Source organism: Prevotella vespertina (genome assembly GCF_009728485.1).
GTDB classification, from domain to species: domain Bacteria; phylum Bacteroidota; class Bacteroidia; order Bacteroidales; family Bacteroidaceae; genus Prevotella; species Prevotella vespertina.
The window spans coordinates 173,015-230,685 of record NZ_VVIQ01000004.1 but is presented as its reverse complement, the minus strand read 5'-3'; the positions used below and the strand labels follow the sequence as shown (position 1 = coordinate 230,685).

Genomic DNA, 57,671 nt, shown 5'->3' with positions numbered 1-57,671 from the left:
CTTCTCATGCCCTTCCATGAAGGTAAGTGACGATCGGATCGCCTCTTCCCCCACGACAGTGTCGGGGTTAAGCAATAGTACATATTCCCCCTTGCATTGCTTGATAGCAATGTTATTTGCCTTTGCGAAACCTTGATTATGCCCACTTGTAATGAAGTGAACGGCTGGGAATCGAGGCTTGAGATAGGCTATCGAGCCATCAGAAGAGTGATTATCCACAACGAGCACTTCGCCTTCAATACCCTTCAAAGCCCTTTGTACGCTCAGAAGACATTGTTCGAGATAGTACTTAACATTGTAGTTTACGATGATAACACTAATCTTCATCTATTCATCCGTTGGGTTATCCAAGTGACATTCATGCTCACATCGCTTCTTACTAGGATAGATGAAGACGAGACTAAGGGCTAGAATGATAGCGAGATAGAAGTAACTAACCACCTCACCAGTAGCGTAATACAGGAAGATGTTGGCAACCATTGGCACACAGAGGAGCATCATGCGCACCGTTCCCCACTTCAGTAAAGCCCTGTTCACATGGCTTTCATCAGTGTTCAAAGCGTCCCTTATCGATCCAATCTTGAATAAGAATAGAGCCAAGGGAATGGCTGCTAAGGTGGTTAACTGCATAATGAATTGCAGCATAACAAGTACGTGGTTCTCTGCACCTACCCACATCCCGGGTAAGAGCCATTGGCATTCATAGACAATGATAATGATGAGTACCAACGCACATGACGCTATTAACTCCGTCAAAAGGGTTTTTCTTGTTTCAGTCATTGTTAATTAGTAAGGCTCTTGAGAGCGATGATATTAAGATTGGAAAGGCGTTCTGTTGAGGATACTTCGTCCCAGAGTGACCTCATCGGTGTACTCTAGTTCGTCGCCAACAGATATTCCGCGGGCTATAATCGACAGCTTCACATCCTTGTCCTTGAGCTTCCGTGAGATATAGAAGTTGGTTGTGTCGCCCTCCATCGTGCTTGCCAAGGCAAGGATCACCTCCTTTACTTCGCCCGTATCTACGCGTTCCACCAATGAATCAATCGATAGATCGTGAGGTCCGATACCATCCATTGGAGAGATGATACCGCCTAGAACGTGGTAAAGACCATGGTATTGTTGTGTGTTCTCAATAGCCATTACGTCTTGAATATTCTCCACTACGCATACGACGGAGCCGTCTCTTCGAGGGTCAGAACAGATAGAACAGATGTCAGTATCTGATATGTTGTGGCACACCTTACAATATTTTACATCATGCCTAACACGTGTTACCGCATCAGTAAAGCTGTCCACGTCCTCTAGGGGTTGGCGAAGTAGGTGCAAAACAAGGCGTAGGGCGGTTTTACGTCCTACTCCCGGCAACTGCGAAAAGCTCTCAACAGCACGTTCCAAGAGCTGTGATGAATATTGTTGCATTCGTGTTTTGTGTTGTTATCGTTGTGCCTTAATCATCGAAGAGATAGACACCAATACCCACCTTAAGCCCTACTGTAGAGTAATTAGAGCTCTTAATCGACTGGTCGTAATAGATAGCTGGCTCGATGGTTACCGACCGGTTAATGAAGAAGGCATACCCCACTTCCATGCCCGGCATTATGTCGTTATATCGGTGATTGGCGTGTAGAAACTTCACACCAGCACCGAGGTACAATCCATTCTGCGTGATGTAATAACGTCCACCAGCACCCACACTGATGTGATCAGCCACTGTCTTAGAACCATTATGTACTGCATCAACGGAAGCCAATACCATTACGTTGTCCCAAGGGAAGTATCCCGCCTTAGCTTGAACACCCATGTTTAAACCGTCATGACTATTATAATGCAAGTCAAGCCCAGTCAGTGACGCACCCACATAGCCCTTTCCTTCTTGGAATTGAGCCGATGCACAGAGGCTAACTATCATTGCCGCAGCAAGTAGAAAACACTTTCTTATCATATTGATACTACTTAAAATGAATATTAATGATTGATTGATTGCATGTAAGCTATACGTTAGCAAATCAAGACAAAGGTAAGGATAATATTTGGATTAAAGAAATCTTTGCTGTATCTTTGTGCTTTATTTAGAGAAAGAAACAGCCTCACCCCCGTCCTATCTACAGCCTCACCCCCATCCCCTCTCCGAATGGAGAGGGGCGTAGATAGTACTATTTGCATAAGAGGAGAACATCGGTCGGGGTGTTACGAGGCAGTAGCTCGTTAGCTGGAATAGCGGGGGAGCAAATGAAGAGGGCGTTTCTTTCATCTAAAGAAAGCCTCTCTTCGATGTGAAGAGACGCCCCCTTTAATGCGAAGGAACGCCCTCTTTGGATGAAGGTAACTCTCTCCAAGCTATCTCCCGTTAGGCTCTCCCCTCCTTTCGGAGGGGTTGGGGGAGGCATTATAACATTCTTAATTCATCATTTATGAGACTTTTTCACCTTATTATATTAGGCTTTTTAACGTTGCAAGCGCAGGCTCAGACGAATATTGCAGATTATCTCACTCTACCGCAACCAAAGCGTGAGACTCGTGCAGTATGGCTCACTACACTATCCAATTTGGACTGGCCTAAGACTTACGCAACGTCGAAAGAGAATATAGAAAAGCAAAAGCAAGAGCTGAGAGACATACTCGATAGCTATCAAAAGGCGCATATCAATACCGTATTACTGCAAGCGCGTGTGCGTGCAGCGACCATTTATCCATCCGAGATAGAGCCTTGGGACCATTGTATCACTGGTGTGGAAGGGCGTGCGCCGGGCTTCGGTTATGACCCATTAGCCTTTGCCATTGATGAATGTCACCGTCGTGGTATGGAGATTCATGCGTGGATTGCCACCATTCCAGTGGGTATGAAGACTACTCTAGGCTGTCGGACCATTATGAAAAGGGGCTTCCGTGTGCGGAGCTATGCCACTGGTTCGTATCTAGACCCAGCCGACCCAGCCGTGCCGGGATACCTTGCTCGCATCTGCGGAGAGATTACGAGGAAGTATGACATTGATGGTATCAACCTCGATTACATACGTTATCCTGATGGATGGCCGCTCCCTTCGTATCGAAATGGCGATACCCCCGAGGCGAGAAGGGCGCATATAACAGCGATTGTGCGGGCTATTCACGATGAAGTGAAGGCTATCAAGCCATGGGTGAAGATGTCATGTTCGCCCATCGGAAAGTACTCTGACTTGAGTAGATACAGCTCAAAGAACTTCAATGCACGCGATCGTGTGGCACAAGAAGCGCAAGAGTGGCTACGAGAAGGTCTAATGGATCAACTCTATCCTATGCAGTATTTCCGTGGCGAGAACTACTATCCTTTCATCGCAGACTGGGTGGAGAACCGATATAGCAGGGACGTTGTTACGGGCTTGGGAACGTACTTCCTCGACCCACGACAGGGCAACTGGCGATTGTCGGACATGACTCGTCAGATGTACGTCAGTCGTTCCTTGGGTATGGGACACGCTCATTTCCGTTCTTACTTCCTCACTTCTAACCAACAAGGAATCTATGATTTTGAATGTAGATTCAACTCTTCTCTTGCCTTGCCACCCGTCACGAAGGGGGGACGAGCCGTCTCGATTCCAACGACAGAGTCGATGTCGCCACTCGTAGAATATGCTTCCGACCGAGGGATGACAATGCGTTGGAAGGGCAATGCACCTTATTATAATATATATGCCAGTAGGTCTTATCCTGTCGACATAAGCAATGCACGTAACCTTTTATACGCCCGTTATGCAGGTACACAGTTGCACTTGTCATCCGTAAACGAGGGTCTTTACTTTGCCGTGACAGCGATGGACAGATATGGAAACGAGAGTCCCGCTCTGCAAGAACTGGCTCCACTTTCAAGTAAGAAAACAACCGCTTTGCTTGCTAATGACGGACAATCATTAGCCTTACCAGCGATGGTGAAGGAGGCAGACATCGTGGAGTATGACATCAAAAGTATGCAGGGAACGAGTCTTCACACCATCACAAACGTAACAAATAGGCAATCCGCTCTCAATATCTCAAGCCTTTCTCCTGGCATCTACCAGCTTACGGGACGCACAAAGAAGCATAAGGAGTATAGCATTGGTGCGTTTGTTATAAAGCGATAGAGGCTCTAACGATGATGTATGAATTATGTTTTGCATTGGAAGATATAACACTTTTTTTGTATCTTTGTGCCGTTTAACAACTAAGAAGATGAAGAGAATAATCCCTATAATCGTCTTACTGGCTATCACCCTAGGGGCTTGTAAGAACAAGAACACCGATGCCGACGCAACCAATAAGGCGCTCGATACGATTCCAATGTTGGTCACGCAGGTGCAAGAGTGTTCCCGTCTCTATACGACGGAATACCATATTCATAAGATCATCACGCACGATGACCAGATGAAAGTGTCTGGTTCGTTTATGAAGAAAGACTTCAGTGTGAACCTTCCGTTGGGTGAAAGGCGCATAGCAATCCCTATGACGGCAACGATAAAGGCGTATATCGACCTCTCATCGTTCGATGCGAAGAACATTCAACGCAGTGGGAAACAACTCATTATCACCCTTCCTGACCCTAAGATTGTGCTTACCTCGACAAAAATAGACCACCAGGAGGTAAAGAAATACGTAGCTTTAACACGGCAAAACTTCACTGATGCCGAGCTAACTAACTATGAGGAGCAAGGGAGGAAACAGATTCTTAATGCCATACCACAGATGGGGATCATAGAAGAAGCACGCAAGAGTGCAGCGCGCCAGTTGGTTCCTATCTTCACACAACTTGGTTATAAGGATGCTGATGTGACGATTTCTTTCCGCAAGAAGTTTACCATCAATGATATACGTAACTTTATTGAAACAAGCAAGGAGGGCTAAATGATGGAAGAGAAAACGCCTACGAACAAGTTACAGAAGGTTCATCAGAACGAAACGAAAGGGCAGACTATCGCTGGATTCCTACCTAAAAGCTGGAAAGCAATGGGCTGTTTGTTACTCCCCATAGTACTCATTGTGATCCTCATCGGTGCTTTCTCATGGTTGAATGGGTCCAATGAGATAGGGATAAGCACTGACAATAAGATAGACATCACGCCTACTCGCATACAAGAGATACAAGACATCGGGCAGTGGGAGTTCCTTGCTATCAATGATGAGGAGCTGATTGACACGATTAACCATGGTTTCTTTTCTGACGACGAACTAGTGAGAATCTATTACGGAACGATTCGCATGGGGATAGACCTGCACCATGCAGAACCGCAATGGCTGCAAGTTGAGGATGACAGTATCGTAGTTGCCAAGTTACCACCTATCGAACTCTTGGATAGGAACTTCATTGATGAGGCGCACACACGCTCGTTCTTCGAGAAAGGAGATTGGTCATCAGCTGACCGCGAAGCCCTTTATCGCCGTGCATATAACAAGATGATTGCACGCTGTTTGACGCCTGCTAACATCAAGATAGCCGAAGAGAACGCACGGAGACAGTTCACCCAATTCCTGAAAGCAATGGGTTATAAGAATGTGAAAGTGACGCTGTCAGCTCCACAAAGTCCGAAGAGTTTAATGCAAAAAGAGGGATAGGAAGTAATGTCCCGATACCCACTTCTTTTCCACTTCATGGTTCGTTAGCCCCCTTTTAGTGCCTGATAATATACCATGAAGTGGGTATTTTTTGTAATAAATACAACTTTTTGCCTTTTAATTAAGCAAAAGTATATACCTTTGTAGGCGTTAAAAGAATATTAATCAATTAATTAAAAGGATAAGAATCTATGAATAAGATCACAGCACTGGTGCATACAGTACTTGAGATTGCGGCCTCAATTAAGGGCGTGGGTATCAACTTTATACGTATTGCAATATTTATTATCTTCGTTTGGATTGGGGGCTTGAAGTTCTGGAACTATGAGGCAGAAGGCATTGTACCATTCGTTGCTAACAGTCCGTTTATGAGCTTCTTTTACACGAAGAATGCGCCTGAATACAAGGATTACAAGCTAAAGGAAGGTGAGTTCGATAAGGTTAAACACGAGTGGCATGAGGCCAACAACACTTACACCTTCTCACATGGTCTAGGCATTGCGATTATGACTTTCGGTGTATTGACACTATTAGGTATATGGTTCCCAAAGGTAGGTTTCGTTGGTACGGGGCTTGTCATCTTAATGACCTTAGGCACTTTGTCCTTCCTTGTCACTACACCCGAAGCATGGGTTCCCGACCTTGGTAGTGGCGAACACGGGTTCCCGTTATTAACCGGAGCAGGGCGATTAGTTATCAAGGATGTCTGTATATTGGCATCAGCGATAGTAGTCTTGTCCGATTGTGCACGGCGTATTTTGAAACGTAAGTAATCATATACAACACATTTTTACTAGAGTAATTAAATAGCAATGAAGGGTGTGTCAGATGCTTCAACAGCATATTTGACACACCTTCTTATTTATATCTACCCTTGTACTTGAGCCGTTGTCAATAGGCAGTTGAGGTGCTCTTTTCCCACAGCTTTGTACCCTATGTGTAGGAAGAAGAAGCCTCACCCCCAGCCCCTCTCCGAATGGAGAGGGGAGTGAAAACTACTATTTGCAGATGAAGGGGGCGTTTCTTTGGTATAAGGAAAGGCTCTTCTGTATGCAAGGAAACGCCCCCTTCAAATGGAGGAGAGGCTCATGTCCTTCCTGTGACGGCGTGGAGTGGGAGAGATGTTAGCGTTATTGGCAAAAGAAAGGACGCCAACCAGCGGGTCACTTGACCCATATCTATTAATTAAATGAATTATAGTTTGATACTTGCAAATATTACAATTTATGCGTAACTTTGCACTGTCTTAAAAGGAAAGACAAGGTAACTAAAAGGGATAAAACCTACCTGAGACATTGAAAGAATTGATAAGAACTCCCTAAGACAATGGTCTTAAGGATTTATTTAAACACTCATAACAATTTAAATATTTAGGATACATGGCATTAAGAATCGCTTTCTTCGACGCAAAGTCGTATGACATTGAGTCGTTCAACGCAGTTAACAAGGATTATAACTTCGATATTCGCTACTATCAGGAACGCCTGAGTATTAGCACAGTGCCCCTCGCTAAGGGTGCAGATGTCGTTTGTATCTTTGTGAATGCAGAGTGTGATGCACAGGTGATAGACGAGTTGATCAACAACGGAGTCAAGTTAATTGCATTGCGATGTGCGGGCTTTAACAACGTAGACCTTAAAGCGGCTGAGGGTCGAATAAGGGTTACACGCGTTCCAGCTTATTCACCTCATGCAGTGGCAGAGTACGCTGTTTCACTCATGCTCAGTCTAAATCGTAAGATCTACCGTGCCGTTAATCGCACTCGAGATGGTAACTTTACTCTGAACGGACTGTTGGGCTTTGACATGTATGGAAAGACCGCTGGTGTAATCGGAATGGGCCGAATTGCAAAGGAACTCATCAAGATCTTGCATGGTTTCGGTATGAATGTGATGGCTTACGACTTGTATCCTGACCACGAATTTGCTAAGCAGTACGATGTGAAGGTGGTAAGTCTTGACGAGTTATATGCCAATAGTGACATTATCTCTCTGCACTGTCCATTGACGCCAGACACGAAGTTCTTGATTAATCAGGATAGCATAGCTAAGATGAAGAAGGGCGTTATGATCATCAATACTGGCCGTGGGAAACTGATCAATACAGAGGATCTTATCGAGGGACTTCGTAGTAAGCAAGTAGGTTCAGCAGGCCTTGATGTATATGAAGAAGAGCGTGAGTACTTCTATGAAGACAAGAGTGATAAGATGATAGATGACGATGTTTTGGCGCGTTTGTTGATGGTTCCTAATGTCGTACTAACCTCTCATCAAGCCTTTTTCACAGCTGAGGCTTTGCATAACATAGCCGTTTCTACACTCGATAGTGTGAAGGAGTTTGCCGAAGGAAAAGACTTAACTTGTGAGGTAAAGAACGCATAAAGCAATGTAACTAAATGTTATCAGCAACATTTATGTTATATATATAATAAGGTGAGAGTTGGTTGATTGATCTCCAATACTCGCCTTTTTTTATGATAAATGTTATCCAAATACCTTCTTTAACACTTATTAATTGGAAATAATTTGCCGTTTTCTTTATAAAACATAACTTTGCCCACGCCAAGTGATAATAGGTTTGTTAAAACGAACGAATAGGTTATGACTTACAAAGGAGAGAATTAACAAGACAGTAAAAAGATTATAGATAACAATTAAACTCACATTAAATTCATTCGATTATGAAGAAGATTATGTTAGTAGCAGCCCTGATGTTATCATCAGTAGCTACATTCGCACAACACGCAGTAGGTTCTTTTAACATCCAGCCAAAGGTTGGTTTGAACATTGCAAACCTAACTGATTACAGCAAGTCAGACGCTCGTCTCGGTCTTGTAGCAGGTGCTGAAGGAGAGTATCAAGCAACTGACATCGTTTCAGTTAGCGCTGGTCTGCTCTACTCTATGCAAGGTGCTAAGGTGAATCAACCGCTTGTTACAGTTACACAAAAGCTCGATTACATCAACATTCCAATAACTGCTAATGTGTATGTTGTTAAGGGTCTTGCTGTGAAGTTGGGTGTTCAACCAGGTTTCAAAGTCGGTGATGTTGCTTCTGTTGATGCAGCACGTGCACTCAATGTAGCCCTTCCTGGCAAGGCAAAGTCATTTGACCTTTCTATTCCAGTAGGCGTTTCTTATGAGTATAACAACTTCCAGTTGGATGCTCGTTACAACTGGGGTGTAACAAAGGTGTACGAAGGTAGCAAGGTAAAGAACAGTGTATTCCAGATCACACTGGGCTATAAATTCGACTTGTAAACCATTAGTTACAGTTTAAATAGCAAAGAGGAAGCCTGAAGGTTTCCTCTTTTTTCGTCTTTATCTGCCCTTATCTGGCACGGAGCCAAAGCCACATAACAATGGAAAAGATAAATTTGTTACAAAAAGGAGGCGTTTCGTTCAAACACAGATGAGCATGAGCAAGAAAAGTTCTAATAGTTAATTGAAAGAGAGAAGATTATTATAAAAGGCGTATAATAATACGTTTTAATTTCGTACCTTTGCACCATTAACAACAAAGAAACAGGATACATCATTATGTCATATCAGTTTTCAAGATACGAGACACACTATCGGAACCTTACTTATTTGGGTGTACCTATCATCATCGGACAGCTAGGAAACCTCATTCTTAACTTCGCTGACACCTTGATGATATCACATCATAGTACGGAGGAGTTGGCTGCTGCGGCATTTGTTAACAATATGTTTACGTTGGTAATCGTCTTTGCTATAGGCTTTACTTACGCTATTACTGCCCTTGTGGGTAACCTCTATGGGCAGGAGAAGACGCATCGTATTGGCGAACTCATGAAGAGTGCGGTGGCAGCAAACACCTGTATGGCAGTAATCTTATCGGTTATCATGGGTGTATTGTATATGAATCTAGGTAACTTAAAACAGCCTGAAGAGCTCTTACCCCTTATGCGTCCTTACTTCATCATACAGCTCATCTCCCTTCCATTTGTTTGCTGGTTTAACACCTTCCGACAGTTCACTGACGGTATTACTGATACTCGTGTGGCTATGTGGATATTGGTAAGTGGCAACATAATGAATATATTTGGTAACTGGGTTCTCATCTATGGTCACCTGGGCATGGAAGAGATGGGACTGATAGGAGCAGGGCTTTCCACAATGATTTCCCGTATATTGATGGCACTCGTAATGATGGGTATCTTCTTCTTTAGTAAGAAGTACAAGGAATACAGAAAGGGCTGGCATCAAGGGCGAACAAACCGCAGAGACTTCCGACAAATCACTGTTCTCGGTTTCCCGTTGGCACTTCAAATGGGTATGGAAACAGCAGCTTTCAGTCTGTCGAGCCTAATGGTTGGTTGGTTCGGAACAACAGCTTTGGCAGCACACCAGGTCATGTTGACTATCTCCCAACTGGGTTATATGATTTACTATGGGCTTGCTGCAGCAGTGGCAGTGCGCATTAGTAACTTCATGGGACAGCGTGATTACACAGCAGTAAAGCGCACGGCGACAGCAGGAATACACCTTGTTTTCTTCCTGGCAATGCTGACCTCTGTTCCAATCTTCATCTTCCGTCATAGCATGGGAGCATTGTTTACTGACAATACCGAGGTTATTTCGATGGTATCAATGACCATTATTCCCTTCATGATATACCAATTTGGCGACGGAATGCAGTGTAATTATGCCAATGCCATGCGTGGTATCGCCGTAGTGAAACCGCTGATTTGGATTGCATTTATTGCTTTCTTCATCGTTTCATTGCCATTGGGTTACCTCTTCGGAGTGGTTATGAATTTCCAACTCTTGGGCATTTGGTATGCCTTCCCATTTGGTTTAACAACCGCAGGAATACTCTATTACGTTTATTATCAGAAGGGTTTGAAGCGTATAGAGGAGTCCGCAAAGTAAAAGAAAGGACTTCATTCCTGCCTTTCCATTATCTTTTCACGATAGAGATAGATAACAACAACACAGACAAAGCCTCCCCCTATTGTCGCAACAGACGATAGGGGGAGATTGTATATACTGATTTCTTCCCTTCAAAGCAAGTTGGATGATGAGTATAAACACTCTTGTTGAATCTTCTGCAGAACCTCCCCTAAAGTCTTGTTACCCCCCCTTTATATACTCCTTCTATCCTCCTTGAAAGGAGAGGGAGAGCCTCGCTTTCCTCCTTTCTCCGAATGGATAGGGGAGAGAACAGGGTTGATAGCTATTAAAGAGGGCGTCTCTTTGATGGCAAGAGAGCCTCTCTTCAATGCAAAGAAACGCCCTTCTCCAAGCGAGAAGGGCGTTTCTTCGTTATGAAGAGAGCCTTTCTTCAATTTGACAAGACGCCCTCTTTATTTGCAAACAATGGTTTTCACTCCCCTCTCCATTCGGAGAGGGGACGGGGGTGAGGCTGTAGATGGACGGGGGGAGAGGCTGACTAGGCTTTTAGAAAAGCCTTAATTCAAATTGTAAGTATGCACGCTTATCCCCTGCGCAGATGGTAGGTAGTTGATACCCCACCAACACATCTGTAACAAACAGAAGGCTATAATGAGGATGATAAGGGCTGGGCGCAGATGATGAGGGCGATACTGGCGGTAATGAACATAAACGAGATAAGAGAACCAAGTGATAGCTGCCCATGTTTCCTTTGGGTCCCATGCCCAGTAATGACCCCATGCTTCCTTTGCCCAAAGCGCTCCCATGAGCATTCCAAGCGTCATGAAGGAGAGTCCAACATAGGTGAGATTATCCGTAATCTCCATCTCTTTCGTGGTATCTGTGCCTTTCTTGAAGAAGAGCAGATACACCGACATGACCACAGCTGCGCCTAAGAGCGCATAAGCCATCATGTAAACGATGACGTGAGGGGCAAACCATGGACTCTGCAAAGCAGGCATGAGCGTCTTTGAATGTATCTCTGGTTTGAAGAGATTGACGCACACGAAGACGGTTGCAAGGAGTGTTGAGAAGCTCAAAATCCACTTGTATTGCCATCGACTGTACACTATCATGCCCGCTAAAGGGAGGAAGAAGCTATACCAAAGACGCGTTTCTCCCATCGTGCGGAGCGGTGGTCGCTCGAGAGTTATCCACATGATAAGGATGTAAGAGAAGAACACACAGAGTCCAAGACCTGTTGTTATGAAGGCTAGACTACGGCGATTACGCCACGAAGCCCATGCTCCGACTGCCCATAACAATACTGAGATGATTGCGAAAACGACGAAATAACTCCAGATCATAACTGATTCTCCTTCTTACGACTAGCCGTTAGGAACATTCCAACGGCACCTATTAATAACATGAAAATACCGACATACACCACTGGTAACCATGGGTCGGTGACTAACTCAAAGATACTGAGATTACTCCACTTACCCATCTGCTCGTTGTAACTGAGCTGATAGATCGTCCATCCCTCAATGCTGAATGGCTTGTTAACCTCTATCTCTGTCTGGATATTCTGCCCACTCTTCGTATAGATGTCGACGAGGGATGCAAAACGACGAGGCTCTCGGTTAGGCATAGCTAACATACGCCCGTCATCCAAACGTAGGGCTTGATAAGGGAAGAGATAGCTTCCGCAGGTCACCCAACCCGTGTAGCTATGATGCACACCCTTGTAGGGTGCATTGTTAGTAGTGACCTTCACCAATAGAGCACACGCCGAACCAGCTGCATCCGAGGCTATATATCCATCCTTATTACGTGCTTGCCCGAGTGAATCCATTCGAATATTTCCCATCATTCCAGTGGGCATCTTGCCTATCATCTTGCTCAACATAGCAGGGACAGCATTATCTATTCGCTTAAGAACCTCTACCTTGCAATCGAGCAACTGACCTACTCGCATACCTTTATCTAACAATAGATTCTCAGGCTTATCCTTAGGGAGTGGGAACCCACCACGCCCTATTAACGCTAGCTTAGGAGGGTATTCATCAATGGTGAACTTCTCTAGTTGAATGGCAACTGGTAGGTGATGCACATTGTCCATAGCGTCTAGACCACGCCATTCAGGCTGCCCTGTCTCACAATACATCTTCACTTTCTGCATATCAGCACTACCCAGTGTTGCACAGGTGAGCACTATGAACAATCCTGCATGGCTCACAAAAGATGGCAAACGACGCCAAGAAAAATGGAAGATATGGTTTAGTGTGACCTCACCCACTATGATGGTCAACCAGAGATAGACGAGTACAAATGGCCAATAATTCAGCATTTTCGTTAGTCCGATGGGGTCTACTGGATTCCTCCCTTCGGCTACTTGCTTCGTAACACCCATGATCAACGTTAGCAAAGCAGCACCTGCTATGGCAGGAATAGCGGCTTGCATGGTGGTCATAAAGCGGAAGAAGTACACCTTCTTACGCAAGGCATAAACAACAACTAGGGCTATCAATAGGAAAAGGAGCGTCCCGATATTAGCTGGCCAAGCAAAGATAGCCCACTCCAAAGGCCCCATTGTAAACTGTAATAACTGACCAGTTATAAGCAATCCAACGACGATTGCCGTCCCTTCTTTTAATGTATAAGGTTTATTCCACATTGTTATTTTAAGGAAAAGAAATGGTATCTTCAGTTGTAATCTTTGATATTATCCTCAATACTTGCACTGTTTCTGCTGCATTTCTCATGCTTTTTCAGATACAAGACTATCACTTGTTTCTATCACATTACTAGATCAATACCATAAAAATTAATAGTCGGTAGCAATGGAGTTAACCATTAGCTACCAACTATCTTTTACTACTTTGTTCGCTTACATCGGCTTAGTTATAAACCGTTTGTTCTTCTTTGCAGTCTCAATCCACTTCGGTACGATAGTGTCAAGGAACTGCTTTTTCTGACTGTTGAGCTTTGGCATGTCTAGTCCTATATATGACTGAGCCTTTGCTTTAGTAGATATGTCAGGCAGAGGAATTTGTCCTGTAAAGCCATGACGAGCGACAACTCGTGCTATTTGTAGGCGTGCATCCTTAGCAAACTCCATAGCACTTGCGAGCAAACGCATTACTTCTTGAGGTGCATGGAAGGCTGCTCCATGACTCGCAACAGCATAGTCCCAACGCCACTGACCCTTACGTAAATCAGTCAAAACAGGCTGCATCTCTGCTTCTGTAGCACCCTTATCCCAGGCAAACTTAGCCTCGATATGTGCTGCAGCAAGCTCCTTCTCCACATGAGTACGGAAGTCATAAATCTTCTGTTGACGCTCATAAACATTCTGACGAAGCGTCTCTGCATCTTGACGATGGCATGTCTGACAAGTGCGATCGATGTGAGCTAGCGGACTCATGATGTGGTGGTCGGTGTATTTCACACCACCTTCAGAAATGTAAGGCATATGACAATCAGCACAAGAAACGCCTCTCTGTCCGTGAATACCCTGTAAGTAAAGCTCATAACCAGGGTGTTGTGCCTTCAAGATCTTCGCCTTTGAGAGTGGATTAATATAGTCATAGAAGCCTATACTATCGTAATATTCTTCTGCTGCCTCACACGTCATACCCTTCTCCTGAGGGAAGTGTAGATAGTTACCATTGTCCTTTTCGAAGTAATACTCTGTGTGGCACTGTGCGCAGACCAGGCTACGCATCTCTTGATGTGTGGCTTTTCTCACGTCTTTACCAACGCGAGCCCACGCCTCATAGAGTGCTGGACGAGCTGGACGAAGCTCCATCGTCCGTGCATCATGGCAGTCAGAGCAACCGACGGTGTTCATGACCTCTGGTCCCCAATTGCTCCACTTGGCAGCATAGAATTTGTCTGTTCCCTTCTCTCTCATCAACCTTGGCACATCAGGACCTTTACATGTCCAGCACGTACCAGGCTGTATATCGTCTTGACCATCCACACCTGGACTACCAGTACGCATTATTTTACGTAAGTCTTCAACGCAATGGCGGTGTCCACGAGGGGTGTTATATCCACGTGAAAAAGAATATCCTGCCCACAAGATAACCATTTCTGGTCGTTGTCCTAATACATCGACTTCCTGTGAAGAGTTATACTTACTAACGAAACTGGTATCTTCCGTCATCGCCCAAGTCTCGTATTCACGGGGGAAGTCTTCGGCAAACTTCTCGTTTTGAGATACGATGGAGTCTGTCATTTGGGTACGTCGATTATTAAACACACTCGCTATTTCCGCCCTTCGTTCTAACATGGACGAGCATAGCAAACCTAAGAAGAACACGATGACCATCGCTCCTCCGAAGAGCAACCAGCCCTGCCATTTCTTTAATGTCTTTGCCATAATTATAGGGTTTAGTAGTTATTTTATTTCTTTCCTAACACTTTCTGGAGCCAATCAGGGACTGGAGAAGGAGGCATGGGTTCTACAAACTCTGCCCCAGGAGTACTCGACAAGGAGTTCTTCCTCATGTGTGCTACATCGCGATGGCAGTCCCAGCAGGCCTTACCTTCGCCCCTTTTCGCTTCCATATAGTCGATTCGTCCTGTCTTTACAAACTCTTGGTTGAGTTGTTTATGACACCGAATACAATTATCCATAATCACTTCTGCAGATGCATCCTCAGCCTCGAACGCCTGTGATTCACTATGTGTCACGAAGTAAGCAACGTGCTTCATGCCATCTACCCCCTTAAAGGCATAGTGAGAAGCAATGTTGTTGTTAGGCACATGACAATCGTTGCAAGTCGTGTTACGAGCATGTGCTGAATGTGACCACGTTGCATAGTAAGGCGACATGATGTGGCAGTTTATACATGCAGCGGGGTCGTCTCCTATTATATATGTATGCATACGAAGGAGGTAAAAGAACAGCCCTGTCAGTCCAACAATAACACCGCAAAGCATTACCAACGACGCTTTCTGACGATAGGACAGCCTCTCCAGAAAGTTAAACCATTTAGTCTTTAGCTTGTTTAGAGTTGTTTTTAGGTTCATACGTATCACATAATGTTTCGTTTGCGAATATAAATAATAATCTTTAAAGTGCTTGTAAAAAAATAAGAAAATATCATTATAAATGATGAGAAAGTTTTATTTACGCTGCAAATCGGCTTGAATACGCCTATTCTCAGGGCTATTATTCGTACCAATCACGTATTATTACTGATGGAACTGACGAATATATGTATAAATAACAACAATTAATTCATCTCGTTAACATCCTCTTTTGCGTGGGTGATGTCAATAAATAAGAAGAAAGAAGTACTTCACCTTGATATTAAGAGGGGCACTGCTCACTACAAAAGAGTGCTTTCGGTAACACAAAAGAAAAACTTTTCTCAATTCAAGAAAGGCTTACTCCTGCGCAAGGAAAGCCTCTCTTTCATACGAAGGGAGGCTCTCTTTGATGTGAGGAAACGCCTTCTTCAAGTGGAGAAGGGCGTTTCTTCGTTTTTGCTCTGTTGGACTTTGTTTACGAGGTGGTGGCTTGTTACACACAGAGGAATGAACAATGGAGGACTCAAATAGCCTATTCTAAAGACGAAAGAAGGCTGAATGGTTGGTGCTGGAGTGTATAGTTTCTGTGGTTAACGGACTATTTATTCTCGCTTTTCTGCGGGAGATGGGCAGAGAAGTGACTTTTATTAGACTTCGGATGAGGCTCTCTTTTGAGTTGTCAGATATGTTATTTCCATGAAAAGACTTTGTTCTTCCACATCTTTTTTATACTTTTGACGGCAGAAAAAAACGTACAATAACAAATGAGACAGATTATTAATCATTTCACTGACGATGACCTTTACAAGCTGACAATGTGCTGTGCTGTCATCGATAACTTCCCTCGTGCGCATGTTTGTTATCAGTTTGTTGATCGTGACGATACGATTTATCCAGATGGATTTGCACGTGAGGTGGAACATCAGATAAAGCTATTAGAGTCGGTTATCATCACTCAGGAGGAGATAAACTTCCTACGTCGTAAGTGTAACTATTTGCCTGAATGGTTCTTTACTTATCTACGTGGTTTCCGCTTCTCAAGCGATTGGGTAAAGGTTTGGCAGAGCTCGGAAGGGCATTTACACATAGAGTTTGAAGGCTTATGGGCCGATACGATCTTGCTTGAAGTGAAGGTTCTTGCCATCATATCAGAGCTTTTCTACGTATTTAATGAGCAGGCAGAAGAGTTCGATTATCAGCTTCTTTACGATAAAACTTACCATAAGGCGGAACGCTTGCTAGAGGCTGGTTGCGTCTTTTCAGACTTTGGTACGCGTCGTCGTGCTAGTCTGAAAGCAGAAGAGATAGCCGTTCGTGCGATGAAAGACTGTTATGAGAGTAAGACGTGGAAGGGCAAGTTTGTGGGTACTAGTAATATACACCTTGCGATGAAGTATGACCTGATGCCGGTGGGCACAATGGCGCATGAATTCATCTGTGCAATAGGTGGTATGTTTGGTCCACAGATGGCTAATTACATGGCAATGGAGGCTTGGCGCAAGACTTATAGGGGTGCTCTCGGTACTTACCTATATGATTCTTTCGGTTGGGATATCTTCTCTTATAACTTCTCGGAAGACTTTGCTAACCAATTCAAGGGGCTTCGCATTGATTCAGGCGACAACCATGAGCAGTTGGATAAGATTATTGCTAAGTACAAGTCATTCGGTATCGATGCCCGTGACAAGCAGGTTCTTTTCTCTAATGCACTCGATACTGACCGTGCGATAGAGTTACAACACTATGCCGAAGGAAAGGTAAAACCTTCATTCGGAATAGGCACTCACTTCACCAATGACTTCCCACATGTTAAGCCTATGAACATCGTTATTAAGCTCGTAGCAGTTAAGATAACAGAGCTGTGGCCATACTATAATGACACCTGCAAGATATCTGAAGATGAGGGTAAACACACGGGTAAACCAGAGGTTGTCAAGCGTTTCATGGAGGCTATACATTATAAGCAGTAAGTGGGAAGGAATACTCTTATCTACTATTAGTAACATAAAAAACTTGCTGAATCTTACGCATTTACCTAATCTTTTATTACTTTTGTAGCATGTTAGTAATGCTTTCAATGAGAGATGAAAAAGAAGTTTAGAGCCATTATTGAGGATTTAGGGCATAAGACTCAAGTGCGTAAAGAACTAGTGGCAGATGTAGAGAAGTTGTCAAGCAGGCTTGCGGTCTACCATATCAATTTGGAGACTACATCACTGAAGAGGCTGATTGGTTATTTTAAAGGTAAAGAGAAACCATCCCAAAAGACGTTAGATAGGCTAGCACTCTTCGCTGGGTTCCAGAACTGGAAAGACCTAAGTAAGGCTTTGCATGGCGACAATGATGCTAAGTTGAACTATGAAGATTAAAAAAGTCCGATACCTTTCTGGTATCGGACTTTTATTTTCTTGGATTTCCAAGGGCTTACTTCTCAGTAGAAGCAACAACTGTTCTCTTCTCCTTGATACGTGCAGCCTTACCTGTAAGATTACGTAGGTAATAGAGTTTCGCACGGCGAACTTTACCACGCTTGTTCACCTCGATAGAATCGATATTAGGTGACTCGATTGGGAAAATACGCTCAACACCAACGGTGCCTGACATCTTACGAACAGTGAAACGCTTCTTCTCTCCATGGCCAGAAACCTTGATTACTACACCACGATAGAGCTGAATACGCTGCTTGTTACCCTCGACAATTTTGTAAGCGACAGTGATTGTGTCACCAGCCTTGAACTCTGGAAACTGCTTGCCGGTTGCAAATGCTTCCTCAGCAACTTTAATTAAATCCATTTCTTATTGATAAATTAAATATTGTTTGTCGTTCCAATGTAACATAGTTAGCGACTCTTCCACAACCAGCGGTTACACCGAAAAGCGTTGCAAAGTTACTGCTTTTCGTTGAAACAACAAAGTATTTGTATGCTTTTAATGCTTATTTAAGCTAAGAATCATGCTTATTTAAAGTAGGATTCAAGCTTATTTAAAGTAAGAATCCAGCTTGTCTATGATAAGGATCGTGCTTATCAAGGGCTAGATTCTTGCTTCTTTAGGACATTTATTGGGCTTATTTTGTAGCAAGAATCTTGGCTATTTCCTTCTTAGCCTTAGCCATTTGTTTCTGGAAGGCTTCGGATGAATGAACTGCAGCATAGCCTACACTCGCACATAGGCGACCTGCATCAACATCGCTCTGATAGTGATATCCACAGATAACACGGCTCTGACCATAATCGTAAGCACGCTTCATAATTTCGTTACCACGTGATGGGTTCAACTCAGTTAAGGTCAAACCGAAGATCCATCCACGGCAGGTATGACCAGAAGGATAAGACCCGTTGTTGATTAGCTCTGCCTCGAACTGTGGCTGAAGGGTATGCTCATGGAACTGCGTAAATGGTCGTTTACGCATATACTTAGCCTTGGCACGGTCGACAGCATGGTTACCATCAATACCAATCATGCACATGAGCTTGTAAGTCTCGGGTGTTTTCTCGGGTGTGATGAGCATTCCAAAGGCTGGAGCAAAGCCTACGAGGACTGAATCCACATCGAAGTTTGCATCGAACTTAGCCTGTGCAGCACGCTCTTTGTCTTCTCTCATCTTGCGACCCCACCAATACTGACGGAAGTCATAATCGAATTGATAGGATGCAGTATCAGGTGGCGCAGGGAGGTAGATACCACCATCTGGCATAGCAGCCTCTGGTATGAACGACTGTTTCTTGTAGTCTTGAGCACTGGCAGTCATGCCAACTAAGAGCATAACAAAGCCTATGAATAAACTCTTCTTCATAATGATAAACGGTTTTTATTGATTACAAATTGATGTGTATTAAGTGCTGCAAAAGTAGGTAATTGTATATGTTCTTCAAAGGAATATCCGCTTTTAAATAGTTGCATTTTGCGTTAGTAACGAGTGAAGCGTGTTGCAACTATTGCCTTTCTGACGCATAAATGATTGAGTGTTAGCCCTTGTCATGTTATGATGCAATCCTTGCGAGCGAACGAGTCGGGTAGTGTTATGATTTCTGAAGAGCCTCTCTTCGCTACTTCCCCACACGCTTCCTGCTTTCATTCCACACGCTTTAAAATCTCATTTCATACGCTTTCGGTATTCATTCCACACGCTTCTCGTATTGTTTCAGAGCTTATTTCGTAATGATGCAATGCGTATGTCTTTGTATTATCACACTTAGATAAAGTATTATCACGCTTAGATAAAGTATTATCATGACTTAGATAATTAATTATCACGCTTAGATAATATGGTTAGATACGCATTTCAGCAATGCGAAATACGCTGAAAAGCAAAAGAGAAGTAGGCAAGAAAGAATGTAAGATACGCTATATTCCGTCTTCCCTGCTTATAGTTTACGATGTGCGATAGGCTGTTGTGCCTTTTTGCGAGGCGTGTTGTGCATAAGAAAGGGGCAGATGCTGAACATCTACCCCTGCTTTATTACTTAGGAAACGCCCACCACGTGGGAGCCTACCTGTCGTCTTTTGTGGCTTAATACTTAAACACTGCGGTGAGAGTTAACCTGCGACCATCGGCGTGGGCATACTCTGCATTGCGTGCCATCATCATGGATGCTGGTGTGTAATAAGTGTAGTTTAGGAGGTTGGTTACCGACAAACTCAAGTCGCAAACCTTCAAGTTAACACCTGCAGTGAGGTTTAGTAAGTTGATACGACTTACCTTTCCTTCTCCTTCGTTATATACTCCTGATGCGTTAGGAGCGAATCGGTCGCGCTTACCTGTGTGTATGTATTGCAGTTGGAGATAGGTGTTCTTGACTGGAGCATAGTTGACATACATTGCCAACTTAGCGGCTGGAATGGAGATATTCGACATGTATGTGTCCCACTTACCAGTAGCTGATTTGAGCTTACCTTCGAACCATGAGAGGTTAGCACCAGCCTTTAAGTTACTGAGGATTTGCGCATCTGCACTCAACTCAACGCCATATACCTTTTGTGGAGTACGATTGACTACCCAGAAGCCGTGGTCTATCTTGAGGTCACTTCCTAGCTTAGAATAGGTGTAGAAGAACGAGCCATTGAGCTGCAGCCAATGGTTAATATCTGAGTAAGCACCAATCTCGTAGTTGTTAGTCTTTACTGGTTCTGTGGAGATCTTAGCGAGTACATCCGCCTTAGCAGCACGTAGTGTACGACCTAAGTCGAAGATAGAAAAGCCTTGAGAGTAGGCTACGAAGGGTTGAAAAGCAGGGTATTTGTTATAAGAAACACCCACGTTAAAGGATAAGTTGTTATACTTTAGCGTGCCACCCTTTACCTGCACCTGTGGGTCGGAGAGCTTATTACGCAGTACATTGTAGTCTGGTACCTTCACACTAATGTAGTCGTAACGTCCACCGAGTTTGATGTTAAGGTGTTGCCAGAGCGTTGTCTTGATTTGAACAAAGGGTGCATGGTTGTTACTGGTGAGCCATGGCATCCAATACCTGCCGTCTACTAAGGGTTGAGAAGTCTTGTTGTAGAGGTAGTCGTAACCATATGCTAGATGTGCAAAGGCGTTGTCTGAGAAGATAAGACGGCTGTTGAACTGAGCACGAACACCGAACTTATGATCCTTAACAGCCGACTGTCCGCTTGTTTCCTCCCATCTTGGTTGTGCTGGATTAGCCTTTCGGAAGTCGAAGATAGTGTATAAACTCGAGCCATAAACGGATGCTTCTAAGTCGGTATGTTTGAATATGTCCTTTGAAGTAAACTTGAGATACGCATTGTGGTTGTACCTTGTTCCCTCGTCAACTGCCTGCGGGTCTTTATTACCAATTACACCTATTGAAGGGCTTTGGAGGTATTTTCCACCGGAAGGAATCAGTTTTGTGTCTTGCAAACTACGATAGAAATTATACATCAATTCGATTCTGTTCTTTGGAGATAGGCTGTAACCGAGATTGACGAGTGCGTTCGTTGTGTAAGTATCACCGAGTCCGTAACGTGGAGAAATGAACTTCCCGTCACCATCAACGGCACTACCTGTACGCCCGAATGCGCCATTTACGAGGTAATCGAAGTTACCCAAACGACCATAGACTTGCTGGTTGATGCGATAACCTTGCCCTTTGCTCTGGCGGAAGAAGTTGTAGGTTGACCCCGAGAGAGTCGTTGCGCCAGCAATAGCTCTATTAGTTGTATTCTTCTTCGTGATGATGTTGATCAATCCACCAATAGCCCCGTTACCATAGAGGGCAGTAGATCCTTTCACCACTTCTATATGGTCGATAGCAGCGATGTCAATGGTTCTTATGTCACGATCGGTTGAACGTAAAGGAGTTGATTGAGGGATTCCATCAATCAAGATGAGGGCACTTCGTCCACGAAGTGATTGTGAGCGCGAGCTTGTGGTATTGCTTGATAGTGCCATACCAGGTGTGAGTAAGCCCAAAAGATGGGTGATGTCGGGTGCCGCCTTACTCATTTCTGCTATTTGCTTCTGGTCTATGATGGTAACAGTAGCAGCCGCATTCTGCTTTACTTCAGGCATACGTGTCGTACTAATCGTTACCTCTTTGAGTTGTAATGTTGAGTCTTCCATCTCTTGTGCATGCGCATTATAAGGCGTTGTAGCCATTGCGAGCATAGCAAGCGATAGGTAAATTGCTTCTTTCTTCATGTGAACACAATACGTTAAATGTTAATGTTTGAGTGCAAAAGTATAAATTATCTTTCAAGCACGCAATACCTAAAACTAGGTATAAAGGTGGGGGCAACGGCTGTTATCGTGCGCCTCTTCATGTGGTAGAGATCTATCTTTCATCATCCTACAAGCAGTGTATTCGATTTTTTTTCTTACTTTTGCATTATCTTTTTAGATGTTATCAGCATGCCATGTCACCTATATATATAAGGTAGGAGACATTGCTATCCAATCGAAGAGAAGGTGCTCTCTGGGCTGATGAATGTTTATGAGATTTATAAAATATCACTATATATGTATAAGAAAACAGTTTATCTATCTGGATTAACAGCATTGCTGGCATTGACAGGCTGTGCGTCTCACTATGAGTTAGCCAGTATTCAGCGTACACGTGTGCTGGTGGATAGTAGGTATGACGCTGCTCCTGATGCTGACGCAGCAAAGTTTATGGAACCTTTCAAGCACAAGGTGGACTCGTTAATGGGACCTGTTGTGGGCGAAACAGACCATGAGATGGTTGCACACAGACCTGAGAGCGACTTATCCAACCTCTTGGCTGACATCATGGTGTGGGGTGCTCGTGATTATAATGAGCGTGTTGACTTTGGTGTTTACAACATGGGTGGCATTCGTGCAGCCCTCCCTAAGGGTAAAATCACCTATGGCGACGTCCTTGATATAGCTCCCTTTGAGAACAAGATATGCTTCGTGACCCTCTCTGGAGAGAAGGTTTTAGAGTTGTTCCGTCAGATGGCTTATACTGGTGGAGAGGCTGTTAGCCATGGAGTAGAGCTTGTTTTCACACGCGACCACAAGTTGAAGTCGGCTCTTCTCAATGGTAAGGAGATTGACCCGAAGGCGTCTTATCGTATCGCAACACTCGATTATTTGGCACAAGGAAACGATAAGATGGAGGCATTCAAGTCGGCTACTAGCGTTGTATCTCCGCAAGAAACAAGCAATAACACACGCTTTATTATCATGAACTTCTTTAAGGAGCAAACCGCTAAAGGGCGCATTGTCAATGCTCAGAAAGAGGGTCGTATTCGTGTAGAATAACCATATCTAGAGTTGAAGAAGATGAAAAGAAATATATTATTGATGAGTTTCTGTTTGATAGCAATCCTCGCTTTCGGACAGACAAAGCAGTTAACAATCCTGCATACAAACGATGCGCACAGTCAGATTTATCCGTTAAGTGCAACCCTCGCAGACACTATGAAGGCTGGACGAGGCGGTTTCGTGCGTCGTGTGGCTATGATTAAAGAAGAGAGAAAGAAGCAACCTGACTTGCTACTCTTCGATAGTGGCGACTTCTCGCAAGGCTCTCCTTATTATACAATGTTCAAAGGTGACGTTGAAGTGGGACTAATGAATCGGATGCACTATGACGCTGCTACGATAGGAAACCATGAGTTCGACTTTGGTATGGACAATATGGTTCGCCTCTTTAAGATGGCTAAGTTCCCTATTGTATGTGCCAACTACGACTTCACGGGTACGCCACTTCAGGGCTTGGTAAAGCCTTATGTCATCTTGAAACGCAACGGCTTGAAGATAGGAGTGTTCGGTCTTGCTCCTAAGTTGGATGGTCTTGTGGTGAAAGCTAACTATGGTAAGATCGTTTATAACGACCCTGTTGCGTGCGCACAGAAGGTTATTAACGAGTTGAAAGGCAAGAAGTGCGACTTAATCATTTGTATCTCGCACCTCGGATGGGACATTGAAGGGGTCAGCGATGAGGAAGTTATCGCTGGAACTCGTGGTCTTGACCTAGTCTTGGGAGGGCATTCTCACACGTACCTAACGAAACTTGAGTACGTAAAAGACCTCGACGGCAAGTTAGTTGGTGATGATCAGAATGGCAAGCACGCTATCTTTGTGGGCAAGCTGGTGCTTGATTTGAAGAAGAAGTAAGGGCTCAACGCCAGCTTGTACAGGCTCACTAGCAGTCTATCTACAGCCTCTCCCCCGCCCCCTCTCCGAATGGAGAGGGGAGTGAAGACTGCTGTTTGCAAATAAAGGGGGCGTTTCTTCGATGCAAGGAAAGCCTCTCTTCGATAGGAAGAAGCGCCTTTCTCGATTGGAGAAAGGCGTTTCCTTAATTCTACTAAAAGCCTCCCCAAGCCCCTCCAAAGGAGGGGATGTCTTAACCATAGGCTTTTTCTTTGATTCAAAAATACAACTATCTCTAATTCCACTAACCACCCTCTTTCATCCTACTAATAGTATTCACGCCCCTCTCCATTCGGAGAGGGGACGGGGGTGAGGCTGTAGATGAACGGGGATGAGGCTCTTTTTTGACTTACATTGACCCTACTTCTTTTTACCAGTAAGCCCCACCATGTCACTATTCAGATGGGTGACAAAGATTTGTTGACCGCCTTTACTAAAGCTAACCTTATACACTCCTCCCTTCTTATCTTTGCGTTCGTAAGTGAAAGCAAAGTTGTTAATCTGCCAACAAGTATCGTGTTGTGCTGCCATCTCAACCGACTTGTAAAAGGTTTTCGGAGGGATGGTGTCGAGCATAAGAGTAGCCGAGTAATTACCGCTCGAAACGCTCTCTTCATCTGCAGCAACACTAACAGAATCGGGAATGAAAGGCGTTGCCTTGGATAGTTTATACTTAGGGAAAGCAACGGAAGTAATGCCTTTTAGGTCGATTGATAACTTACTACTATCAACCAAAGGGGCAAAGTCCTTCGCCGCAACAGTGTCTTTATTGTCTTCTACCTCAATGCTGTTTTTATGGTGACAAGACGCAATGACGCCCACAGCCAATAATATGCTGAGGAAGATCAAACTGATGATTCGTGATTGATTATTCTTCTTTTCCATGTAATTTAATTCTATTTTACGAGGCAGGAGACTGGGTGCTGGCGTTAAGACATTCGTCTTTGAGAGTACAACTAACAGCAGTCAGTGCTATTGCCTTCGCTCTCTTTCACTCCTTCTCATTCTTTTCACTCCTTGAATCCACCCCCAACAGCACTAATCGAATATACATTTTACATCAATGGAGGGCTTTTTGTTACATCAAAGCAGTGCTTTATGGGAACACATCCCCTCCTTCCGATGGTCTTATGGGGACTTTTTGTTACATCAAAGCAGTGCTTTATGGAAACACATCCCCTCCTTCGGAGGGGCTTGGGGAGGCTTTTTGTTTTGTATTACGAACATAGCTTTTCGAGTCGTCCTCGTGCTATCGGATTATCCTCATAGAGCTTGATTGCCTTCTCATAGTTGGCAATGGCAGCCTCACGCATCCCCTCTTTCTCGCATTCTTTACCCATCATCACATATTCAACAGAGAGTTTTTTGAGGAAATCCTCATGCTCGCGTTGTTGCTGTCGCAAGGCTTCGTTCTCTCGTCGGAGCTGATTAATCGTTTCGAGTTTACGGCGGATATAACGTTTCGCAACGGGTTTCTCAATGTCATATCGACTATGGATGGCAAGGAAGAAATTGTTTAGAAAACTGTCATAATCGCCCTCGTCGAACGCTTGCACAGCATCGTAATATTCCTTATCAGCCTTACTTTGCTTCAAGGCTGTGGCTATCATATTGCGATCATTATAATGACGTGCAAACTGCGTAACCTCTGCTCGGACGAAAACCTCATTCTGTCTCAGTGGGTCTTTGAGGCTAATTCCTTCCAAGCTGGTGCATCGGGAGAGTGCAACATACGCCTGACCACCAGCGAAGACACCGCCCGTGAAGTCGATATTAACGTTCTTGAACGTTAGTCCTTGACTCTTATGTACGGTGATAGCCCACGCTAGTTTCAATGGGAATTGGATGTAAGTTCCTATCTGTTCTTCCTCTATCTTCTTCTCAGTCTCATTGAAGGTGTAACGCACGTTAGCCCACATTTCACGCTGAACTTGCAGGTCGTGACCCTCTTCCGTGCGTACATAGAGCATTCCCTCCTCCTCATCTATACCGATGATAATCCCCAGTGTGCCATTGACCCACTGCTTTTCTATGTCGTTCTTAATGAACATTACGTGTGCACCCACCTTGAGATTCAACTCCATGGGGGTAGGTAGACTACTCTCAGGGAACTCTCCCTTGATCTCACCAAGGAACATCACGGGGTCGCCCTCGAGCCTGTCTAGTCCCTCATTGTTAATCCAGTCGACCGTATCTCGCTTCGTTGATAGGGTGATGGTGAAGTTTTCTTTGTCCTTATCCTGCGGTTCTAAGGATGCACCCACACGTGCGTTAATCATTTTAAAGTCGGTGTCTGTGACTTGATTGGTGCGTATGTGGTCGAGAATAGAGATGAAGGTGGAATCGTTCTGACGATAAACTTTATTCAACTCAATGCTGACCAAGGGGTAATCCTGGAATACCTTAGCATCGAAGAAATAGTTACTTGCATAATAGGGTTGTAATAGTCTGCGGTCATCCTCCCTAACAACTGGCTCTAACTGATAGATGTCTCCAACCAAAAGGAGCTGCTTTCCACCGAAAGGCTCACGCATATTGCGATTGTAAACACGCAATACTTTATCAATGAAGTCGATGATGTCGGCACGAACCATGCTTATCTCGTCGATGATGATAAGCTCTACTTCGCGCAAGAGTTTGCACTTGTCGCCGTTATAACGCATTGTTCCGCGCAGGTGACGAGGCGTGTATCGACTGTCATCAGGCACTAATGGATGGAAAGGTAACTTGAAGAAGCTATGCAAAGTGCTGCCTCCTGCATTGATGGCAGCTATGCCGGTCGGGGCGAGAATAACGTGTTTTTTCTTTGTAGTAGACGATATATAACGCAAGAAAGTAGACTTCCCCGTACCTGCCTTACCGGTCAGGAACAGGGAATTATGTGTAAATTGTATAATCTGCAAAGCCTTTTGTAGCTCTGGATTCTGTAGATCTATTGCGTTATTAATAGCAGCTTTCATGATGCTGATTAACGCCGCTTAGTCCCATTCAATATTACTTACCGTTGGGTCTTTAGCAGCCTTTATCTTCTTTTCCTTCTTCTTCTCTGACCTGCTCTCATGGCTGTTTCCGCCCCCTTCAGAGCCATTCTCAGACTGGTGTCTGCTTACTGGTTCCGCTGGTTGGATAGGCTCTGAAGGTATGCCTTCAGCATCGTTTCCGTCAGAAGGAATGCCCTCCTCGTTATCACCATGATAACGTCTGTGCCCTGCGTTTAGCCCATTCAGAGAGTCAGGGAGCTGTCGCTGGACAGGAGCTGGCTGACAATTATACATTGTTGGGTCGATATCATCATCCTCATCTACCTCCCACTTGGCATGATAACGCCTATAGGTGCGGTCGTACATCAGGCTATGAAGGAACTCACCCACCACTGGTAAGGCTGTTTTTGAGCCTTGTCCGAGGGCGCCAGTACGGAAGTGTATGGAGCGATATTCGCCTCCTACCCATGCACCAACTACTAGATTCGGACTAACAGCCATAAACCATGCATCGGAGTGGTTATTGGTTGTACCTGTCTTTCCACCCCAGTCTGTATCGCTAGGAACATACTGTCTCAGTGACTGACTGGTACCTCCTCCTTGATTGACACCGGCTTTGAGCATCTGTTGCATTAGGAAGGCAGACTTCGTATCAACGGCTCTCTCGTGGTTTTGAGGGGCTGTATAAACTTCGTTACCATTCATATCTACGATTCGAGTAACGACCACAGGATCAATATGCTCACCATAGTTTGCGATCGTAGAGTAGGCATCCACCATCTCAAGTAAGTTGACATCACTTGATCCAAGAGCCAATGATGGCTCGTTATCTAACGGACTCTTTATGCCCATCTTCTGCGCTGTCTCGATGATACTTGGTATAGTGACTTCCTGTCCAACACGCACTGCAACGGAGTTAATACTTCGAGCGAATGCGGTCATCAAAGGTATGGAGTCGTTAGAAAAACGCCCATTAGCATTATGCGGAGTCCACGTCTTCATCTGTCCAGTCTTCTTATCGAGAACCTGCATACTGATGTATTCGTCACGTCGACGAGTGCATGGCGTCATACCTTGTCGCATGGCTTCGGTGTATACAAAAAGCTTGAAGGTTGAACCCGGTTGACGCTCTGCTATGACCTTATCATACTTCCATGTATCGAAGTTGATATCGCCTACCCACGCCCTTACTGCACCACTCTGTGGTTCCATTGCAACCATTGCGCAATGCATAAACTGTACCATGTAACGGATGGAGTCCATCGATGACATCTCCTTCTCAATGGTGCCTTTTGCATAATCAAAGAGCTTTACCTTGTGTGGTTTATTTAGATAATAAAGAACGCTATCAGGCTGGTTGGGATACTTTTGAACAAGTTTCTTATAGAAAGGTTGGCGCTGAGCTATACCCTCGATAAAGCCTGGTATCTCCTTTCCACTTGCGTCCCTCCATGGGTTCTGACCCCGCCAATGGTTGTTAAAGTTGTCTTGCACACGCTCCATCTGCTTCGATACAGCCTGTTCGGCATACTTCTGCATGCGGGTGTCAATCGTGGTGTAGATCTTTAGACCACTACTATACAAGTCGTAACCATGGTCCTTCATCCACTCCTTAAACTCGTCTGCAACATATTGACGGAAGTACTGCGCTTGACCGTCATAGTTCTCCTCCATGTGTACATCAAGGTGTAGAGGACGCTTCGAATAAGCGGTGTACTCTGATTGAGGTAATACATGGTGTGTCACCATATTATATAATACTGTGTTGCGTCGACGGATAGAGTTTTGAGGGTGCGTGATGGGGTTGTAATAGGTAGTAGCCTTCAACATACCCACAAGGGTGGCTGCTTGATCAACCGACATCTTCGCTGGTGTGGTATTGAAATAGGTCTTTGCTGCGGTCTTGACACCATATGAGTTGTTACCGAAATCGACGGTATTGGCATACATTGTCAATATATCTTTTTTGGAATAGATGAGCTCTAATTTCACAGCAATAATCCACTCCTTACTCTTCATAATAAGCATACGAAGCCCTGGAACGTGCCCCAGTAAGCCTGTAGAATACTGTGTTCTTACACGGAACATATTCTTTGCTAGCTGCTGAGTAATCGTCGATGCACCACGTCCATCACCACGAGTAACAGCGTCTTTAATCGCTCCACCGATACCCATGAAGTCGATTCCATGATGGCTATAGAAGCGTTCGTCCTCTGTACTAATCAGTGCGTTCCAGAAGGCGGGATTAACTTCTCCATACTTGATAGGCGTACGGTTTTCTTTATAAAAGCGTCCAATAAGTACGGAGTCAGCGCTATATATCTCCGAAGCAGCGTACGTTGGAGGTGTTTTAATCTCTATAAAGCCAGGCGATCTACCAAAGAGCCACAGGAAGTTAGTGTCTACCATGCCTAGATAAAGGAATATGGCAACGATGAAGGAAGTGATCCCCAGTGCTGCTTTCGTGTACCATGCACGACCCTTATAGAGCTTTATGTACCAAGGAAAGAAGTGTACTATCCCTTGGAAAATAGCTTTAATAAATGAATAAAGTCTCTTTATCATTGCCTTTACAATCTTCGTTTTATAACATAACTCACCTATTACTGCAAAAGTAGTTATTTACTTGCTTACAGGGAGATAGTCGATAGATAATTTAAGATTTCTTCAATGTTATCAGGTGAAAACCACGTCATTTCCGCATCACGCTTGTACCATGTGAGCTGTTTGCGGGCATAGCGACGGGTATTACTTTGTATCTTAAAGATCGCTTCATCAAGTGTTGTCAATCCGTCAAGATACTCAAATAGTTCCTTATAGCCCACCGTGTTAAGCGAATTGAGCATTCTCTTCGGATAGACGCATTGCGCTTCTTCGATCATACCATCGTCTATCATCTGCAAAACTCGCTGATTGATACGTTGATAGAGGGTCTCACGATCACGATTCAAACCAATTTTGATAATATCAAAAGGACGTTTTTTGATGGTATTAGAACGGAAGGATGTATAGGTTCTACCCGTCTGTTTGCATATTTCAAGAGCATGAATAACCCGTCGAGGATTGTTCCTGTCGACTACAGCCCAGTGCTCTGGATCCCATTTATGAAGCAACTCGCACATCTTTCCTAAGCCTTCACTCTCAAGGAGTTGCATCATCTCCTGCCGCACTTCTGGGCGTATGGTTGGAATGTCATCAATACCTTTACAAACCGCATCGATATACATCATTGACCCACCCGATAGTAAGGAAACCTTTGACGAAGCCTCATTAATAATCTTCAAAACATCCTCTTCAAACAGACTTGCCGAATAGTAGTCCTCTAAGTGATGATTCCCAACGAAGTAATGACGCACTCGTGCCTGTTGAGCAGCCGTTGGTGCGGCTGTTCCGATGGGTATTTCAGAGAAGATCTGACGTGAGTCTGCATTGATAACAGGTACATCAAAGTGTTCGGCAAGGCGCAAGGTTGCCTCCGTCTTGCCCACACCTGTTGGTCCCGTGACGACTATTAATGTCTTTTCCTTCAAACTCTTACCTAATCAAACCACGTTGTGAAGCCTCTGCGAAGTCAATGATTCGCTGTACTTCAGGCGTCACCTGCAGTTCACTCTTTATACGAGCTATATTCTCAGCACGCGTTCCTGTACTATAAAGTAGGCGATACGTGTTATGGATGAGTTCTATCTGTTCGTTTGTAAAACCACGTCTGCGCAATCCAACGAGGTTAACTCCCATATAGCGAGCAGGCTCCTTGCCTACTATAATATAAGGTGGAATATCCATTGAGAAGCGGCTTCCTCCTTGTATCATAACGTATCCACCAATGCGACAGAACTGGTGACAAAGGATGTTAGCTGATATGATGGCATAGTCTTCAACGACCACTTCTCCAGCGAACTTAGTCGAGTTACCGATGATGACACCAGACCCAATTTCACAGTCATGTGCTATGTGCATACTCTCCATAAGGAGGTTATTACTCCCCACAACAGTCCTCCCTTTGGATGCAGTACCACGTGAGATTGTAACGTTCTCACGTATGGAGTTGTTATCTCCAAGGACGCATTCTGTCTCCTCACCACGGAACTTTAAGTCCTGAGGTTTTGTAGAGATACTAGCTCCAGGGAATATCTCGTTGCCATTACCTATTCGTGCTCCAGTATGAATGGTAACGCCATTTTGGAACACATTATTACTACCGATTACGGTGTTCTTGTCGATGTAACAGAACGGACCGATAATGTTATTGTCACCTAGTTGTGCCTCTGGATGAACAAAGGCAAGTGGGCTTATTTGGTTCATATCATTATGTTTTGGGGAGGAGTTCCTAAACTCCTCCTTACTTATTCTTCACTATCTGTGCTGTAAACGTTGCTTCAGTGACAACGTTGACACCGACAAATACATAGCCTTTCATTGAGCTAATTCCATGGCGAACAGGACCTAATAGCTCCACACGGAACAAGAGAGTGTCACCTGGAACGACCTTTTGACGGAACTTAACATCGTCTATCTTCAAGAAGTAAGTAGACCATCTCTCTGGCTCTTCAAGCTGTGATAGCACTAAAAGACCGCCACATTGCGCCATTGCCTCTACCTGAAGTACACCTGGCATAACGGGCTCTTGAGGGAAATGACCTTGAAAGAATGGCTCGTTACTAGTGACATTCTTCACACCAACTACACTATTTGCTCCCATGGAGATAACCTTGTCTACCAACTGCATGGGGTACCTATGTGGCAACAACTCACGTATGCGGTTGTTATCCATGAGAGGCTCTTCATTAGGATCGTAAATCGGTGCTTGCACCTCGTGCTTACGTATCTCTTTACGCATTAAACGCGCAAACTTATTGTTCACAGTGTGCCCTGGTCGAGTTGCAATAATGCGTCCCTTGATAGGTTTATCTATGAGTGCCATGTCTCCGATGATATCTAGGAGCTTATGACGGGTACATTCATTATCCCACTGCAAAGGCTTATGTTGGATGTAACCAATGTTATTTGCATCCATGCGAGGCACTTTCAAGAGGTCTGCTAGTTGGTCTAGTTTCTCTTGAGAAACCTGCTGTTCATAGATAACAATAGCGTTATCCAAGTCGCCACCCTTAATGAGGTTCGCTTGTAATAACGGCATAATGTCACGCACAAAGACGAAGGTTCGAGCTGGCGCAATCTCCTCTTCGTAGGTACCAAAGTCGTCCAACGTAGCGAACTGACTGCTGATAAACTTTGAATCAAAGTTACACATGGCAGTAATAGAGAACTCGTCGTCAGGCAAGATAGTAATTACTGACCCGTTCGCCTCCTTTATCTCTATCTTTTTCCGTATGATGTAATAGTCCTTCGGGGCTGCTTGATCAACAATGCCCACCTCCTTGATCTTATTAACATACATCGTTGCAGAACCATCGAGGATAGGGAACTCTGGTCCGTTTATCTGTATCAAGCAGTTGTCAATGCCCATTGCATATAGGGCAGACATACCATGCTCTATGGTACTTACACGTGCCTCACCCTTTGCCAAGACCGTTCCGCGCTGTGTATCCACTACATTCTCTGCAACGGCATCGATGATTGGCTGCCCTTCAAGGTCTATACGTTGTATCTTGTAGCCAGTATTCTCTGGAGCGGGATTAAACGTTACGGTAAGACTCAAACCAGTGTGAAGTCCCTTGCCAAAGAGCGAGAAACTCCCTTTTAATGTCTTCTGCTTTATTGTATCCATGAATGTTATCTGTTCTTTTTCAATTGGTCTATTTCTTTCTGCAAGTCGCTTAGTTGCTTGTACATCTCAGGCAGTCTGCGGAAGATGGCTTGCGACTTAAAGTAAGAGCGTTGCTCCATTGGAGGTGTACCAATCAGTTGTTGGTTAGCCTTCAAACTTCCAGGTGCACCTGACTGTGCGCCTAGGAAAACCTTATCACCTATCTCTATATGCCCTGCAATGCCCACTTGTCCACCGAACATGCACCACTGCCCCACCTTTGTAGAGCCTGCGATACCCACTTGGGCAGACATGACTGTGTTCTCGCCAATGTCTGTGTTGTGTGCAATCTGCACGAGGTTATCCAGTTTAACACCCTTACGAACATAGGTGCTACCCATCGTTGAGCGGTCCACACAAGTGTTTGCTCCAATCTCAACATCGTCCTCTAAGGTCACAATACCTATCTGTGGTATCTTGTCATAACTATTTGTTTCTGCGTTAGGAGCGAATCCGAAACCATCAGCACCCACCACTGCGCCTGAATGGAGGATAACTCTATCGCCCAACTTACAGCCTTGGTAAATGCTAGCATTAGGGTAGATAATACAGTTCTTACCCATCTCTACGCCTTCCATTATCGTTGCATGAGGATAAATCTGACAGCCATCTCCCACCGTCACATCGTCCCCTACGTATGCAAAGGCACCAATATAAACATCCTTACCGATGGTTGCTTTTGGCGAAACAAAAGCCAAGCTGTCAATGCCCTGACGCTTAGGTTTCATGCTCTCATATAACTGCAACAACTTCGCAACACAATCACGTGCATTCTTAACACGTATCAATGTGGCTTTAACGGGCTTCTCCAACTGAATGTCCTCATCAACGAGAACGATTGACGAAGCCGTCTCATATAAATAATGTGTGTATTTTGGATTGGCAAGAAAAGAGATTGCTCCCTCTTTTCCATCCTCTATCTTGGCGAAAGTATGGATGGTTTTATTCTCGTCACCATCAACACGTCCTTGTATGAATTGCGCTATCTGTTTTGCAGAAAACTCCATGTATTATACCATTAATTGGTTATTATTTCTGCAAAGATAGATATTTTTTATTAGAATCATTGCTTACGTTAGTATAATTTGCATAATTTTATGCTCCCATCGAGGCGTTATGCGTTATAGAGAAGGGCGTTTCGTCGTTAGCAAGAGAGCCTCTCCTTGCTGTGAAGGGAGGCTCTCTTTCCTGCAAGAAGGGCGTCTCTTCCTTTCCACCTGTGGGGCTGTTCGATTTTATGTGGTTGCTTCGATGTATCTTGTGAGGCTCTCCCGATGTTCTTGTTGCAGCCTCTGGGCTATCCTATAAAGCGTTACAAGAACTTGTAATCATACGTGATTCGCTGTGATAAATATTACTCCTAGCCTTGTTGTAGCTTACCTTTGAATGAAAGAAACATACGCTTTCTATATGAAAAAACTTGTTTCTTTCCACTTTTATACGTATCTTTGTCAGTTAACAAACAGTAGTCAATATTTTTACCAAAACACCTTTTGATATGGAGAAGAAGTATTTTGCCCCCTCAGAGCTGATTATCAATAGTGATGGAAGTGTTTTCCACCTACATTTAAAGCCTAAAGATCTTGCAGAAAAAGTGATACTTGTGGGCGATCCAGGGCGTGTGGCACTCGTGGCATCACACTTTGAAGACATTGAGTGTGAGGTTTCTAACCGTGAATTTAGAGCCATTACGGGTACTTACCATCGCAAGCGTATAACGGTAGTGAGTACGGGTATTGGTTGTGATAACATTGACATCGTTCTTAACGAACTTGATGCTTTGGTAAATATCGACTTTCAGACACGTTATGAAAACGAACAATTAAGACAGTTATCATTGGTTCGCATTGGTACATGTGGTGGTTTGCAGCCTAACACACCAGTAGGTACTTACATCGCATCAGCCAAGAGTATTGGCTTTGATGGGCTTCTGAACTTCTATGCAGGGCGCAATCAAGCAAGCGACTTAGCCTTTGAACAAGCGTTTAAAGAGCAAGTGCAATGGGATATGCAGATGGGTAATCCTTACGTGGCATGCGCTGATAACGAGTTACTTGAGCGTATTGCGGGCGACGATATGGTGCGAGGTGTAACCATAGCCTGCGGTGGTTTCTTTGGTCCGCAGGGTCGCGAATTGCGCTTACCACTGCAAGATCCAATGCTAAATACGAAGATTCAGAAGTTTGAATACGATGGTATGCGTGTGACGAACTTTGAGATGGAGTCGTCAGCGTTGGCTGGTTTGGCAACACTCATGGGTCATAAGGCTGTCACCTGTTGCATGGTTATTGCCAACCGATTGGCTAAGGAGGCGAATGCAAACTATAAGAACACCATCGACGGACTGATTACTCTTGTCCTTGAGCGTATATAATAATGTGAAGCAATGGGTGTTATTAGATGAAGAAAAGATAAGGCAATTCTCTTAATGCGCATTATCTCTTGGAATATATTTGGTATTCGGTCGGCATTTTCAGCCTTTCTTTCAATGTTGGAAAGCTGGGAACCAGACATAGTTTGCCTACAGGAAACCAAGATAAAGACGATAGATGCATGCTTCAATATCGTTGGTTATCATCAAATATGGAATGAGGCAGATGATGCTGCACACCTTGGTACGGCGTTATTCACCAAATCCTTGAAGCAGGGAAACACTTTGAACGATAGTTTCAAAGGCGTTTATAAACGGGAACACATAATAGTTGCAGAACTAGAAAGTGTGTATGTCGTTGGTGTATATGTGCCTTATGCTGGTAAGGAGCAGTCGACACGAATGTATCGGCACGATTGGTTTGAATCTTTCCAACACATTATTCATCAGTTACAAGCCCATAAGCCTTGTATTATCTGTGGTGATTTTAATATCGTCCAACGGGATATTGATGCTTTTGATAATATGTCTGTCAAGTCGACCGCATGCTTTACAAGACAAGAGCATATCGATTTCGAGCATTTTATGCAGGCGGAGACTTTGGTGGACGTGTATAGATATTTGCACCCTGATAAGCAACAGGAGGGTTTCACATATTACCCTTTCGGAGGGGAGTACAGGATAAATAAGGAAGGATATAGGATTGACTTGTTCCTTATAAGTAAGCAATTAATGGGGAAGGTAGTAGATTGTTATCCTCTTCAAGAGGTGGAGGGGTCGTGTAATGTACCCCTGCTACTGGATATTAATATATGATTTTATGATATTAGACACGATTTCTTCAATATCAACAGATACGATAACAGCACTCGCAACGCAGCCCGGTGGAGCCATTGGAGTGGTGCGTGTGAGTGGAGCGAAAGCAATAGAACTGACGGAGAAGGTCTTTCGTGGGGTGGGAAAGAAGCCGCTCCACGAAGCCAAAGGGAACACGTTACACTATGGTGAGATTGTTGGTAAGGACGGAAAAGAGATTGACGATGTCCTTGTGAGTGTGTTCCGTGCACCGCATAGTTATACTGGTGAGGATAGTACGGAGATCTCGTGTCATGGTTCGGCATACGTTCTTAATCAGGTGGTAAAGGCTCTCATTGATGCTGGATGTCGACAGGCTCGACCAGGAGAGTACACCCAACGGGCGTATCTGAATGGTAAGATGGACTTGAGTCAGGCTGAGGCTGTTGCCGACTTGATTGCTGCGACGAACAGAGCATCACATCAAGTGGCATTGAGCCAACTGAAGGGTCACTTCAGTTCGGAGCTTTCCAAGCTACGAGATCAGCTCTTGAAGATGACATCCCTACTTGAGTTAGAGCTCGACTTCTCCGATCATGAGGAGCTAGAGTTTGCTGATAGAGGGGAGTTGAAGGCGTTGGCTGAAACAATACACGAGCGTATCTCGGTGCTTATCAGGTCGTTTGAAACAGGTAATGCACTGAAGCGTGGGGTGCCAGTAGCCATCATTGGCAAGACAAATGTGGGTAAATCAACGCTCTTGAATTGCTTGTTACATGAGGAGAAAGCGATTGTCTCAAATATTCATGGTACTACCCGCGATGTCATTGAGGACACAACAGAGATACAAGGGATTACCTTCCGTTTCATTGACACAGCTGGTTTGCGTAACACGGACGACCAGGTTGAGCAACTCGGAATCGAACGATCGTATAAGAAACTGGCAGAGGCTCGTATCATCTTGTGGGTGGTTGATGCTACTCCTAGTCTATCGGAACTATCTGAGATGCAGGCTTGTTGTGAGGGAAAGAGCCTTATCCTTGTGCGCAACAAAGTGGACGAGACGACTGCGGAAGAGCTTTCGGTAGGCGATAGCCACTGCCAGATAGTTAGTATATCTGCCAAGTATAAGCGTAATATCGACCAACTGGAGCAACTTATCTACGCCTCTGCTAATATCCCAGAGATCAATGAGAACAGTGTAATTATCACTTCCGTTCGCCATTACGAAGCACTCACTCGTGCCGACGAGTCGATTCTTCGTGTGATAGATGCCCTCTCTATGAGTCTTTCAGGTGATCTTATCAGTGAGGATCTCCGCATTTGTCTCGACGAACTAGCCGATATCACGGGTGGACAAATTACTCCGAATGAGGTGTTGGGGAATATCTTTAAGCACTTCTGTATCGGTAAGTAAAGACGGAATAACAGCCTCCCACCAACCCTTCTACAGCCTCTCCCCCGTCCCCTCTCCGAATGGAAAAGCCTCCCCCAACCCCTCCGAAGGGAGGGGAGAGCCTAACGGGAGCTAGCTAGGAAAAGGCACTCTTAATACAAAGAGGGCGTTTCTTTGATGCAAAGATAGGCTTTTGGGAATGACATCCCCTCCTTTGGAGGGGTTTGGGGAGGCTTTTTAGTAGAATTAAGGAAACGCCTTTCTCCAATCGAGAAAGGCGTTTCTTCCTATCGAAGAGAGGCTTTCCTTGCATCGAAGAAACGCCCCCTTTATTTGCAAACAGCAGTCTTCACTCCCCTCTCCATTCGGAGAGGGGGTGGGGGAGAGGCTGTAGATGGGATGGGGGAGAGGCTTTTTTTTGCTATGTCTTGAGCCTTTAGAAGTACCCTCTATATAGGTCGATTAGTGTAGAGAGTTGGCGTAACTGCGTGTCAACAAGCTCTACTTGGCAATCGAGTTGTTCGCGTTCGCTATCGAGAACCTCTAGGTAGGTTGCGCGGTTATAGGTGTAGAGTTGCTGGGCAGCGATGACCGCCTTCGAAAGAGCATCCGCCTGTTTCACCTTCAACGCCTGATATTGTGCAAGGTTATGAGCCTTTGCCTGCAAGGTAGTCATATCACTATAAGCCGATAGCAACACCTTATCATAATTGTAAAGAGCCTCTAGTTGCAAGGCATTTGCTTGATCGAAATTCGCCTGAATAGCCTTCTTGTTGATGATAGGAGCAGCCAGTCCACCGATGACACCAAAGGCTAACGACTTCGGTAAATGCAATAGATACTTAGGGTTGAAAGCATCTAAACCAAGCGAAGCCGACACGTTCAGTGAGGGAAGGAAAGCCTTGCGGGCTACGTCAACATCCCATTTTGCTGCCTCAAGTTGGTGCTCTGCCTGTACAACATCAGGTCGTTTGAGTAAGAGACTCGTAGGAATAGTCTGCAAGGACGTGGGTACCTGCCTATTCATTAGGTTCTCTTTGTTGCGGAGAATAGGCGTTGGATAACGTCCAAGTAGCATATTCAGGTTGTTTTCCGTCTCTGTGATAGCCTGTCGGAGTTCGTATTCTTCAGCTGACGCCTTCGCTAGCTCGGCCTCAAACTTCTCCACTGCTAATTGCGTATCAGCGTCTGCTTCCTTCTGAACACGGGCTATCTGCACCGCTTTCTGTTGTAACTTAATGTATTGCAACATGATATCCAGCTTATTATCTAACGCCAATAACGAGTAGTAATTCTCTGCTACATCAGCCACCAACTGGCTCTTTAGCGTGCGTTGACCATCCTCCGAAGCAAGGTAACGTTCGACTGCTGCACGCTTATCACTATTGAGTTGATTCCAAAGGTCAATCGTCCAGTTGAGTTGCAAACTAGGTGCTATATCTGGTGTGACGGTTGGGATGTTATGACCAGGTGTGATTTGCGTACCCACGTTACCCGCTCCGTCAGCCGTATAACGTCCCACCTTCGATGCACCAACAGACATGTTTGCCGTGATGGAAGGCAACATCTGCCCACGTTTGGCTAGGATATTACTCTTCGCAATAGCCATCTCCTGCAAGGTTATCTTTAGGTCTTGATTATTGTTCAAAGCCGTGTCGATGAGTGCACGGAGCGTCTCATCCTGGAAGAAATCACGCCAAACAGGGATGGCACTCACCGTGTCACTTGTTGCAACAGGGAGGCTTGCTTTGATGATGTCCTTCGGTAAGGTCGCTTGCGGAGTCTTACATGCTGCGAGAGATAACAGCCCCAGCAGGGCTGCTATATTATATATAATGTGTAACTGTCTATGGTTCTTTTTCATCATTCTGATTCCTCTTTAGATTTTTCCTTGTGGTAACGTTTGTCCTTCTCTTCGCTTAATGGCTTGTCTTTCTGGTAGTGAACGATCTTGTCCGCCATAGATGCAAAGATATTGTAAAGCCCTGGGATGAGCAAAAGACCAAATAACGTACCAATTAACATACCGCCCACTGCGGCAGTACCAATGGTTTTGTTACCAATAGCACCAGCTCCCGAAGCAAAGACGAGTGGGATCAAACCAGCGATGAAAGCGATACTTGTCATCAGAATAGGGCGGAATCTCGCTACCGCACCTTCGATTGCTGCATGCAGAATAGGCTGTCCGAGATTCTTTCGTTGTACGGCATATTCAACCATTAACACAGCGTTCTTACCCAATAGACCGATAAGCATGACAAGTGCAATCTGCGCATAGATGTTATTTTCCAAGCCACATATTTTCAGTAACAAGAAGGCTCCGAAGACACCAACTGGTAGGAAGATAATGACTGGAAGAGGCAATAGGAAGTTCTCATACTGCGCTGCCAAGATGAGGTAAACGAAGACAAGACAGACGATGAAGATGATAACAGCGGTGTTACCTTGGTCCACTTCATCCTTTGAAATACCAGCCCAATCATAGTCATAACCCTTTGGTAAGGACTTTTCTGCTACTTCACTAATAGCGTTCAAAGCCTGTCCACTGGAATAACCGGGTGCTGGTGCACCTGTTACCTCTGATGAGTTGTAAAGGTTATGACGTGTAATCTCACTCATACCATACACCTTCTGCAACGTCATAAAGTCTGAATAAGGCACCATGTTGCCCTCATCATTCTTTGCATAGAGATGGAGTAAGTCCTCTGGGAACGCCCTATACTGTGGTGCGGCTTGCACAATTACCTTGTAAGGCTTGCCAAATTCGATGAATCCCGTTTGATAGTCTGAGCCCACCAATATCGATAAGTTATTGAGCGCCTTACCGGGTTCTACACCCTTTTGTAACGCCATTGCATCATTGACGTTGAGCATGTATTGAGGGAAGCTAGCCGAATAGAACGTAAAGGCGTTGCCTATTTCTGGACGCTTATTAAGCTCCTTTACGAAGTCTTTACTAACCTTCTCCATCTGGTGATAATCGTTATTACCAGTCTTATCTAATAGTCTCAACTCGAATCCACTGGCTGCTCCATAACCTGGAATCGATGGTGGTTCGAAGAAATCAATGTTCGCAGTCGTGATGACCTTACACTTTTGTTCGAGGTCTTCGATAATCTCTTTGGCTGTACGCTTGCGGTGTTTCCAGTCCTTGAGATTGATTAGACAGCTACCAGAGTTGGCACTTGTACCCTCTGAAAGGATCTCAAAACCAGCCAAAGAAGATACACTCTCAATGCCATCCTCCTTCTCGGCAATAGCAAGGAGTTGGTGAGCAACCTCGTTCGTGCGCTCTATGGTTGAGCCTGGAGGCGTCTCGATGACAGCATAAATCATACCTTGATCCTCTTGCGGGATGAATCCTGAAGGTAGACCAAGGTTCACCCAATAGGCAAGCCCACAGAACACTAAGATGGCAATCATTGTAAAGGCTTTATGCTTAACAGTGTGTTGCAGCAAGCTAGCATATCGTTTGCTACCAGCATCGAAAGTGGTATTGAACTTCTTTAAGAGGCGTCCGATAGGTCCGAGTTTGACGTTATGTTCCTGTTCTTTCGTCAATATCAACGCACAAAGAGCAGGCGTTAGTGTGAGGGCAACAAAGCCAGAGAAGAGGATACTTGAAGCCATCGTGATAGAGAACTGACGATAGAACATACCCTCAGGACCGCCCATGAATGCCACAGGAATAAACACTGATGCCATGACAAGAGATATAGCAATGATGGCACCAGATATCTCCTGCATTGCTTTCTCCGTCGCTTCGACTGGTGAGAGTTTGTTTCGTGCAATCTGAACATTCACTGCCTCAATCACAACTATCGCATCATCGACGACGATACCAATAGCCATCACCAATGCAAAGAGGGATATCATGTTGAGTGTGATGTTGAATGCTAACATCGCAATGAAGCTACCCAAGAGAGAGACAGGGACGGCAAGTACAGGAATAACAGCCGATCGCCAGTCGCCAAGGAAGATGAAGACTACGAGGGCAACAAGCACGAATGCCTCGAAAAGAGTGTGTATTACCTTCTCGATACTAGCGTTAAGGAAGCGGCTAATATCGTAACTAATCTCATAATGCATACCCTTTGGCATGTCCTTCTGAAGGCGTGTCATGGTTTGTTTCACCTGCTTGATAACGTTGCTGGCATTACTTCCGTAAGCCTGTTTCAACGTCACAGCGGCAGAAGGACGACCATTTAGTGTGGAATAAATATCATATACCTCACTACCAAGATGTATGTCGGCAATATCCTTCAAGCGCACAGTTTGTCCATCAGAAGTACTCTTGACGATGATATTACCATATTGTTCGGCAGTGGTGTAACGCCCAGGATATTTCAAGACAAACTCCTTAACCTGTGGACGTGTACCTCCGCTCTCACCGAGTTTACCAGGTGATACTTCTATATTCTGGTCTTCCAAGGCATCGCTCACATCATCCGTTGATAAGCCGTAAGCAACCATCTTGTCAGGATGTAACCAAACGCGCATAGCATAGCTACGGGTTCCGAGGATATCAAGGTCGCCCACACCATCTACACGCAAGAGCTCTGGTGAGATGTTGATATCGAAGTAGTTGTATAGAAAGTCTTGATTGACACTGGGATCATCACTATAGAGATTGATGTACATGAGGATGTTTGGCTCCTCACGGGAGATCTTTACACCCTCTCGAATGACCTCTGGTGGTAATTTGTTAGTGGCTGCAGAAACACGATTCTGTACGTTGACAGCATCAACGTTAGGGTCGGTTCCAAGTTTGAAGACCACGTTCAATTCTGCCTCACCATCGTTACCTGCATCACTTTCAATATACTTCATGCCAGGCACACCATTGAGGGCTTGCTCCAAAGGAATGATGACCGACTTTACTAACAACTCATTGTTAGCACCCGGATAGTCAGCAGTTACGTTCACCTTAGGCGGTGAGATAGATGGAAACTGCGTGATGGGTAGGTTGAAAAGACAAAGAATACCAATAAAGGCAATGACCAGTGCTATCACAATAGATAGAACCGGACGGCGTATGAATATCTTAAACATCTACTTAAATAGTGATTTCGTTTGACTTTATTGCTTGTCGGGGATTAACAAAACGAGTGCGAACACGATCGCCATCGTTGACCTTCTGTATACCATCTGTCAGGTAATGATCAGAGGCGTTGAGCCCTGATGCAATGACGTAAATGCCTGTTGCCTCCGCTGCAATTTGTATTTGGCGTTGGTGAATAACGTTGTTTTTATCAATAACAAAGACATATTTGCGGTCTTGCAACTCATAGACAGCCTCTTGAGGGATAATCATTGCATGATTCTTACGCACGAGTAGCTGTACAGTTCCAGTCTGTCCGTTACGTAAAAGCCCCTTTGGATTAGCAAAGAGAGAGCGAACAGAGATGGTTCCAGTGGCATTGTCGAATTGTCCAGAGATGTCCTTGATATGTCCTTGGGCTGGGAATGTACTGCCATTAGCCAACAATAGCTTCAGAGGTAACTGTGTGTAAAGGTCGGGGTGTTGCTGAAAATCAAGGTAGTCAGTCTCTGAGATGTTGAAGTAGACTTGCATTTGTGAGTTATCAGAGAGCGTTGTCAATAGGTCATCTTGTTGAATGAAACTACCCACCTTTTGCGGTATTCTCCCTAAGACACCTGTAAAGGGTGCGCGGATAAGAGCTAACTTCTTATGCAATACGGCTAGCTTATAATCTGCACTGGCAGACTGCAGCTTTGCTTTTGCCATGCGCTTTGCATTAGGGGAAATAATGTTGTTGTCGGTTAGTCTACTTGTGTTTTGCAAATCAATCTCAGCTTGTTCTTGTGCAGAACGAGCTTTCTCAATCTCCTCATCTTCGCCCACGATGGCAATACGAAACAAGGGTTGACCAGCATGAACCATCTGTCCTTCACTAACAAAGACTTGCTGTAAGATTCCTTCTTGCTGTGAACGAACCTCAATGTTACGCTTAGATTGGATGTTAGCCACATAACTTTGCGGAAGACTAACATCAGAAACTAATGGCGTTGTAGACGTGTAAACGACATTCGTTTGCTGCTCAGCTTTCTTTGATTGACACCCCCATAGCAATACAGCTAATAGGAGAATAAGATTTGTTATCCGCTTCATAAAACACATGTTTTTAGGTCGTTATGCCTATAACTAGTATTTACCTCATTTCAAGATTTCGCTTGTCTTGAATCTGAATCAGCTCATCCTTAGTCGTAACATACGCCCTTTGCTTATGCTATAAATTATCTCTGCAAAGTTAAACAATAATCTCTACTTCTTCAATAAATTCACAGAAATTATATAAAAAAACGTAAGGTTGATAGGAGGTAGGGGTTGTTGGCATGTATGTGGTACGGTGCTTTGCTTCCTACTTTCCTGTGTTTTCCGTGTGTTATTATATATCTAGCATAGGCTTATAAATAAATGTTTTCGTGCCTTGCAAGTCTGTCCACTTCCTTTGTCATTTAATGGAAGGAGGGGAGAGGAGCCTTCTTTTAATCTTACCTCATTGTTTCTTATGGAATAGTTAAAAATACTTATAATGCTTAAAAGCGGTAAGATTATGTGTTGTAATTACTATTATTTTGTTAATTTTGTACGTGTGAGGATTAAATAAACCTATCTAAACAATATGGTGTTATGATTATCTCTTTGACAGTCAGCCTATTATTATGAAGGGAAGATGCTGTTTCCAACATAAATATAGATGGATGCAAGAAGAGGTAACAAGTCTGAGGAAGACTTGATGCGAGCAAGACCTAAATTGGAAAGTGTTGTACCTATAATATAAGTTGAGAATTTGAAACCTATCAATTCCATATATATAATAAGGTGTAATATCATCGAGCACAACTGCAGATGTCTTACAGAAGTGTTTGTATCCTCCATCTGAACAATTAAAACAAGGTATAAAAATAATATGTTTAAAAACCTAAACCTGATGAAAATCTTTAAGGAATCAAAGCAAAAGCACCTGTATTTCTCAGCGGCTTTTGCGTTCGCATTGTCGTTATCAGCGACAAGTGTTTATGCTAACCCTGGTGGCAATCATGCAACCTCTGTGCAGTCTGTACAGCAGAATGGTAATCACAAAGTGACGGGTAAAGTTGTTGACTCAACAGGAGAGCCGCTTATTGGTGCGACTGTAATGGTTGAGGGAAGTACAAATGGTACTGTTACCGACATTGATGGTAACTTTGTTCTCAACACTACACCTAATGCAAAGCTAGTGTTCTCGTATGTTGGTTATACGGCACAAACCATCCCTGTGGCTGGTAAGTCTACCATTGATGTTTCAATGAAAGAAGAGACCAACACCATGAATGAGGTTGTTGTGACCGCAATGGGTATCATGAGAAAGGAGAAATCACTTACTTATGCAACCCAGCAAGTAAAGGCTGAGGATCTTATGAAGGTTCAAGATCCTAATGCTGCAAACTCTCTTGAGGGTAAGGTTGCTGGTATCACGATTACACCAAGTGCTGGTGGTGCTGGTGGTGCATCGAAGATTGTACTTCGTGGTAATCGTTCTATCCTTGGTAATAGTTCGCCATTGATCGTTGTTGATGGTGTGCCAATGAGTAATGGTATCCGTGGTCAGCAGGGTATGAGTGGTGAAGGCTTCGGTTCAACAGGTATGTCCGAAGGTTCTGACCCATTATCATTGATTAACCCAGATGATATCGAATCAATCAACGTCCTCAAGGGTGCTAATGCTGCTGCGCTATATGGTTCGCGTGCAGCCAATGGTGTTGTCATGATTACAACGAAGCGTGGTCGTGAAGGAAAGGTGGATATCAATGTTACATCTAACATTACTTTCGATAGTCCATTGTTGACACCAAAGATTCAAAAGACATACGGTTCAACATACGATCCAGCAACAGGTGCATTGTCATTGAACAACTGGGGAGGTAAAGTCGCAGATCGTGCTGATAACGACCTCATCGTTCGTTCTCCATTGGATGATCGTTGGGTAGGTTACGAACCAGAGCAGATAGGAACAGATGCTTCGGGCGTTGCTATCATGGCTCGCCGTCATGATGTACACTTGCGTAATCGCACAGTAAACGATGTAGACAATTTCTTCCGTACAGGTGTAACCACCAATAACTCTCTCTCACTATCAGGTGGAACAGAGACGGCACGTACCTATGTGTCAGTTGCTAATAGCCACGCAACAGGTATGATGCGTAATAACTCATACAATCGTAACTCTATCAGCTTCCGTCAGACCTATAACTTCTTTAAGCGTCTACATATTGATGCTTCAATGAGCTACACAGAGACGAAGACAAGAAATCGTCCTGGTGGTGGTACTGTTGGTAACCCATTGTATCATCTATACACTGCACCACAGAACCTAGATATGAATTATTATCGTGACCATTACGTGAATGCAGAAGGAAAGTGGTTGTCAAACCCAGCTTCATATTATAAGTTGAATGGCTCAAACTTCTCTTGGGCAGCAGGACAGCGTACTACCTTAACTGGTCCACAGCAGGAATGGGCATTCTTATCACACCCTAATAACAATCCATATTGGTTGTTGAACATGGGGAATAGCCAGCAGAATGAAAGTAGATTGTTTGGTACATTGCAAGCAAATGTTGATATCTATGATGGTTTGACATTCCAAGCACGTGTTAACTATAGTCAACTTCGCTTTAAGAACCACGCAACACGTTATGCTACCACGTTCCTTCCAGCATCTATGGAAGACTATGGTCGCCTCTGGGATTCAGATGAGAAGACAACAGAATTCTACACTGATTACCTCTTATCATATAACAAAACCTTTGGAGACTACTCTGTTTCTGCAACAGCAGGTTTTGTTGGTCATACTATTAAGGGCGAAACAAAGGGAACAGATGCAGTAGCAACATACTATGATCGTCTTATGCGTAAGCTCCCAACAATGGTCAACTACTTTGAGACCAGTGCAGGTGGCTATGGCGTGACAAATACTTCAAAGAGTTCTAACTGGGATCGTTCTTATCTCTTTACAGCACAATTAGGTTGGAAAGAGACCATTTATTTCGATGCTTCTTATCGTCGTGACTGGTATCGTCCATTCCGTTACTTCAAGCAGTTGGGCAAGATTGATACCGATAACTATGGTTACTTCGGTGTTGGTGCCAACGCTATCGTAAGTCAGTTGGTGAAGTTACCAGATTGGTTTAACTTCTTGAAATATCGTGTTTCTTACTCTTCTGTAGGTAACTCTATTCCAAACAAAGCTTATGGCGCAATGAGTCGTAACCTCCAGACAGGTGCTCTTTCTGGTAACAAGTTGCTTGACTTTGCTCCAGTACCAGAGGAGACAGGTTCATTCGAGACAGGTATTGAGTCATTATTCCTCAATAATCGTTTGAGTTTCGACTTCACCTTCTATAATACGGTGGTAAGACATCTCTACATGGAGTTGGGTTCTCTTGGTGGTAATACAGAGTTGTTGAACTCAGCAAAGGTTCGTAATACCGGTTTTGAGACCACTATTGGTTACGATTTCAAGTTTGGAAGAGACCTTCGTTGGCGCACTTCTTACAACCTCTCATTTAATGATAACGAGATTCTTGAGACTGGATATGATAAGGACGGAACATCTCGTAAATATCAGCAGACAGTAGGTGAGGCTAAAGTTGTTTACCAGAAGGGTGGCTCTATTGGCGATATTTACGCTGGAGACTTTATGCGTGATGCCGATGGTCATATCGTCTTGACAGCTAAGGGTGAGCCAACATTTGACAAGACAGGTTCAAATGATCGTTATCTTGGTAATATGAATTCTAAGTGGCAGATGGGTTGGACCAATACTTTCAACTATAAAGACTTCCAACTCTCGGTACTTATCAATGGTCGTATTGGTGGTAAGGTCTTCTCTTTGACAGAATCTTATCTTGATTATATTGGTGCTTCACAGCGTACAGCAGATGCACGTCTAGCAGCAGAGAAGAATAATATCGTAGCTGCTGATTATGGTAATGTTCCAGGAATGGCATTGAATGATGGTAGTGGTCGCATTGTTCCTATTCAAGCTTACTATCAAGCATTGGGAGCTTCAAGCAATCCTTCAAGCTACTTGTATAGCGGTACGAACTTCCGTCTCCGTGAGCTATCATTGGGTTACACCTTCCGTGATGTCTTTGGTATGAATCGTAATTTGACAGTCTCATTCATTGCTCGTAACTTGTTCTTCCTTTATAAGGATGCACCAACAGACCCAGATGTATCACTTTCTACACAGAATGGTCTCGGAGCATTTGAGAGCTTCAATATGCCATCATCACGCTCATTCGGTTTCTCTTTGAAGGCAAACTTCTAGTTTTTGAGGAGTTAAAGGAGTTAAAGGGATTAGGAGATTTGAACTAAATATCAATACTCATGTGTAGTACCTCATGTAATGAGTGATGTCCTTTGCGTGAGTCTCCAATACCTTTACTCCAGCTCTATCACAATATAGTAAATCTATTAAATAACAATCTAAAGAATTAAAGTAATGAAAAGTAAACATATAATTGTACTCATGGCGATGGCATTGCCAACATTGGGTTTGCAGTCATGTCTTGACTATGATAACCCAGGCGATGAGTTTAATTCAACTACTAAGAACGTTGAGAAGGTGACGAGTCGTGGCGATGTAGACAACATTCCTTTCCGACAGGCTACTGATGCAGCTGCGGCTGATGCTGCTTTGAATGCTATGCAAGACTTGCTTGATGCAGGAGTTGGTGGACAGTTCTCTATGCGTGGTGGTAAGAATGGTGAGAACCCAGGTCCACATGCTTATCAGTATCAATACTCTCTAGGTGTTGATAATTATGCTGAGTATTCAGTTGTCCCACATACTTTCTTCCAGTATTCAAAGATTCGTTTGGCATCATCTTACGCTATTGATCAAAAGTGTTATGGTGGTGCATGGGGTTCATTCACTGAGATGAAGACAAGTCTTGTGCCTATCTTGAATAACGAGAAGGTAAACGCTGTTCCAGAGTTGAAGGCTGCTTATCTTACACTCTTCAATCAGCAAGCTGTTGAGGTAGCTGATGTTTATGGTCCAATGCCATATCGTGAGTTGAAGACAAACTTGCAAGTTGGTCCTTATACATATAATAAGGTGGAGGATGTTTATAATGATGTTATTGCCAACCTCGACACTGCTATCGCATGTTTCCATTACTTCGATCAAAAGCCAGCTGCGTACAAGCAGAAAATCAAAGAGGCTTTCGTAGATCGTTTTGTAGTAATGTCCGATGGTGGTGCAGCTGATGGAACATTGAAAGAGTGGGCGCGTTACGCAAACTCTCTAAAGCTACGTATTGCAATGCACATGGTTAAGAGTGACCCTGTTCGTGCACAGAAGTTGGCTGAAGAGGCTGTTGCTGATGGCGTTATTGAGAATGAAGCACAGAGTGTTTCTATACGTCCAGGTGTGATGGGATTCAGTAATCCATTACCAGGAGTTGAGAACTGGGGTGATAGCCGAATGAGTGCTACAATGGAGATAACCTTAAAGACCTTCAATCATCCTTGGTTGAAATATCTCTTCAAGAAGAATGACAACGTTATCAAGAACAATAAGACTGGTGAGACAACACCTGCAGAAAGCCGTATTTGTGGTATCCGCACGGGTACACATCCTGGTGAAGGTCAGGGTTATGATGAGAATCAATACATTGCTTTCAGTAAGTTGAATGAACAATACTTCAATGCTGCACCACTCTATCTCATGAAGTATGCAGAGGTATGCTTCTTACGTGCTGAAGGTGCACTTCGTGGTTGGAATATGGGAGGAACAGCACAACACTTCTATGAAGAAGGTATTCTCCATGGTAATTGTGAAGACCCAGAAATGAAGTCTATGGATGGTGAAGGACCTAATGGTCAGGGGAATGTGAACTGGTATGATGCATGGATTCATCAGTACATGGAGCAAGAGAACCCTGTTGCTTACGTTTATAAAGATCCTACGGGTGATACTCCTGATGCTGCGTCACCTATTCATATTGGTGTAAAGTGGAACGATGGTGACTCTCAGGAAACTAAGTTGGAGAAGATAATCACACAGAAGTATCTCGCTACTTATCCTAATGGTTTCGAAGCATGGGTAGACCTTCGTCGTACTGGTTTCCCACGTATGTTGCCAGTATTGAACATCGATGAGGCTGATGGTAGTTTAGTTCCTGGTGATATCATGCGCCGTCTGCCATTCCCTGGAACAAGCGACATTGCTACAAAGCAAGATGTTGATAACACTGGTATTCCAGCATTGGGCGGTCCAGACAAGATGGCAACTCGCCTCTTCTGGGATAGACTAACTCCTAACTTCTAATTGTCTCGTTATTCTGAGATAATATTCTGGCAGAGAGTCTTAACCTACTCTCTGCCAGGAACTAAATCTATCGAACACTAATAACAAAACCTAAATTATATGAATAAAAAAATTACTCTTAATGCATGGCTTATAGCTGCAATGATGACGATGGCACCTATAGGAGCTCATGCACAAACCTATTCTTCTACCTCTTCAACCCAGGTTTATGATCTTTCTAAGCTCAGTGATCAGACCTTGTTAGACCATTTTGCACAGCTCATAGACCAAGGAAAGAAATATCCAACAGACGCTGATTTAGAGGCATGGGGTATTAAAGATGAAGTAGAATTTATTCGTTCTCACGTGAAGAAACGTACTATTGAGTCTCGTGCTGACCGTCTTCTTCCAGGAACATATGAGAATCGTAACCTCTTTATGAATATTCCTGGTGGTGCAGGAAAGAACCTCGGTGGTTATCCTTCGAATACTTTTGCGAACGATAACTTCTCTATGTGGAACTATACCAACCTGTTTGGTGCCTGGAACTACGGACTTTTTCAAGCACCAGGTTCATGGGCTGATGCTGCTCACCGCAATGGTACAAGCATCTTCGCTGGTATTAAGTTCTTCGATCATACAACGGGTGGAGCTGCTAACAGTTGGGCAAGCTTTATCATGACTCGTAATAGCGATGGTAGCTTCCGCTATACGCATCCTATCATCAACTGCATGCGCTTCCTTGGTTTCGATGGTATCAACTATAACTGGGAAAGCACAAATAAGTATCAGGATGCAGATAATATTGCTTTCCACAAGGAACTCTATAAGATTGCGAAAGCTGAAGGTTTCAAAGACTTCAAGATTATGTATTATACAACGAGTTCTAGACTTACCTCTTATAACTCGAGTTATATGTGGGGTCAAGACAAGGACAATCGTATCTGTGAAGTAATGTTGAATTACGACAACAGCGACTTCAGTTGGAGTATGGGAGAGTCTGTAAAAGAGGCAGAACGCACAATGGGCTCTGCTGATGGACTTTATGCTGGTGTATGGATAGTAAGTATGGACAGGCGTTGGAATAGTCTTAACAACCAAGATGCAAATCGTTGTGGTATCTGTCTATGGGGAGAACATGCAGAAAGTCGCTTCTGGAGTTATAATACAGGTGGTGACGCAATGTCTCGTATGTCTAACTATCAAGAGTATCTTGAGCGTGCTTTCTCTGGTGGTAATCGTAATCCATTATCACGTCCAGCAATTAGCAATAGGGGTAATAATGTTGAAGCACAAGGTGGTACACCGCCATTGAGAACCTTCGCAGGTCTTGCTTCTTGGATTCCAGAGCGCACAGCTATCTCTGGCAACCTTCCTTTTGCAACCCACTTTAATATGGGTAATGGTGAACGTTATAATTATAAAGGTAAGAAAACAGCAGGGTCATGGTACAACATGAGTAGTCAAGACATTGTTCCAACTTATCGTTGGTTGGTTGTTGATGCAGGTACTGAGACGGCAAGCACAGCAGTTCAACCATCTTTGACCAATGAGGATGCCTATACTGGTGGTGCCTGCTTAAGCTTGAAAGGTGTAAGTAATGCAAGTGCGACAGACGTTGTCCTCTATAAGACTAACCTCACTCCTTCTAAGGGTAAGGTTGTTGCAAAGCTGGCTATCAAGACAGGCAAGGAAGGGACAACAGACTCTAAACTTTCTTTAATTGTACGTGTAAATGGAGCATGGAAGGTTTATCCAGTAGGCAATACAGATAACAGCAATTGGACAGAAAAGAGTATTGAATTGAGTGATATCACCGCTGGTCAGAAGATTGAGCGTATTGGTTTGCGTGTAAATAATCCAGATGCAGATTATAAAGTACTTGTTGGTAAGCTCGAAATCAATGATGACGTGACAGCTACACCAGCCAATGTGAAGGGGCTAACTGTCCAGGTAAAAGAAGAGACTAAAAACTCTCTTTCTGTTAAGGCTGTATGGGGTATTGATAAAGATCCAGGTGATAATCCTACCATCTACAACGATGATGCAAACATTGATCACTTCGAAATCCTTTATAAAAATGGTCCGGATGGTGCCGTATCTGAAGTTGGTCGTACATCACAATGGGCTACTCTCATTCCAAACATACAGTTTACTGATGTAAATGATAGACCATTTATTGGTGTTCGTTCTGTAGGAACTGACCTCAAAACTTACTCTAAGATAGTATGGATAGAGGTTCCACGTGCTCAGCAATCAGATCTTCCTAATGCTAAAGAAGAGGGCTACGGAACAGTTGAACTCGACAATGCTGCAGCTGGTGCAGACGTTGCGAAGAAGATTCGTTACGTTCAGAAGTTCCAGACAGAGGGTGGTACAAAGAATATCGACTATACTGCTAACGGTCCTGCAGGAAACGAGACGAACTATGTTGATGCTACGAGTCAAGAACTCGAAGTGGCACAGGGTGCGACAGTGAAAGTGAAGATTAAGGGCTACGAGGCTACTCCTGCACGTGATAATAGCCATGACGACCTTCGTTACTGCATGGGTAAGGCTTGGATGGACTTTGATGGTGACAAGCAATTCAACCCAGATAATCTTTCAACTAATCCTAGTGAGGGTGAGTGTGTGGTATTCTTTGGTAAGGTACGTTCTGGTGTGCCAGCACAAGTACAACAGCTTAATGAATATGAGTTTACCATTCCAGAAGATGCTAAACCAGGTAAGAGTCGTCTCCGTCTTGTATTCTGTGATGCATGGTTCCAGGGTGGTTTGACCCCAACGGGTAAGTTCAATAAGGGTTTTGCTATCGATTTCGGTGTAACCATTACAGGTACTCATGCTGCTCGTGGTGGTAAGACTGATACCCACGATAAGGGTACAGCTGAGCAGCCAGAGATGCTCGAAGGCGGTTCAACTAACATCCAAACAGCTAACGCTAGTGCAGCCTCTTCTGTCGTTGTTACTGATGGTAAGGTTGTTTTCAACAATGTTGAACGTGCATGGGTATTCTCTGCTGATGGTCAGACTATCAAGAGTATGGTTCAACCAAAGACATTTAATACAAATGAGTTAGTACCAGGTGTTTATCTCGTTAAGATGTTGAATAAGAATGTTATTCGCACACAAAAGATAGCAATCAAGTAATAGAATCGAAATAAGGTTATCCAACTTGGATACCACAAGTTGGTTAACCTTGTTTCATGTCATGATACAAAACAAAGAAGTCCATACCTTTCTTATAATTAAGAAATAAATGGTGGGGACGTAAAAGCAAGTGATTTAAAGAAAACCTAATTAATAAAAATCAAAACTTAAGTTATTTATGAAGAAATTAAATCTACTCCTTTTGGGCTGCTTCTTGGCTCCTTCTACGCTTATGGCGCAGGAACTGAAGGAAGGCTACATCTCGTGGGGATTTGAGTCACAACAGTTCCCTAATAGACTAAGGAATTGGTCAAAAACAAATCCAAAGATTAACGAGGACGATAACTTCTTTATCTCTCGTGTGAAACCAAAGGTGCGTTTCCGCAACCCTGACACACAGGTAAGAACAAACATTACAGCAGAGAATGACAAGCGTCTTATCGCTTGGTTACCATGGAACGTGCCTAGCAAGAATGCTCTCCCTGATGGTGTTTTCGACTCTGAGGTGTTCTCAATGTGGCCTTACGTAACTCACTGGGGAGACTGGAATTGTGGCTTAGGTCGTATTCCTGCAGCACTGTTGGACGTAGCACATAAGAATGGTGTGCCTGTATCTTCGGTTGCTGGTATTCCTTGGGGAGGTTTAGAGAGTGGTTGGAAAACAGCCTTAGAGACCCTTTCCAAAGTTGAGATTGACAAGGCTGCTGCCTACATGAATTACTATGGTTATGACGGTTTTGGTTATAATTCAGAGTTCTCTGAATATTATTCTCGCGGTAGAGTCACGAGAGGAGTTCGGGACTTCCATGTCAATCTGAATAAAGCCATGAAGTCACTTAACCCTATTTTTGAGAATGTATGGTATGATGGTACACAAGAGAATGGTAATATCAGCTTTGATCAGGGATTGACAGATAATAATAAGAGTATCTTTGGTGAGGCTGGTAAAGAGGCTGCTTCGCTATTCTTTAATTACAATTGGAATCATTCATGGTTGTTACAAGAATCTGTAGATAAAGCGAAGTCTATTGGTCGTGACCCGTTGTATATCTATGCAGGTATCAATATGCAAGGTGGTGAGCCACGCTCGGGGTCTCGTTGGACATTGTTGAAGAACTATCCAATCTCTATTGGCTTGTGGGGTGCTCACTCTCAGAACATGTTCTTTGAGAGCCGTGGTGAGAAGGGAAGTGACCCTGAAACCAAGCAGCGTACCTATATGTTGCGTACAGAGCGTTGGTTCTCAAGCGGTTCCCGCAACCCTGTTAACAACCTTGAGATTGATAATAGCTTGAATTACAATGCTGATAACTTTGACTTTGCAGGTATGTCTTCCATGATGACGGCACGTAGTTCCATGTCATGGAATCTAGCCGAAGAACCATTCATCAGCTATTTCAACTTGGGTAATGGTAAGTTCTTCAACTATGATGGTGAGCGTAAGAACGATCGTCCTTGGGCTAACGTAGGTGTTCAGGACTACTTGCCAACATGGCGTTGGTGGTTTGCTAAGAAGTTGTTAGGCCGTGAACCTATTGATGTCCCAGATGATGGAACAGGTTTGGATGCTGAGTTCGTATGGGATGATGCATATCTTGGTGGTTCTACAGTACGAATCTTTGGTAACACTCCTAAGGAGTATCTCCACCTCTTCAAGACAGACTTTGAGTTGAAGGCAGGCGATAAGATTACCTTCCGTTATAAGGTAAAGGCTGGTAAGTCAGATGCTTCTTTGGTTCTTCTAACAAAGGATAATGTAAATGCCGAGAATGATTATAAGGTTCTGAATGTTTCTGATGAGACAGATGAAGATAAGTGGGTAGAGAAGACCTTCACGGTTGATGGTAACTTAGCAAATAAGCACCTAGCCCTCGTTGCATTGAAGATGGAGAATGCAAACAATCTTAATCTCTATCTTGGCGAGTTCTCTATTGTACGTGGAACATTCGAGAAGCCAGAAATGCCACAGGTTGTATCTACAGCTTTGTTACACTCTGCACAGAATGGTGTTGATGGTAAGATTATCTTCAACATGCCTAATGATAAAGGTCCAGGCGAGCCTTGCTACAATACTGATGTGAAGACTTCTCTCTTCAAACTCTGGGCACAACAGGGTAATGAAAAGCCAATCTTAATGGGTGTTACAACCTCTTGGGCTGGTATGTATTACTCTGTTCCTGTTAATTTCGAGGGTGAGGGTACTATTAAATTTGGTGTCTCTGCCGTATCTCTTGATATGAAGCAGGAGAGCGACATAGCATGGGGCACAGAGCAACATAATATCTTTAATCGATACGATTACAGCGATGAAATCAAGGCTGACAAATCTGTCATCAAGCCTAATGAAGAATTTACTATTGCTTATGTAGACCCACGCCATGAAGTAGGAGACTGGAAGATTGAGCATAATGGTGTAGTTGTTAAAACCAGCAATCAATCTAAGAAGATCCATGTTGATGGTTTAAGTGCTACAGGTTTCTATGATCTTGTACTTACAGGTAAGGTGAATGAAAATGGTCTTCGCACCGATAAGGAAGTAAGATACTCTAACTACATTCAGATTACTTCTGAAGCTGTTGGTGCCGTTCCTCATATCAACTCTCTAACAGCTGATAATCAGACAACTTCTATCGAAGTTCTTCCAAATGCACAAGTAACAATGAAGTACGAGGGTAAGAAGGCTGACGGCTCTGGTTCAAGAGGTATCAAGACTCTTGAAAAGCCAGTTGGCGTTAAGGTTTCTGAACTAGGTTTGGCAAACAACAATCAGCCTTGGTCACTTGCTTTCTGGGTGAAGTTCAATAGCTTCTCTGGTGGTACTCAGATAATTGATATGCGTAGTCCAGGTATTGGCTGGCCACAGAATAACTGGGGTACAATGTGGTCTACATACGATCCTAACACTGGTATCTATGAGTTGACACTCCGTGCTAGGAATGGTGGTGGCTCTCCAGAGTACAAACAACGTTGGAAAGTTGACTTCGTTCCAGGTGCTTGGACCCACTTTACTTTAGCTATGAATGGTGATGGCTCAACAACCAAGCCAATGCTTTACATTAATGGTAAACAGGCAGAAGCTACAACTTGGAGCTATGGTACTGATGGTACAGGTCTCTGTCCTCAAAGATTTGCTAATAATGGCTGGTGGGATTCTAACATCCTTGGCATTAGTCTTGGTCGCCATCAAACAGCTGCTATGAATGCAACCATTGATGATGTTAAGTTCTATAATAAGTATCTCTCTGAAGCTGAAGCAACAGCGTCAATGATGTCAACCAATCCTAATGAGGCTGGTTTGAAGGCTTATTGGGACTTTGAGAACAATGCTGATGGTGACTACTACTTCGCAAGTAAGGTAGGTGATGCTAAGTTGGCTCATGGTGAATTACGCGCTGGACAAGGTGAGGGCGTTTCTGCTCTTATTCCTGACGAACCAACTTACGATGCTGGTAGTCCATTCGTTTCTGGTAACTTCGAAGTAAAGACTACAGCAGAGTGGACTGCTAAGAAGGCTACTATTGTGTCACATGAGGGTAACGACCTCGCTGGTAGTGCTAAACTAACTTATGCTAAACCAGGTGATTATGAGGTAACTTTGACATTGAAGAACGCTCATGGTTCAGATACTCGTACCTTCAAGGTAATCAAGGTGAAGGCTGATCCAACAGGTATCAACGGCACTGAGGCTGCTGACATGAAGGTTTACGCTATTGATCGTGACGTATTACTCGACATTGAAACAGCTGGTAACTATCTTGTTCAGATCTACTCTACAAATGGTCAGCTTGTAGCTGGTAAGAGCCTATCTGTCAATGGTTCCGATAATGTTCGCCTCCATCTTGGTGCTCAAGGCGTTTACATTGTAAACGTAAAGAAGGATGGAAAGACACTTCGTACCGTTAAGTTAATCTGCAGATAAGATGTTTTTTGAGAAGTGAGGGGAGTCCAATAAAATAAAAGTAACTCCCTTTACTTCTCAAAACTCTTTTCACTTCTCAAAATAACTCCCCTTAAAAACCTAAAATAATAATCTCTTAAACCAATTATTAACTAAACATTTAAATTATGAAAAGGTTTACGCTTTTTGCGTCCTTGGCTCTAGCTAGTTGTTTGAGTGCTACTGCACAGCGCACCCCAACACATCCGTTAGACATTCAGGACGCCAAGTTTGAAGATCTCCCTAACTATCTAGAAGCCTGGATGAAAGGTGAGATGAAACAGCCACAAGGTGTCAGTGCTATTGACGACCAGTTCTACATCTCTCGTGTTCGCCCATTGGAGCGCATTAAAGATGGTGACTATCAGGTGCGTCAAGGTGTTAATCCAGAACGTAAGATGTGTCTCTGGACACCACTTGATGATCCTACCTCTAAGTGGAAAGCATTACCTCGTTATTGCTTCGAAGGTGATAATTTCAGTTTGTGGTCATACATTGATATTCATGGAAACTGGACTTCTCCATGGATTCGTTCGTCTGCTGGTCTTACTGATGTAGCCCATAAGAATGGTGTTTCTGTAGGTTGTGTAATGTCAATAGGTTATGGTGCTTATGTTTATCTAAGTAATTGGCGCCCAGATACCTATAGTCGTGTATTATATAAGTTGACGCAAAAGAAGGGTGGAAAGTTCATTTATGCGGCACCATTTGTGCGCTTAATGAAGTATTATGGTATCAATGGAATTGGCTTCAACTCGGAGTTCCACACCTCTGCTGACGTGATGACGCAGTTGACAGAGTTCTTCGTTGAATGTCACAAAGAGGCAAAGAAGATTGATTGGAAGTTCGAAGT

General features: G+C 43.9%; 42 protein-coding genes (2 of these 42 running past the window's edge). 19 read left to right on the top strand and 23 right to left on the bottom strand.

Annotation, left to right across the window (positions count from 1 at the left end; genetic code table 11):
• The 4 genes in view from F0475_RS05650 to F0475_RS05635 are tightly spaced (at most 33 nt apart) and all read right to left on the bottom strand, a layout consistent with a single transcriptional unit that may run on beyond the window.
• Window positions 1-327, bottom strand: the beginning of a protein-coding gene (locus F0475_RS05650) for a glycosyltransferase family 2 protein (RefSeq protein WP_155715851.1). Its footprint begins 873 nt before the window's first position; the window shows 327 of its 1,200 coding nt (coding positions 1-327); it begins with the start codon at window positions 325-327; its stop codon lies off the left edge, out of view.
• Window positions 328-780, bottom strand: a complete 453-nt coding sequence (locus F0475_RS05645; RefSeq protein WP_155715850.1) for a hypothetical protein — start codon at window positions 778-780, stop codon at window positions 328-330.
• 33 nt (window positions 781-813) lie between these two features.
• Window positions 814-1,422, bottom strand: a complete 609-nt coding sequence (gene recR / locus F0475_RS05640) for a recombination mediator RecR (protein WP_009435937.1) — start codon at window positions 1,420-1,422, stop codon at window positions 814-816.
• Window positions 1,423-1,450: 28 nt separating this feature from the next.
• Complete coding sequence (locus tag F0475_RS05635) at window positions 1,451-1,945, bottom strand: outer membrane beta-barrel protein (protein WP_155715849.1); 495 nt, start codon at window positions 1,943-1,945, stop codon at window positions 1,451-1,453.
• Window positions 1,946-2,414: 469 nt separating this feature from the next.
• Between F0475_RS05635 and F0475_RS05630 the strand changes: the two genes are divergently transcribed.
• From F0475_RS05630 to F0475_RS05600, 7 genes are all read left to right on the top strand, one after another.
• A complete protein-coding gene (locus F0475_RS05630) occupies window positions 2,415-4,100 on the top strand; it encodes a glycoside hydrolase family 10 protein (protein ID WP_155715848.1) in 1,686 nt (561 codons plus the stop codon).
• An 88-nt stretch (window positions 4,101-4,188) separates the two neighbouring features.
• Window positions 4,189-4,857 (top strand): DUF4230 domain-containing protein, encoded by a 669-nt coding sequence (locus tag F0475_RS05625; protein WP_155715847.1) that lies wholly within the window; start codon window positions 4,189-4,191, stop codon window positions 4,855-4,857.
• A complete protein-coding gene (locus F0475_RS05620; protein ID WP_155715846.1) occupies window positions 4,858-5,565 on the top strand; it encodes a DUF4230 domain-containing protein in 708 nt (235 codons plus the stop codon). It abuts the gene before it with no gap.
• A 191-nt stretch (window positions 5,566-5,756) separates the two neighbouring features.
• Entirely contained in the window at window positions 5,757-6,338 is a 582-nt protein-coding gene (locus F0475_RS05615) for a DUF417 family protein (RefSeq protein ID WP_009435953.1), read from the top strand.
• Window positions 6,339-6,944: 606 nt separating this feature from the next.
• Window positions 6,945-7,946, top strand: a complete 1,002-nt coding sequence (locus tag F0475_RS05610; RefSeq protein WP_009435821.1) for a 2-hydroxyacid dehydrogenase — start codon at window positions 6,945-6,947, stop codon at window positions 7,944-7,946.
• 299 nt (window positions 7,947-8,245) lie between these two features.
• Complete coding sequence (locus tag F0475_RS05605) at window positions 8,246-8,824, top strand: porin family protein (protein WP_155715845.1); 579 nt, start codon at window positions 8,246-8,248, stop codon at window positions 8,822-8,824.
• A gap of 279 nt (window positions 8,825-9,103) precedes the next feature.
• A complete protein-coding gene (locus tag F0475_RS05600; protein ID WP_155715844.1) occupies window positions 9,104-10,459 on the top strand; it encodes an MATE family efflux transporter in 1,356 nt (451 codons plus the stop codon).
• Between the two features lie 212 nt (window positions 10,460-10,671).
• Here F0475_RS05600 and F0475_RS11720 read toward each other — a convergent pair whose 3' ends face one another.
• The 5 genes from F0475_RS11720 to nrfH all read right to left on the bottom strand — a co-directional run bounded on the left by F0475_RS11720 (window position 10,672) and on the right by nrfH (window position 15,460).
• Window positions 10,672-10,875: a hypothetical protein gene (locus F0475_RS11720; protein WP_199879789.1), complete on the bottom strand. Its 204-nt coding sequence runs from the start codon at window positions 10,873-10,875 to the stop codon at window positions 10,672-10,674.
• A 123-nt stretch (window positions 10,876-10,998) separates the two neighbouring features.
• Window positions 10,999-11,787, bottom strand: coding sequence for a cytochrome c biogenesis protein CcsA (gene ccsA / locus F0475_RS05595; RefSeq protein ID WP_009435769.1), 789 nt, complete (start codon window positions 11,785-11,787; stop codon window positions 10,999-11,001).
• Window positions 11,784-13,097, bottom strand: coding sequence for a cytochrome c biogenesis protein ResB (locus F0475_RS05590; protein ID WP_155715843.1), 1,314 nt, complete (start codon window positions 13,095-13,097; stop codon window positions 11,784-11,786). Before F0475_RS05590 ends, ccsA begins: the two co-directional genes overlap by 4 nt.
• Before the next feature lie 213 nt (window positions 13,098-13,310).
• Window positions 13,311-14,807: an ammonia-forming cytochrome c nitrite reductase gene (gene nrfA / locus F0475_RS05585; protein WP_155715842.1), complete on the bottom strand. Its 1,497-nt coding sequence runs from the start codon at window positions 14,805-14,807 to the stop codon at window positions 13,311-13,313.
• 23 nt (window positions 14,808-14,830) lie between these two features.
• Window positions 14,831-15,460, bottom strand: coding sequence for a cytochrome c nitrite reductase small subunit (gene nrfH / locus F0475_RS05580; protein ID WP_036895684.1), 630 nt, complete (start codon window positions 15,458-15,460; stop codon window positions 14,831-14,833).
• A gap of 767 nt (window positions 15,461-16,227) precedes the next feature.
• Between nrfH and pncB the strand changes: the two genes are divergently transcribed.
• Together pncB and F0475_RS05570 are read left to right on the top strand one after the other, a co-directional pair.
• Window positions 16,228-17,433, top strand: coding sequence for a nicotinate phosphoribosyltransferase (gene pncB, locus F0475_RS05575; protein ID WP_155715841.1), 1,206 nt, complete (start codon window positions 16,228-16,230; stop codon window positions 17,431-17,433).
• 114 nt (window positions 17,434-17,547) lie between these two features.
• Window positions 17,548-17,832, top strand: coding sequence for a hypothetical protein (locus tag F0475_RS05570; protein WP_004383742.1), 285 nt, complete (start codon window positions 17,548-17,550; stop codon window positions 17,830-17,832).
• A gap of 55 nt (window positions 17,833-17,887) precedes the next feature.
• Here the strand turns inward: F0475_RS05570 and rplS are convergent, their stop codons facing one another.
• The 4 genes from rplS to F0475_RS05550 all read right to left on the bottom strand — a co-directional run bounded on the left by rplS (window position 17,888) and on the right by F0475_RS05550 (window position 22,112).
• On the bottom strand, window positions 17,888-18,256 hold the full coding sequence (rplS, locus tag F0475_RS05565; RefSeq protein WP_009435837.1) for a 50S ribosomal protein L19: 369 nt from the start codon (window positions 18,254-18,256) through the stop codon (window positions 17,888-17,890).
• A gap of 274 nt (window positions 18,257-18,530) precedes the next feature.
• Window positions 18,531-19,259, bottom strand: coding sequence for an acid phosphatase (locus tag F0475_RS05560; RefSeq protein WP_155715840.1), 729 nt, complete (start codon window positions 19,257-19,259; stop codon window positions 18,531-18,533).
• A 93-nt stretch (window positions 19,260-19,352) separates the two neighbouring features.
• Window positions 19,353-19,541, bottom strand: coding sequence for a hypothetical protein (locus F0475_RS05555; protein WP_155715839.1), 189 nt, complete (start codon window positions 19,539-19,541; stop codon window positions 19,353-19,355).
• A gap of 435 nt (window positions 19,542-19,976) precedes the next feature.
• The gene (locus tag F0475_RS05550) at window positions 19,977-22,112 is read right to left on the bottom strand and encodes a TonB-dependent receptor (protein ID WP_155715838.1); all 2,136 of its coding nucleotides are present in this window, start codon (window positions 22,110-22,112) and stop codon (window positions 19,977-19,979) included.
• A gap of 318 nt (window positions 22,113-22,430) precedes the next feature.
• On the opposite strand from F0475_RS05550, the gene F0475_RS05545 reads away from it, so the two are divergent.
• On the top strand, window positions 22,431-23,195 hold the full coding sequence (locus tag F0475_RS05545) for a 5'-nucleotidase C-terminal domain-containing protein (protein ID WP_155715837.1): 765 nt from the start codon (window positions 22,431-22,433) through the stop codon (window positions 23,193-23,195).
• 21 nt (window positions 23,196-23,216) lie between these two features.
• Complete coding sequence (locus F0475_RS05540; protein ID WP_036895715.1) at window positions 23,217-24,053, top strand: bifunctional metallophosphatase/5'-nucleotidase; 837 nt, start codon at window positions 23,217-23,219, stop codon at window positions 24,051-24,053.
• A gap of 399 nt (window positions 24,054-24,452) precedes the next feature.
• Here F0475_RS05540 and F0475_RS05535 read toward each other — a convergent pair whose 3' ends face one another.
• From F0475_RS05535 to lpxD, 7 genes are all read right to left on the bottom strand, one after another.
• Window positions 24,453-24,977 (bottom strand): hypothetical protein, encoded by a 525-nt coding sequence (locus F0475_RS05535; RefSeq protein WP_155715836.1) that lies wholly within the window; start codon window positions 24,975-24,977, stop codon window positions 24,453-24,455.
• A 332-nt stretch (window positions 24,978-25,309) separates the two neighbouring features.
• Window positions 25,310-27,052 carry an ATP-dependent DNA helicase gene (locus tag F0475_RS05530; protein WP_155715835.1) on the bottom strand — a complete coding sequence of 581 codons (1,743 nt, stop codon included), beginning with the start codon at window positions 27,050-27,052 and terminating at the stop codon, window positions 25,310-25,312.
• A gap of 18 nt (window positions 27,053-27,070) precedes the next feature.
• Window positions 27,071-29,638 carry a transglycosylase domain-containing protein gene (locus tag F0475_RS05525; protein WP_155715834.1) on the bottom strand — a complete coding sequence of 856 codons (2,568 nt, stop codon included), beginning with the start codon at window positions 29,636-29,638 and terminating at the stop codon, window positions 27,071-27,073.
• Window positions 29,639-29,703: 65 nt separating this feature from the next.
• On the bottom strand, window positions 29,704-30,603 hold the full coding sequence (miaA, locus tag F0475_RS05520; RefSeq protein WP_155715833.1) for a tRNA (adenosine(37)-N6)-dimethylallyltransferase MiaA: 900 nt from the start codon (window positions 30,601-30,603) through the stop codon (window positions 29,704-29,706).
• A gap of 4 nt (window positions 30,604-30,607) precedes the next feature.
• Window positions 30,608-31,378 carry an acyl-ACP--UDP-N-acetylglucosamine O-acyltransferase gene (gene lpxA, locus F0475_RS05515; RefSeq protein ID WP_155715832.1) on the bottom strand — a complete coding sequence of 257 codons (771 nt, stop codon included), beginning with the start codon at window positions 31,376-31,378 and terminating at the stop codon, window positions 30,608-30,610.
• Window positions 31,379-31,415: 37 nt separating this feature from the next.
• Window positions 31,416-32,804, bottom strand: coding sequence for a bifunctional UDP-3-O-[3-hydroxymyristoyl] N-acetylglucosamine deacetylase/3-hydroxyacyl-ACP dehydratase (locus F0475_RS05510; protein ID WP_155715831.1), 1,389 nt, complete (start codon window positions 32,802-32,804; stop codon window positions 31,416-31,418).
• A 5-nt stretch (window positions 32,805-32,809) separates the two neighbouring features.
• Window positions 32,810-33,850 (bottom strand): UDP-3-O-(3-hydroxymyristoyl)glucosamine N-acyltransferase, encoded by a 1,041-nt coding sequence (gene lpxD, locus F0475_RS05505; protein WP_155715830.1) that lies wholly within the window; start codon window positions 33,848-33,850, stop codon window positions 32,810-32,812.
• 491 nt (window positions 33,851-34,341) lie between these two features.
• On the opposite strand from lpxD, the gene F0475_RS05500 reads away from it, so the two are divergent.
• From F0475_RS05500 to mnmE, 3 genes are read left to right on the top strand one after another with little or no spacing between them, the layout of a single operon-like run.
• The gene (locus tag F0475_RS05500) at window positions 34,342-35,217 is read left to right on the top strand and encodes a nucleoside phosphorylase (protein WP_155715829.1); all 876 of its coding nucleotides are present in this window, start codon (window positions 34,342-34,344) and stop codon (window positions 35,215-35,217) included.
• Between the two features lie 54 nt (window positions 35,218-35,271).
• Window positions 35,272-36,030: an exodeoxyribonuclease III gene (locus tag F0475_RS05495; protein WP_155715828.1), complete on the top strand. Its 759-nt coding sequence runs from the start codon at window positions 35,272-35,274 to the stop codon at window positions 36,028-36,030.
• Between the two features lie 4 nt (window positions 36,031-36,034).
• Entirely contained in the window at window positions 36,035-37,426 is a 1,392-nt protein-coding gene (mnmE, locus tag F0475_RS05490; protein ID WP_155715827.1) for a tRNA uridine-5-carboxymethylaminomethyl(34) synthesis GTPase MnmE, read from the top strand.
• A 415-nt stretch (window positions 37,427-37,841) separates the two neighbouring features.
• Here mnmE and F0475_RS05485 read toward each other — a convergent pair whose 3' ends face one another.
• From F0475_RS05485 to F0475_RS05475, 3 genes are read right to left on the bottom strand one after another with little or no spacing between them, the layout of a single operon-like run.
• Complete coding sequence (locus F0475_RS05485) at window positions 37,842-39,272, bottom strand: TolC family protein (protein ID WP_155715826.1); 1,431 nt, start codon at window positions 39,270-39,272, stop codon at window positions 37,842-37,844.
• Window positions 39,269-42,457, bottom strand: coding sequence for an efflux RND transporter permease subunit (locus F0475_RS05480; RefSeq protein WP_155715825.1), 3,189 nt, complete (start codon window positions 42,455-42,457; stop codon window positions 39,269-39,271). Before F0475_RS05480 ends, F0475_RS05485 begins: the two co-directional genes overlap by 4 nt.
• A 4-nt stretch (window positions 42,458-42,461) precedes the next feature.
• Window positions 42,462-43,538 (bottom strand): efflux RND transporter periplasmic adaptor subunit, encoded by a 1,077-nt coding sequence (locus F0475_RS05475; protein ID WP_155715824.1) that lies wholly within the window; start codon window positions 43,536-43,538, stop codon window positions 42,462-42,464.
• Between the two features lie 823 nt (window positions 43,539-44,361).
• Between F0475_RS05475 and F0475_RS05470 the strand changes: the two genes are divergently transcribed.
• From F0475_RS05470 to F0475_RS05450, 5 genes are all read left to right on the top strand, one after another.
• Window positions 44,362-47,745 (top strand): SusC/RagA family TonB-linked outer membrane protein, encoded by a 3,384-nt coding sequence (locus F0475_RS05470; protein ID WP_155715823.1) that lies wholly within the window; start codon window positions 44,362-44,364, stop codon window positions 47,743-47,745.
• Window positions 47,746-47,919: 174 nt separating this feature from the next.
• Window positions 47,920-49,752: a SusD/RagB family nutrient-binding outer membrane lipoprotein gene (locus F0475_RS05465; protein ID WP_155715822.1), complete on the top strand. Its 1,833-nt coding sequence runs from the start codon at window positions 47,920-47,922 to the stop codon at window positions 49,750-49,752.
• 99 nt (window positions 49,753-49,851) lie between these two features.
• A complete protein-coding gene (locus F0475_RS05460) occupies window positions 49,852-52,881 on the top strand; it encodes a GEVED domain-containing protein (protein WP_155715821.1) in 3,030 nt (1,009 codons plus the stop codon).
• A 178-nt stretch (window positions 52,882-53,059) separates the two neighbouring features.
• Window positions 53,060-56,800: an endo-beta-N-acetylglucosaminidase gene (locus F0475_RS05455; protein ID WP_155715820.1), complete on the top strand. Its 3,741-nt coding sequence runs from the start codon at window positions 53,060-53,062 to the stop codon at window positions 56,798-56,800.
• A 146-nt stretch (window positions 56,801-56,946) separates the two neighbouring features.
• A protein-coding gene (locus F0475_RS05450) for an endo-beta-N-acetylglucosaminidase (protein ID WP_155715819.1) crosses the window boundary here: on the top strand, window positions 56,947-57,671 show its 5' end (the start). Its footprint extends 3,046 nt past the window's final position; 725 of the gene's 3,771 nt are visible here — the first part of the coding sequence; the start codon lies at window positions 56,947-56,949; its stop codon lies off the right edge, out of view.

Coding starts and splice junctions, on each gene's coding strand:
- F0475_RS05645 (WP_155715850.1), bottom strand. CDS start 780: ATGACTGAAACAAGAAAAACCCTTTTGACGGAGTTAATAGCGTCATGT.
- recR (WP_009435937.1), bottom strand. CDS start 1,422: ATGCAACAATATTCATCACAGCTCTTGGAACGTGCTGTTGAGAGCTTT.
- F0475_RS05635 (WP_155715849.1), bottom strand. CDS start 1,945: ATGATAAGAAAGTGTTTTCTACTTGCTGCGGCAATGATAGTTAGCCTC.
- F0475_RS05630 (WP_155715848.1), top strand. CDS start 2,415: ATGAGACTTTTTCACCTTATTATATTAGGCTTTTTAACGTTGCAAGCG.
- F0475_RS05625 (WP_155715847.1), top strand. CDS start 4,189: ATGAAGAGAATAATCCCTATAATCGTCTTACTGGCTATCACCCTAGGG.
- F0475_RS05620 (WP_155715846.1), top strand. CDS start 4,858: ATGATGGAAGAGAAAACGCCTACGAACAAGTTACAGAAGGTTCATCAG.
- F0475_RS05615 (WP_009435953.1), top strand. CDS start 5,757: ATGAATAAGATCACAGCACTGGTGCATACAGTACTTGAGATTGCGGCC.
- F0475_RS05610 (WP_009435821.1), top strand. CDS start 6,945: ATGGCATTAAGAATCGCTTTCTTCGACGCAAAGTCGTATGACATTGAG.
- F0475_RS05605 (WP_155715845.1), top strand. CDS start 8,246: ATGAAGAAGATTATGTTAGTAGCAGCCCTGATGTTATCATCAGTAGCT.
- F0475_RS05600 (WP_155715844.1), top strand. CDS start 9,104: ATGTCATATCAGTTTTCAAGATACGAGACACACTATCGGAACCTTACT.
- ccsA (WP_009435769.1), bottom strand. CDS start 11,787: ATGATCTGGAGTTATTTCGTCGTTTTCGCAATCATCTCAGTATTGTTA.
- F0475_RS05590 (WP_155715843.1), bottom strand. CDS start 13,097: ATGTGGAATAAACCTTATACATTAAAAGAAGGGACGGCAATCGTCGTT.
- nrfA (WP_155715842.1), bottom strand. CDS start 14,807: ATGGCAAAGACATTAAAGAAATGGCAGGGCTGGTTGCTCTTCGGAGGA.
- nrfH (WP_036895684.1), bottom strand. CDS start 15,460: ATGAACCTAAAAACAACTCTAAACAAGCTAAAGACTAAATGGTTTAAC.
- pncB (WP_155715841.1), top strand. CDS start 16,228: ATGAGACAGATTATTAATCATTTCACTGACGATGACCTTTACAAGCTG.
- F0475_RS05570 (WP_004383742.1), top strand. CDS start 17,548: ATGAAAAAGAAGTTTAGAGCCATTATTGAGGATTTAGGGCATAAGACT.
- rplS (WP_009435837.1), bottom strand. CDS start 18,256: ATGGATTTAATTAAAGTTGCTGAGGAAGCATTTGCAACCGGCAAGCAG.
- F0475_RS05560 (WP_155715840.1), bottom strand. CDS start 19,259: ATGAAGAAGAGTTTATTCATAGGCTTTGTTATGCTCTTAGTTGGCATG.
- F0475_RS05555 (WP_155715839.1), bottom strand. CDS start 19,541: ATGAAAGCAGGAAGCGTGTGGGGAAGTAGCGAAGAGAGGCTCTTCAGA.
- F0475_RS05550 (WP_155715838.1), bottom strand. CDS start 22,112: ATGAAGAAAGAAGCAATTTACCTATCGCTTGCTATGCTCGCAATGGCT.
- F0475_RS05545 (WP_155715837.1), top strand. CDS start 22,431: ATGTATAAGAAAACAGTTTATCTATCTGGATTAACAGCATTGCTGGCA.
- F0475_RS05540 (WP_036895715.1), top strand. CDS start 23,217: ATGAAAAGAAATATATTATTGATGAGTTTCTGTTTGATAGCAATCCTC.
- F0475_RS05535 (WP_155715836.1), bottom strand. CDS start 24,977: ATGGAAAAGAAGAATAATCAATCACGAATCATCAGTTTGATCTTCCTC.
- F0475_RS05530 (WP_155715835.1), bottom strand. CDS start 27,052: ATGAAAGCTGCTATTAATAACGCAATAGATCTACAGAATCCAGAGCTA.
- F0475_RS05525 (WP_155715834.1), bottom strand. CDS start 29,638: ATGATAAAGAGACTTTATTCATTTATTAAAGCTATTTTCCAAGGGATA.
- lpxA (WP_155715832.1), bottom strand. CDS start 31,378: ATGAACCAAATAAGCCCACTTGCCTTTGTTCATCCAGAGGCACAACTA.
- F0475_RS05510 (WP_155715831.1), bottom strand. CDS start 32,804: ATGGATACAATAAAGCAGAAGACATTAAAAGGGAGTTTCTCGCTCTTT.
- lpxD (WP_155715830.1), bottom strand. CDS start 33,850: ATGGAGTTTTCTGCAAAACAGATAGCGCAATTCATACAAGGACGTGTT.
- F0475_RS05500 (WP_155715829.1), top strand. CDS start 34,342: ATGGAGAAGAAGTATTTTGCCCCCTCAGAGCTGATTATCAATAGTGAT.
- F0475_RS05495 (WP_155715828.1), top strand. CDS start 35,272: ATGCGCATTATCTCTTGGAATATATTTGGTATTCGGTCGGCATTTTCA.
- mnmE (WP_155715827.1), top strand. CDS start 36,035: ATGATATTAGACACGATTTCTTCAATATCAACAGATACGATAACAGCA.
- F0475_RS05485 (WP_155715826.1), bottom strand. CDS start 39,272: ATGATGAAAAAGAACCATAGACAGTTACACATTATATATAATATAGCA.
- F0475_RS05480 (WP_155715825.1), bottom strand. CDS start 42,457: ATGTTTAAGATATTCATACGCCGTCCGGTTCTATCTATTGTGATAGCA.
- F0475_RS05475 (WP_155715824.1), bottom strand. CDS start 43,538: ATGAAGCGGATAACAAATCTTATTCTCCTATTAGCTGTATTGCTATGG.
- F0475_RS05470 (WP_155715823.1), top strand. CDS start 44,362: ATGAAAATCTTTAAGGAATCAAAGCAAAAGCACCTGTATTTCTCAGCG.
- F0475_RS05465 (WP_155715822.1), top strand. CDS start 47,920: ATGAAAAGTAAACATATAATTGTACTCATGGCGATGGCATTGCCAACA.
- F0475_RS05460 (WP_155715821.1), top strand. CDS start 49,852: ATGAATAAAAAAATTACTCTTAATGCATGGCTTATAGCTGCAATGATG.
- F0475_RS05455 (WP_155715820.1), top strand. CDS start 53,060: ATGAAGAAATTAAATCTACTCCTTTTGGGCTGCTTCTTGGCTCCTTCT.